The 57671-nt window shown below is 44.8% G+C and carries 49 protein-coding genes, 6 tRNA genes, 4 pseudogenes and 1 other annotated feature (1 of these 60 cut by a window edge); of the genes and pseudogenes, 12 read left to right on the forward strand and 47 right to left on the reverse strand.

Translation table 11 applies throughout. From position 1 onward, the window contains the following. Positions 1-88, forward strand: a sequence feature (5S ribosomal RNA rRNA prediction is too short). Positions 89-158: 70 nt separating this feature from the next. From Xkoz_RS26550 to Xkoz_RS26565, 4 genes are all read right to left on the reverse strand, one after another. After that, positions 159-473, reverse strand: coding sequence for a YfiM family lipoprotein (locus tag Xkoz_RS26550; protein ID WP_244183424.1), 315 nt, complete (start codon positions 471-473; stop codon positions 159-161). A gap of 169 nt (positions 474-642) precedes the next feature. After that, positions 643-1998: a CDP-diacylglycerol--serine O-phosphatidyltransferase gene (pssA, locus tag Xkoz_RS26555; RefSeq protein ID WP_167386566.1), complete on the reverse strand. Its 1356-nt coding sequence runs from the start codon at positions 1996-1998 to the stop codon at positions 643-645. 206 nt (positions 1999-2204) lie between these two features. Then, positions 2205-4847, reverse strand: coding sequence for a bifunctional acetate--CoA ligase family protein/GNAT family N-acetyltransferase (locus Xkoz_RS26560; RefSeq protein ID WP_099141496.1), 2643 nt, complete (start codon positions 4845-4847; stop codon positions 2205-2207). Positions 4848-4972: 125 nt separating this feature from the next. Beyond that, a complete protein-coding gene (locus Xkoz_RS26565; RefSeq protein WP_099141497.1) occupies positions 4973-5644 on the reverse strand; it encodes a tRNA-uridine aminocarboxypropyltransferase in 672 nt (223 codons plus the stop codon). A 134-nt stretch (positions 5645-5778) separates the two neighbouring features. Here Xkoz_RS26565 and Xkoz_RS26570 point away from each other — a divergent pair, with 134 nt between their 5' ends. The 6 genes and pseudogenes from Xkoz_RS26570 (at position 5779) to fhuF (ending at position 10666) form a co-directional block, all read left to right on the forward strand. Further along, positions 5779-6813, forward strand: a complete 1035-nt coding sequence (locus tag Xkoz_RS26570) for a tRNA/rRNA methyltransferase (RefSeq protein WP_099141498.1) — start codon at positions 5779-5781, stop codon at positions 6811-6813. Between the two features lie 708 nt (positions 6814-7521). Next, a pseudogene (locus Xkoz_RS26575) lies at positions 7522-7764 on the forward strand (ferric iron reductase); the annotation flags it as partial. A gap of 84 nt (positions 7765-7848) precedes the next feature. Then, positions 7849-8019, forward strand: a pseudogene (locus Xkoz_RS26580) (iron chelate uptake ABC transporter family permease subunit); the annotation flags it as partial. 3 nt (positions 8020-8022) lie between these two features. Then, positions 8023-9069 (forward strand): FecCD family ABC transporter permease, encoded by a 1047-nt coding sequence (locus Xkoz_RS26585; RefSeq protein ID WP_099141545.1) that lies wholly within the window; start codon positions 8023-8025, stop codon positions 9067-9069. Further along, positions 9069-9884 (forward strand): ABC transporter ATP-binding protein, encoded by an 816-nt coding sequence (locus Xkoz_RS26590; RefSeq protein ID WP_099141499.1) that lies wholly within the window; start codon positions 9069-9071, stop codon positions 9882-9884. The genes Xkoz_RS26585 and Xkoz_RS26590 overlap by 1 nt, the downstream gene beginning before the upstream one ends. A 14-nt stretch (positions 9885-9898) precedes the next feature. After that, positions 9899-10666 carry a siderophore-iron reductase FhuF gene (gene fhuF, locus Xkoz_RS26595; protein WP_099141500.1) on the forward strand — a complete coding sequence of 256 codons (768 nt, stop codon included), beginning with the start codon at positions 9899-9901 and terminating at the stop codon, positions 10664-10666. A 404-nt stretch (positions 10667-11070) separates the two neighbouring features. Here fhuF and emrB read toward each other — a convergent pair whose 3' ends face one another. The 8 genes from emrB to proV all read right to left on the reverse strand — a co-directional run bounded on the left by emrB (position 11071) and on the right by proV (position 19497). Further along, positions 11071-12612, reverse strand: a complete 1542-nt coding sequence (gene emrB / locus Xkoz_RS26600) for a multidrug efflux MFS transporter permease subunit EmrB (RefSeq protein ID WP_099141501.1) — start codon at positions 12610-12612, stop codon at positions 11071-11073. A gap of 9 nt (positions 12613-12621) precedes the next feature. Next, positions 12622-13857: a multidrug efflux MFS transporter periplasmic adaptor subunit EmrA gene (gene emrA / locus Xkoz_RS26605; RefSeq protein ID WP_099141502.1), complete on the reverse strand. Its 1236-nt coding sequence runs from the start codon at positions 13855-13857 to the stop codon at positions 12622-12624. Between the two features lie 254 nt (positions 13858-14111). After that, positions 14112-14627, reverse strand: coding sequence for a transcriptional repressor MprA (mprA, locus tag Xkoz_RS26610; protein WP_099141503.1), 516 nt, complete (start codon positions 14625-14627; stop codon positions 14112-14114). Between the two features lie 129 nt (positions 14628-14756). After that, the gene (ygaH, locus tag Xkoz_RS26615; protein WP_099141504.1) at positions 14757-15092 is read right to left on the reverse strand and encodes an L-valine transporter subunit YgaH; all 336 of its coding nucleotides are present in this window, start codon (positions 15090-15092) and stop codon (positions 14757-14759) included. 24 nt (positions 15093-15116) lie between these two features. Next, positions 15117-15902, reverse strand: a complete 786-nt coding sequence (locus tag Xkoz_RS26620; protein ID WP_099141546.1) for an AzlC family ABC transporter permease — start codon at positions 15900-15902, stop codon at positions 15117-15119. Positions 15903-16116: 214 nt separating this feature from the next. Further along, a complete protein-coding gene (gene proX / locus Xkoz_RS26625; protein ID WP_099141505.1) occupies positions 16117-17160 on the reverse strand; it encodes a glycine betaine/L-proline ABC transporter substrate-binding protein ProX in 1044 nt (347 codons plus the stop codon). Between the two features lie 47 nt (positions 17161-17207). Further along, a complete protein-coding gene (gene proW / locus Xkoz_RS26630; protein ID WP_099141506.1) occupies positions 17208-18305 on the reverse strand; it encodes a glycine betaine/L-proline ABC transporter permease ProW in 1098 nt (365 codons plus the stop codon). Continuing rightward, positions 18295-19497 (reverse strand): glycine betaine/L-proline ABC transporter ATP-binding protein ProV, encoded by a 1203-nt coding sequence (gene proV, locus Xkoz_RS26635; RefSeq protein ID WP_099141507.1) that lies wholly within the window; start codon positions 19495-19497, stop codon positions 18295-18297. The genes proW and proV overlap by 11 nt, the downstream gene beginning before the upstream one ends. A 1297-nt stretch (positions 19498-20794) precedes the next feature. On the opposite strand from proV, the gene Xkoz_RS26640 reads away from it, so the two are divergent. Beyond that, complete coding sequence (locus tag Xkoz_RS26640; RefSeq protein WP_099141508.1) at positions 20795-21280, forward strand: methylated-DNA--[protein]-cysteine S-methyltransferase; 486 nt, start codon at positions 20795-20797, stop codon at positions 21278-21280. 136 nt (positions 21281-21416) lie between these two features. On the opposite strand, the gene Xkoz_RS26645 is transcribed toward Xkoz_RS26640, so the two are convergent. Together Xkoz_RS26645 and Xkoz_RS26650 are read right to left on the reverse strand one after the other, a co-directional pair. After that, entirely contained in the window at positions 21417-26492 is a 5076-nt protein-coding gene (locus Xkoz_RS26645) for an RHS repeat domain-containing protein (RefSeq protein ID WP_099141509.1), read from the reverse strand. 346 nt (positions 26493-26838) lie between these two features. After that, the gene (locus Xkoz_RS26650) at positions 26839-27063 is read right to left on the reverse strand and encodes a hypothetical protein (protein WP_099141511.1); all 225 of its coding nucleotides are present in this window, start codon (positions 27061-27063) and stop codon (positions 26839-26841) included. 703 nt (positions 27064-27766) lie between these two features. Here Xkoz_RS26650 and Xkoz_RS26655 point away from each other — a divergent pair. Both Xkoz_RS26655 and cspE read left to right on the forward strand, forming a co-directional pair. After that, positions 27767-27961, forward strand: a pseudogene (locus Xkoz_RS26655) (methylated-DNA--[protein]-cysteine S-methyltransferase); the annotation flags it as partial. A 179-nt stretch (positions 27962-28140) separates the two neighbouring features. Further along, the gene (gene cspE / locus Xkoz_RS26660; RefSeq protein ID WP_045969514.1) at positions 28141-28350 is read left to right on the forward strand and encodes a transcription antiterminator/RNA stability regulator CspE; all 210 of its coding nucleotides are present in this window, start codon (positions 28141-28143) and stop codon (positions 28348-28350) included. A gap of 79 nt (positions 28351-28429) precedes the next feature. On the opposite strand, the gene crcB is transcribed toward cspE, so the two are convergent. The 3 genes from crcB to lipB form a co-directional block, all read right to left on the reverse strand. Next, positions 28430-28804 (reverse strand): fluoride efflux transporter CrcB, encoded by a 375-nt coding sequence (crcB, locus tag Xkoz_RS26665; RefSeq protein WP_099141547.1) that lies wholly within the window; start codon positions 28802-28804, stop codon positions 28430-28432. Between the two features lie 15 nt (positions 28805-28819). Continuing rightward, complete coding sequence (gene lipA, locus Xkoz_RS26670) at positions 28820-29785, reverse strand: lipoyl synthase (RefSeq protein WP_099141512.1); 966 nt, start codon at positions 29783-29785, stop codon at positions 28820-28822. 117 nt (positions 29786-29902) lie between these two features. Next, positions 29903-30550, reverse strand: coding sequence for a lipoyl(octanoyl) transferase LipB (lipB, locus tag Xkoz_RS26675; protein WP_208615222.1), 648 nt, complete (start codon positions 30548-30550; stop codon positions 29903-29905). A 170-nt stretch (positions 30551-30720) separates the two neighbouring features. On the opposite strand from lipB, the gene Xkoz_RS26680 reads away from it, so the two are divergent. Continuing rightward, positions 30721-32181 carry a TrkH family potassium uptake protein gene (locus Xkoz_RS26680; protein ID WP_099141513.1) on the forward strand — a complete coding sequence of 487 codons (1461 nt, stop codon included), beginning with the start codon at positions 30721-30723 and terminating at the stop codon, positions 32179-32181. 135 nt (positions 32182-32316) lie between these two features. Here Xkoz_RS26680 and ybeD read toward each other — a convergent pair whose 3' ends face one another. Both ybeD and dacA read right to left on the reverse strand, forming a co-directional pair. After that, on the reverse strand, positions 32317-32580 hold the full coding sequence (ybeD, locus tag Xkoz_RS26685; protein WP_099141514.1) for a DUF493 family protein YbeD: 264 nt from the start codon (positions 32578-32580) through the stop codon (positions 32317-32319). 110 nt (positions 32581-32690) lie between these two features. Continuing rightward, positions 32691-33899 (reverse strand): D-alanyl-D-alanine carboxypeptidase DacA, encoded by a 1209-nt coding sequence (gene dacA / locus Xkoz_RS26690; RefSeq protein ID WP_099141515.1) that lies wholly within the window; start codon positions 33897-33899, stop codon positions 32691-32693. Between the two features lie 56 nt (positions 33900-33955). Here dacA and Xkoz_RS26695 point away from each other — a divergent pair, with 56 nt between their 5' ends. After that, positions 33956-34090, forward strand: coding sequence for a hypothetical protein (locus tag Xkoz_RS26695; RefSeq protein ID WP_279627394.1), 135 nt, complete (start codon positions 33956-33958; stop codon positions 34088-34090). On the opposite strand, the gene rlpA is transcribed toward Xkoz_RS26695, so the two are convergent. From rlpA to miaB, 18 genes are all read right to left on the reverse strand, one after another. Then, a complete protein-coding gene (gene rlpA, locus Xkoz_RS26700; protein ID WP_099141516.1) occupies positions 34074-35036 on the reverse strand; it encodes an endolytic peptidoglycan transglycosylase RlpA in 963 nt (320 codons plus the stop codon). The two genes, Xkoz_RS26695 and rlpA, sit on opposite strands and share 17 nt — an antisense overlap. Positions 35037-35048: 12 nt before the next feature. Beyond that, positions 35049-36161 (reverse strand): peptidoglycan glycosyltransferase MrdB, encoded by a 1113-nt coding sequence (gene mrdB / locus Xkoz_RS26705; protein ID WP_099141517.1) that lies wholly within the window; start codon positions 36159-36161, stop codon positions 35049-35051. Between the two features lie 12 nt (positions 36162-36173). Next, a complete protein-coding gene (mrdA, locus tag Xkoz_RS26710; RefSeq protein WP_099141518.1) occupies positions 36174-38096 on the reverse strand; it encodes a peptidoglycan DD-transpeptidase MrdA in 1923 nt (640 codons plus the stop codon). Between the two features lie 36 nt (positions 38097-38132). Next, positions 38133-38603: a 23S rRNA (pseudouridine(1915)-N(3))-methyltransferase RlmH gene (gene rlmH / locus Xkoz_RS26715; protein WP_099141519.1), complete on the reverse strand. Its 471-nt coding sequence runs from the start codon at positions 38601-38603 to the stop codon at positions 38133-38135. Between the two features lie 2 nt (positions 38604-38605). After that, positions 38606-38932 (reverse strand): ribosome silencing factor, encoded by a 327-nt coding sequence (rsfS, locus tag Xkoz_RS26720; RefSeq protein WP_099141549.1) that lies wholly within the window; start codon positions 38930-38932, stop codon positions 38606-38608. A gap of 95 nt (positions 38933-39027) precedes the next feature. After that, on the reverse strand, positions 39028-39720 hold the full coding sequence (gene nadD, locus Xkoz_RS26725; protein ID WP_244183426.1) for a nicotinate-nucleotide adenylyltransferase: 693 nt from the start codon (positions 39718-39720) through the stop codon (positions 39028-39030). Between the two features lie 28 nt (positions 39721-39748). Beyond that, positions 39749-40780: a DNA polymerase III subunit delta gene (gene holA, locus Xkoz_RS26730; RefSeq protein WP_099141521.1), complete on the reverse strand. Its 1032-nt coding sequence runs from the start codon at positions 40778-40780 to the stop codon at positions 39749-39751. Continuing rightward, positions 40777-41337, reverse strand: coding sequence for an LPS assembly lipoprotein LptE (gene lptE, locus Xkoz_RS26735; RefSeq protein WP_244183423.1), 561 nt, complete (start codon positions 41335-41337; stop codon positions 40777-40779). Before lptE ends, holA begins: the two co-directional genes overlap by 4 nt. A 17-nt stretch (positions 41338-41354) precedes the next feature. Beyond that, on the reverse strand, positions 41355-43937 hold the full coding sequence (gene leuS, locus Xkoz_RS26740; RefSeq protein ID WP_099141523.1) for a leucine--tRNA ligase: 2583 nt from the start codon (positions 43935-43937) through the stop codon (positions 41355-41357). Between the two features lie 198 nt (positions 43938-44135). Next, positions 44136-44861 (reverse strand): amino acid ABC transporter ATP-binding protein, encoded by a 726-nt coding sequence (locus Xkoz_RS26745; RefSeq protein ID WP_099141524.1) that lies wholly within the window; start codon positions 44859-44861, stop codon positions 44136-44138. After that, positions 44861-45535 (reverse strand): glutamate/aspartate ABC transporter permease GltK, encoded by a 675-nt coding sequence (gltK, locus tag Xkoz_RS26750; RefSeq protein WP_099141525.1) that lies wholly within the window; start codon positions 45533-45535, stop codon positions 44861-44863. The genes Xkoz_RS26745 and gltK overlap by 1 nt, the downstream gene beginning before the upstream one ends. A 4-nt stretch (positions 45536-45539) precedes the next feature. Beyond that, positions 45540-46280 (reverse strand): amino acid ABC transporter permease, encoded by a 741-nt coding sequence (locus tag Xkoz_RS26755; RefSeq protein WP_099141526.1) that lies wholly within the window; start codon positions 46278-46280, stop codon positions 45540-45542. A 120-nt stretch (positions 46281-46400) separates the two neighbouring features. Further along, entirely contained in the window at positions 46401-47288 is an 888-nt protein-coding gene (locus tag Xkoz_RS26760; protein WP_141554399.1) for an amino acid ABC transporter substrate-binding protein, read from the reverse strand. Between the two features lie 424 nt (positions 47289-47712). After that, positions 47713-49242 (reverse strand): apolipoprotein N-acyltransferase, encoded by a 1530-nt coding sequence (gene lnt, locus Xkoz_RS26765; protein WP_099141528.1) that lies wholly within the window; start codon positions 49240-49242, stop codon positions 47713-47715. 10 nt (positions 49243-49252) lie between these two features. After that, entirely contained in the window at positions 49253-50131 is an 879-nt protein-coding gene (gene corC / locus Xkoz_RS26770) for a CNNM family magnesium/cobalt transport protein CorC (RefSeq protein WP_099141529.1), read from the reverse strand. 69 nt (positions 50132-50200) lie between these two features. Continuing rightward, positions 50201-50668 carry an rRNA maturation RNase YbeY gene (gene ybeY, locus Xkoz_RS26775; protein ID WP_099141530.1) on the reverse strand — a complete coding sequence of 156 codons (468 nt, stop codon included), beginning with the start codon at positions 50666-50668 and terminating at the stop codon, positions 50201-50203. Continuing rightward, positions 50665-51642, reverse strand: a complete 978-nt coding sequence (locus tag Xkoz_RS26780) for a PhoH family protein (RefSeq protein ID WP_422646065.1) — start codon at positions 51640-51642, stop codon at positions 50665-50667. Before Xkoz_RS26780 ends, ybeY begins: the two co-directional genes overlap by 4 nt. A gap of 93 nt (positions 51643-51735) precedes the next feature. Continuing rightward, a complete protein-coding gene (miaB, locus tag Xkoz_RS26785) occupies positions 51736-53166 on the reverse strand; it encodes a tRNA (N6-isopentenyl adenosine(37)-C2)-methylthiotransferase MiaB (RefSeq protein ID WP_099141532.1) in 1431 nt (476 codons plus the stop codon). Between the two features lie 214 nt (positions 53167-53380). Between miaB and ubiF the strand changes: the two genes are divergently transcribed. After that, on the forward strand, positions 53381-54562 hold the full coding sequence (ubiF, locus tag Xkoz_RS26790; protein ID WP_099141533.1) for a 3-demethoxyubiquinol 3-hydroxylase: 1182 nt from the start codon (positions 53381-53383) through the stop codon (positions 54560-54562). 37 nt (positions 54563-54599) lie between these two features. Here ubiF and Xkoz_RS26795 read toward each other — a convergent pair whose 3' ends face one another. The 10 genes and pseudogenes from Xkoz_RS26795 to nagA form a co-directional block, all read right to left on the reverse strand. Then, positions 54600-54974, reverse strand: a complete 375-nt coding sequence (locus tag Xkoz_RS26795; RefSeq protein ID WP_099141534.1) for a helix-turn-helix domain-containing protein — start codon at positions 54972-54974, stop codon at positions 54600-54602. A gap of 3 nt (positions 54975-54977) precedes the next feature. Continuing rightward, positions 54978-55284, reverse strand: a pseudogene (locus Xkoz_RS26800) (type II toxin-antitoxin system HigB family toxin). Positions 55285-55533: 249 nt separating this feature from the next. Further along, positions 55534-55608: transfer RNA gene (locus Xkoz_RS26805), tRNA-Gln, on the reverse strand. Positions 55609-55622: 14 nt separating this feature from the next. Then, positions 55623-55699, reverse strand: a tRNA-Met gene (locus Xkoz_RS26810). 41 nt (positions 55700-55740) lie between these two features. After that, positions 55741-55815 (reverse strand) — tRNA-Gln (locus tag Xkoz_RS26815). Positions 55816-55898: 83 nt separating this feature from the next. After that, a tRNA-Gln gene (locus Xkoz_RS26820) sits at positions 55899-55973 on the reverse strand. 69 nt (positions 55974-56042) lie between these two features. After that, positions 56043-56127, reverse strand: a tRNA-Leu gene (locus Xkoz_RS26825). 5 nt (positions 56128-56132) lie between these two features. Beyond that, positions 56133-56209 (reverse strand) — tRNA-Met (locus tag Xkoz_RS26830). A 155-nt stretch (positions 56210-56364) separates the two neighbouring features. Then, the gene (gene nagC, locus Xkoz_RS26835) at positions 56365-57588 is read right to left on the reverse strand and encodes a DNA-binding transcriptional regulator NagC (RefSeq protein WP_099141535.1); all 1224 of its coding nucleotides are present in this window, start codon (positions 57586-57588) and stop codon (positions 56365-56367) included. 13 nt (positions 57589-57601) lie between these two features. Then, a protein-coding gene (gene nagA / locus Xkoz_RS26840) for an N-acetylglucosamine-6-phosphate deacetylase (RefSeq protein WP_099141536.1) crosses the window boundary here: on the reverse strand, positions 57602-57671 show its 3' end. The gene runs 1088 nt beyond the window's last position; only the last 70 of its 1158 coding nucleotides appear in the window; its start codon lies off the right edge, out of view; it ends in the stop codon at positions 57602-57604.

Below are 57671 nucleotides of genomic sequence, written 5' to 3' on the forward strand. Positions count from 1 at the left end.
GTGGGACCACCTGAATCCATGCCGAACTCAGCAGTGAAACGCCGTCGCGCCGATGGTAGTGTGGGGCCTCCCCATGCGAGAGTAGGGCACTGCCAGACATCACTTCAGACAGAGAAGCCATTCTTCACCGGATGGCTTTTTTGCGTTTAGGAATTTAATTACTTCATAGTTTGATATAGGCTATAACCTGCTATCGCCCCGGCTATATCATAAGCAATATCATGCCAACTCCAGCCGGTTCCTGATGGTCGACTATCATAAAGTTCTTTGGCTGCACCAATGCCAACTGATAGCAATACACCAAATTGCGCACTTTCACGGTGACGCCAATGTTGACGATCACCATAAGCATTGCCTGCTGCAGTGACAATGGCAGAAAACAAGAAATGCTGCGCTTTATCTTTTCCTGTCCAGTTGTCATTTGCTTGACGGATATTGGAGCAAGCCGTATTCAATAGGATAGGAGAAATCATTAATATATTTCTTATCAGAGTGATGATGCTTTTTTTCATGTAAGTTACGCCATGATTTATTCTTTTTAAAATCATAGCTGTTTGATAAATAAGATACAAAAAAATCCCCTCAGACAATAGTCAAAGGGGATTAAAAAAACGATAATATTTTATAAGTGGGTTATCTATTCTACAGTATCCTGCTGATCAATCGATCTACCCGAATACGGCGCAAGCGTCGTATCAGTTTGCGCACCTTAACAGGGTAGAGTTGGATACTTTCCAGCTCTTGATAATCGTGGATGATTTTTGTATGAGTACGGATGCAATCCAATTCCATTGCACGTTGTTCTTTCATCTCTTGTTGGGGGTCGTGAATAAGAATGGCATTTTCCAGATCCAATCCCCACGCACGAGGATTAAGATTATTACCAGTAATTAATTGCCATTTATTATCAATCCAAACCCCTTTTAAGTGATAAGTATTATCTTGATCTTTCCATAACCGAATAGTTAATTGCTGGCTATCAATAAACTTTTGCAGCCGACTAGTGAATCGACGTAAGTTAATTTCATACAGATAAGGCAATGCACCGATGATCCTAAATGGTTCTTCGGGTGGAATATAAAAATCGTTGGCTGTTTTATCTCCAATGATGATCTCAACTTGCTTTCCCTGACGGAGTAATCGGGATATTGCACGCACCAATACTGCCGGTAAATTGAAATAAGGTGTACAAATAACCAATTTGGTATCGGTGCAAGAAATGAGATGGCAAATTGTTTTATTCAGCTGATTCTTTTTACCCAATCCAACAAGGGGAGTTACCGCCAATTCTTCATTTGATGCTTGGTTTTCAAAGTGATATTCGGCATTTCTCAGTGAAGCACGAAATTGACGGATCAAATTTTTAATTTCAAGGCTGCGAGGACGGTTATAGCAGGCCAAGTTTTTTACGGCGTCAGCGCTAATAATATTGTCATCGATAAACTGCTTCATGGTTGCGGCAAGTTTTGCATTATGCAGCAAGTGATAACGGTCATAACGATATTTTTCATGGCGGTGCAGATAGACATCATTAATGCTGGCTCCGCTGTAAATAACCGTATCATCAAAAATAAAGCCTTTTAGATGTAAAACTCCCAATGCTTCACGTGTATTCACTGGAACACCCAGGATGGAAACGTTGACACCAGGGTAGCTTTCAGCCATGGAACAATACCAGTCTGCATTTGTTGCCGCTGCTTCTACACCAATACGGCCACGTTGGGCACGATGCCAATCAACCAGGACTTTTATGTCCAGCTCAGGGCGTTTTTGTTTGGCTACATATAACGCAGTCAGAATATCCCGCCCTGCATCGTCGTTTTCTAAATATAATGCGGCAATATAAATATGCCTTTGGGCGTTTGCTATACGTTCCAATAAAGTGCTGCGAAACACTTTAGATTCATAAAGTGTTTCAATGTCAGCAACTGATTGCGGTAGCTTAGGCAGTTGTGCAAGGTGTTGTTGGTGTTTTGCTTGTTTAAATTTGGACAACATCACAGTGCGTTTTTCTCTTAGTCTAGATGGAATCAATACCATCATAAGGTGTATGAATCAAAATGATCCGGTGATAATACCATTAGTTTGGCTCATTGTGAGTATGAATTAACTCCTATGAGCTGATTGCTTTAAGTCTGTGCGATCTATCACGAAGTGAGGTTTTTTTCTATTCATCATGCGATACATGTTGAATTTATTTTTGGCTATAGGCTTAACCTAAGATTAACAATCCCATCTTCTAACTGTATGTCGATGGTAAACCCAAGTTTTTTCGCAAGTTGGATCATGTTACGGTTTTCAGGCATAGTGATGGCTGTTAGTGTCTGGATACCATGTTCTCTTGTGTAGTTAATCAGTTTCGTCATAAGCTGATAGCCTAGCGTCATCCCCTTGAGATCTGATCGCACTAATATCGCAAATTCTGCCTCGATATTATCGGGATCAGCCATGGCCCGAGCGACCCCAATAATTTCAGGTGCTGTAGTTGGATGGCGGATGGCCACGAATGCCATTTCTCGGTCGTAGTCAATTTGGGTCATGTTTGCAAGATCATCATGAGTAAATTCGTTAATTTCACTGAAATAGCGATAATACAGATCTTCCTTTGTGACTTGGCCGATAAATGCTTTCAGCAAGGGTTCGTCTTCTGGCAGGATTGGTCGTAGCAAACATTTAAAATCATCTTTGATATAGATAGTTTCTTCCAGCTCATTAGGATAAGGCCGGATAGCCAGTCTTTTGTGGGGATCGCCGGTTACTGGTGTTAACTCCATTGTCACATCCAATAAAGCGAACTCATTACCTGATGCAAGCAGTGGATGGATATTCATTCGAATGATTTGGGGACAATCGATCAGAAGGTTAGATACTCTGACCAATAACTGGCTGAGGGCAAGAATGTCCAGCGGCAAAAGCGAACCGCCAGATTTGATTTTGCCACTTTTAATTGCCTGGATAACCAGATAACGGGCTAATGCCATATTAAGGGGAAGGAGGGCAACAGCAGCCTGTGTTTCATGCACCCAATCAACACCTCCCTCGCCTAGCATGATTAAGGGGCCAAATATTTCATCTTGCTCAATCGCAATTCTCAGCTCTTGTGTGCCAGCCCGATTAGCCATGCTCTGGACTAACAAGCCATGAATTCTGGCTTGTGGAAAGTTTTGTTTTACACGTTCAATAATCGCTTGTGTCGCGGCCTTGACTTCATCGGCATTGCGCAAATAAAGCATCACTCCCTGAACTTCTGACTTATGTGGAATATCAGGTGAGCGGAGTTTTAATGCGACGGGGTAGCCAATCTTTTCTGCGATATTCACTGCATCATCACTGGTATGAGCGATCCAGGTTGGTAAGGTATTCAGACCGTAAGCATCAAGAATAGGTTGTACTTCATGAGTATCTAATCGGACATTCCCGTTATCAAGCGCCTTCTGGATACACTCATGGGCTCTGGCGGTATTTGAGGTAATGCCGATTGGCAAAGAAGGGGTTTCTTTTAGTTGTTTTTGGTTTCGCTGGTATTCCACCATGTGCATGAAAGCGGTAATGGCACCTTCTGGTGTCCGATAAGTTGGAATACCTGCTTCACTGAACAGACGTCGGGCTTCCAGTGAAGAATATTCTCCGCACCAATTAGTGAAAATGGTGAGCCATTTACCGCGCGGATGTTCTTTAATGGTTCGTATAACCTGAACCGCTGTAGTTTGGCTGTGGGATATGGCACAAGGAGAGTGGATTAAGAGTAAGGCATCATAATCATGGCTATCCAAAAGCAGCTTGAGTGCAGCAATGTACCGCTCTGTTGAGGCGTCATCACCGACATCTAATGGATTACGTAAAAGGAGCGTGTCTGGAAGTATGCCAGACAACCCAGTCATCGTTTCCTCACTTAATATGGCGAGCTTGCCCGTTCTTCTGAATAGCTCATCCAGCGCCATTGCCGCTGGTGCTGCACCATTACTGACGATTAATAGACGTTCCCCACGTAATGGTCGCATAAAACTTAACGTTTCCACTGCGGAGAACATTTCATGTGTGTCCTGTACCCGCAATAATCCGGCACGTTGAATGGCTGCATCATAAGCCGCATCGAAATTTTGTTGTTCTCCCAGTAACTGCTGAGCTTTTCGGGTGCGACTGCTTTTCACGACCAGAATAGGCTTATTACGTGAGGCGCTTCGGGAAGCCGAAAGAAAACGTCGGGCATCACTGATATGTTCAAGATGCAACAAAATGGCACTGGTTTTACTGTCTCTTGCCAGAAAATCAAGCAGATCATCGATATCAATATCAACACTGTCACCCAAGGCAATAAAATACGAGAAACCAATATTACGGTGATTGGCCCAGTCCAGAATGGTGTTTGATATTGCGGCGGATTGTGAGATAAAAGCCAGTTTACCTTTAAGGATAGGGATCGGGGAAAAACTGGCATTCAACCCGATCCAAGGTGCTAAGATGCCAAGGCTATTGGGTCCGAGAATTCGGATATGATGTTTTTGGCTGCACTGTTTCAATTCAGTAAATTGTGATGGCGGAGAGGATAAAATAATAACGGTTTTGCATCCGTGTTGAGCCAGTTGCTCTAATAAGGACAAATTGCGACTGTGATGGGTGCAAATCACAGCCAGATCAGGAGTCAATGGTAATTTATCAATAGAAGGATAGGCTAACACCCCCAGAACGGCATATTTGTTTGGTGTGACGGGAAGAATAGGTCCAGTAAACCCGCCCATTAACAAATTTCGCATCAACATTGAACTGGCTTTTTCTGGTTTTTCAGAAGCACCAATAACGGCGATAGATTTAGGGCGTAACAATGCTTCAAGTCCGCGCTGGCTCATTTCTGGGTTCCTTATCCGTTATCACATCAATAAACAATCACTGTTGATTAAACAATTACCATGAATAACTTTAGCCACCATCAGTGACTTTAGCGCGGATTGTCAAGCATTACTGTGAGTTATTCCTACAGATGATTAGATTTTCCGGCCAGATATTGTTCACGAAAGTGGTTAAAATGGTTCAATAATGATTGTGACGCTTCAATATCCCCAGCCAATTCTAATGCTACCGCTGCGACTTCGGCAGTACAATGTTGCTCTGTTCTGGAAGGCACCCGAAGTAAATAGTCTATTTTGGCAATATTATTCATGGACAATAGAGGAATATCATCCAAATAAGGGCTTTTACGAAACATTTTTCTTGCCTCAGGCCAAGTACCATCCAATATAATGAACAGCGGTGGTTTCAGGGTATCAGGGATCTCCCGATACACTGTGCGAGGAGGTATCGCATAACTGTCTGGGAAGATCAGATAGGGTTGCCGGGTTGGATCGCGCAATACTTCAAGCAGTTGTTGATCAGGCTCGGTTCTGGACCAGAGAAAAGCCTGTGTATCGGGCAGGATATCTGCAATCAGCTTTCCGGTATTACTGGGTTTCATTGGTTCAGTATCAAACATGATGAGACAAAAGCGGCTTGCCGCATTGGCAGGTGAAATCATTTCACACAGACATTTTTTTTGGGGTAATAAACAATGCAGGCAACGCTGCACGCGACATCCCCTTGCCTGAAAAGGTCGGGTAGAACGGGCAAGGCGTCGCTGGCGAAGCTGATAAACGGCGTTGTTATTTCTCATTTAAGAACTCAAACAGGTTCGTGGATAAGACCAGTAGAAAATTAGCGGATATTTTAATGGATTGTCGTTACCAGAGGTAGCTTCGGGAGCGTACATCGGGTAATCTTCGCGCCATAACGCAGTTGGAGAAATAAATGAACGATTCCTATAGTGGTAAGAACGGCAAAGTCAAAGTCATGTATGTCCGAAATAGTGAGGACAATAACGATAGTCGCAAGGGCGGAGATCGTCGTAAGAATAGTGACAGCCGTAAAAATGATAACCGTCCGTTTGGTAGAGGACGTGAGCAGGGTGATCGCCGTCGTAGCAATGAACGCTCAGACGATCGCTCTCCATGGAAAACGATCTCTCGGCCAGAGGGAGAATCTTCTCTCCAGCCAGAACACAATGGCATCAGTGGAAAAAGTAACATTGATCCGGAACAGCTTCGTCGTCAGCGGTTAGAAGAAACCCGCATTTATGGAGAAAATGCGTGTCAGGCAATGTTCCAGAACCGCCCTGATGCGATCGTTCGGGCTTGGTTTGTTCAAACCGTCACTCCACGTTTTCGCGAGACTCTGAAATGGATGGCGGCCAATCGCAAGGCTTACCATGTGGTTGATAATGAAGAACTATCCAAGGCATCGGGCACAGAGCACCACGGTGGTGTCTGTTTCCTGATTAAGAAACGTAATGGCCTGGATGCAGAAACCTATTTGCAGAAGGCCCCTGCCAAAGATTGCGTTTTGGCATTGGAAAACGTAGGTAATCCACATAATCTTGGTGCAATTATCCGTAGTTGTGCGCATTTTGGCGTACAAGGTGTGATTTTGCAGGATACCGCGATGCTGGAATCAGGCGCGGCTGTTCGCACCGCAGAAGGCGGCGCTGAACACATTAAAGGCATTGATGCCGATGGGTTCACGGCTACACTGGATAAATTCCGCAACCAAGGCTACACAATTGTGACTACATCAAGCCATAAAGGTAGCACCGCGTTGGCACAAGCAACCTTACCAGAAAAAATGGTCTTGGTATTGGGTCAGGAAAGTGACGGATTAAGTGACAGCACTTGGGAAGATGGAGACATTCGTCTTTCTATTGGTGGAACGGGTTGGGTAGAAAGCCTGAATGTTTCTGTTGCAACAGGTATTATGCTGGCGGAGTGGTGGCGTCAGAATAAGATTTAATTTATCCCTGAAAGATACCAATCTAACTTCAAGTTGCCGTTTGCAAACCAACGAGAGTGTTTATATCTCCCCGCTACGCGGGGAGATATAAGACGCATCTTGAAAGGCGATTGGTATAGATCTCAAGTTGCTATTTTGTAAAAGAATAGTGATTTGAAGATAGAAAGAGATAGTTTAATTTTTATTATCGATAAAGCCCTGGCTAAATAGTCAGGGCTTTATTTTTTCCCTCATTTATTGAACTTGTTTTTATTATTTCAATAAAAAAACATCGTACAAATATAAATAAAAACATTTGTTATTATTTTCATTGAAAGTATTTAATTGGATTTTTTAACTAAAATAGCTCATTAAATAATCTACATAAAATTTATGCCATTTATAGTTTAACCCTATTATTAGTCGGTTCTATTAAACAAGTCAGTCAATTTCGCTAAATAGGCTACTTTTTTATGGTTGTTAATCATAATAATTTTCATTATCATTCTATGAAATAAAAAGAGAATAACCCTAATTTTCGTGAGCCAGAATTAAGACCCCACTCATTGGATAGCAATATTCAGAAGTTTATATAGAGATGTATCACCCTGTCAGCAGTGTTTATGTATGGAAACAGGTGGGTACAGGATATGAATAAAGGGCTTTATAAATGCGTTCGTTAAATACTCATTGGAATCATCAAACCTCCCATTTAACCAGGGAAAATGGGTTGCCTACTGTATTCATAGTTATCAACCACAACATCGGGATCAGATAGAAAAATTCCGCAAATTTGATCTATTTAAGCACGATTTTGTGCGTACCTGTCTGAACCGTCTGCAAATGGCGAATAACCAACAGATGATCGACCTTGATGATCGTGAGAAGAATCTGAAATTTGCCGGAACGTTAATGAATCCTCTTTACGCCTTGCGGGAAGGATATTCTGTCGTATTTGCGACAGATAAGTGATGGAAATATCAAGACAAACATAATACAAATCATTTTGGTAACGAGATAAATAGAGTGAAGAATTCAACTTTGCAACACAATCATTTACCTTATTGCCTGCTTGCGGGCTCTTGCTTGCTGCTAATATCGGATATTGTTGCGCGATTGCTGATATCCCCCGAAGAAATCATGGTTGGTATTATTACGGCGAGTATTGGTGCACCGCTGCTTTATCTGGTGGCGAAAAGCCGCTCCCAAAAGATGATGGCGGAGTAAATGATGACATTGATTCATTCACCCATGAGACAGCCCAACATTAAAACAGTTAAGATAGGCAATGTCGTTTTTATGACGCCAGAGTGGCAGATTATCCGGGTAGTTTGTTCCATTTTATTGCTGATTGTCGTGCTTTTTTACCTGTCCTTAGCAATGGGCAGGGAAGGGATGGATAATCCTTTTTTACTGACAGAAACACCTTATCAAGCCTTTATCTTAACGGAGATCCGTTTACCGAGAGCATTGGTGGCAATCGGGGCGGGAATAACATTGGCACTTTCTGGTTCCCTGTTCCAGCTTATGACTCGTAATGCACTTGGCAGCCCGGATATCATCGGTGTTAACGGTGGTGCGGCGGTTGGGATCGTCGTGGCAATGGTTGTGTGGCCGGAAATATTACCCGTTCCATTAGGCGCGCTATTGGGTGCCATCATTGCCGTATTGTTGGTCTATCTCGGTAATGGTGCAGGCGTTGGGAATATGCCGGCGAATAAGATCATTATTTCGGGAATTGCGATTGCGGCATTGTGCATGGCATTTGTTGAATTTGCCTCTGCGAATATTCGCCTTGAGCAAGCCCAACAACTGAAATCATTACTGAGAGGCAGTCTTGCCAGTCAAAACTGGCAAAATGTCGCATTGATCAGTGGAATGGTGTTGTTCATCCCGGTTTTATTTTGGCTAGGCAGGCAATTGAATTACACCCATTTTGGCAATGATATTGCCAATACCCTTGGGGTGCCTGTACACCTTATTCAGATAGCCAGCATCTTACTGGCAGTGACGTTTGCCACCCTGTCGGTATTGGTTGTTGGGCCTGTTGCATTTATCGCCTTGTCTGCCCCACAAATTGCCCGACGCTTGGTGCGAAATAAAGGTTCTGCCCTGTTTTGCACTGCGCTGGTGGGGGCTTTACTGATGCTGGCTTCTGATTTCATTACCTTGCTATTACCCACCTTTGCTCGTTTACCTGTAGGGGTTATTACAGCGGTAATGGGTGGCGTTTATTTGATGTATTTGCTGTATGCCGAATTAAGGAGGACACGATAATGCCATCGGATGCTTATTCCCTTGAAGTGGCTTCACGATTGAAAGCCCATGATCTTTCACTGGCATATGGTAAAAGAACTATTATTGATGGTGTTAACCTCGCGATCCACGATGGTGAGTTTAGTGTCATTATCGGCCCGAATGGTTGTGGAAAATCGACGTTGTTGAGGGCTATCAGTCGCAGTATGCCTCCCCAACGTGGTGAAGTTTTGCTGGATGGAAGCAACATCCATCGTTATAAACCTAAATTAGTGGCGCGTGAATTATCCTTGCTGACACAAGGTGCAGCCATCACTGAGGCACTGACGGTTTATGATCTCGTTTCTCGTGGGCGCTACCCTTACCAGTCTTTCCTGCGCCAATGGTCGGCGGAAGATGAGAGGGTCGTCAATGAAGCGCTGAAGGCCGTGGATTTATGGGATATGTCGCAAAAATTGATGAGCGAATTGTCGGGAGGACAGCGCCAGCGTGCTTGGTTTGCCATGACATTGGCTCAGCAGACGCCGATTATTTTGTTGGATGAACCGACCACTTATTTGGATATTGCTCACCAGATTGAATTGCTTGATCTTTGCCAGAGCTTGCACCGACAAGGCAAAACATTGGTGTTGGTTTTGCATGATATTAATCTGGCACTGCGTTATGCCTCTCGTCTGATTATGATGAAAGAGGGGCAGATTTATGCTGAGGGTATCCCTGAGGAAATTGTGACAGTACAGAATATTGCTGATGTATTTGGCTTGGCTTGCCGAATTATTCGCGATCCTGAATCTAACACACCGTTGATTATTCCTAAATATAAAACTATTGGGTGATAGGAGAATGTTGAATGGCAAATGAGAATAATCAAGGCCCTATTAAATCGATATCTGAAATAACGATTGAAGATATCACAAACCTATTTGATGGGGCATTTAGCCATTTTAATTCATCAATAAAAATAAATTCAGATAAAATCCCATCGGAAAGTATGGGGTTTTATCAATGGTCGAGTGATGAAACATTTCCATTATTGATAAAAAGCTACCAAGATTCATATTATAGTGACAATGAATTAAAACCCAATCAAAAAGGACTTTATTCTTTATGGGCACAGTGGTACTTTGGTTTAATTGTTCCGCCAATGATGTTAATGCTATTGGAATATCCTCAGGCGGTTAATACAGATTATAATCTTTTTCAGGTTGAGTTCCATGAAACGGGCAGGCCAAATGTTGTTTATTACCGGTTAACGTGGTTAGACGAATCAATATCTTTATTGGAGCGTTATCACTCTATGTTGGATAGACATATTATACCTGTGTGTGAGAAGATTGAATCCTATCGAGGAATAAATGGACGTTTATTGTGGAATAACATTGGCTATGTTATGCATTGGTACTTAAATAATTTCAAGGAAAGAATGGATGCAGATCAGTATGATACATTAATACAGGATCTTTTCTTTACACAAACTCTGCCTGATGGCAGGGATAACCCGCTTTATCGCACAGTGATTATGAGAAATAATGTCATACAGCGTCGCTGTTGCTGTCAGAGAAATAAACTACCAGGAGTAGGGAATTGTCACGATTGTCCTCTTGAATCGACTACATAGATAATTTCATTTATTTTAAAAATAAAAAATCGTCATGGATTGAGGATAAAGCAGCCAATTTGAGCGTTATGACCTGTTTACGCCAGAAATTAAACGTTGTTGTTTGAATCGATTACAAATTGCCAACAATCGCCAGATGCTTGATTTGTCTGATCCCGCGCAGAGTTTTAAGTTTGCGGATAATCTGGTGAATCCCATTGCCCAGTTTGCTAACAAACCTGAAACGATGAGGTAATTGGACAATTATTTCCCGAACCCTCTATTTGTAGGTTACTTCCTGACTCCTCGCGGCGCGAGGAGTCAGAAAACCTGATAGTTTGAGTATATCGCTATCATGAAAACCTATTCAGGGCAGGGATATTTTTCATAGCGGGAGCAACTACTCCCGCTAAGATCCTATTAATTTAATGCGCTCCCCCGTGGTCTTTGCCTCCGGCAGAAAAAGGTGGTTTTGCCAGCCAGATCAATAACGTCAAGAAAAGGAATACGCCGGCGGAAAACCAGAAGATCTCATTGGCAGAAATAATTAGCCCTTGATGAGTGATCTGTTTTGCCAGATAAGCGGATATTTGTTCATCATTCATACCCAATTGAGCCAATTGCTGATGTATTTGCTGATAATTAGGGTTATATGGATTGATGTACTCTGTCAGGTTCGAGTGATGCATCGATTCTCGTTGTGTCCACATTGTGGTGGTGAGAGATGTCCCTATTGAACCCGATAATATACGGGTAAAGTTTGACAGGCTGGAAGCGGAGGCCATTCGTTCTGGTGCTAACCCTGATAGGGTAATGGTGGTCAATGGCATAAAGAAACATGCCATCGCAAGCCCTTGAACAAACTGAGGCCAGGCAGTGGCAGCGAAATCCATGCCTGGTTCAAAAGTGTATGCCCGCCAATAGAAGCAAATAGCATAAGTGATGAAACTAAATGTCACTATATAACGCAAGTCTATCTTATGGCCAAACTTGCCAATGACGGGGGACAGCAATAGCGGCAGCAATCCTACCGGTGCGGCCGCAAAGCCAGCCCAGGTTGCGGTATAGCCGTAGACTTCTTGCAATAGCTGTGGCAGCAAAACAATCGAACCGAAGTACATCATGAAGCCGAGGCTAATGCTCAGAGTGCCAATGGAAAAATTGCGTAGCTTAAACAAAGACAGATCGATTATCGGATGATCATCAGTCAGTTCCCAGATGATCAGGAAAATAAGTGCGATGATCGCCGTAATAGTCAGGGTAATAATCTCGGTGGAGTTAAACCAATCAAGTTCCTTGCCTTGATCCAGCATAATTTGCAGGCTGCCAATACCAATCACCAGCAAAAACAGCCCAATAATGTCGATAGGGCGAATTTCTGTTTTTGTTTCCCTGCCCCGCAATAACTGCATGATGGCAAAGATAATTGCGATACCAAAGGGGATATTGATGTAAAAAATCCATCCCCAATGGTAGTTATCACTGATGTAACCGCCGAGGATAGGCCCACAAATGGGGGCAACAACAATCATTATCGACCATAGCGCCAATGCCATATTTCGTTTCGCCGATGGATAGTTATTTAGCAATAAACTTTGGCAAAGGGGGAGTACAGGGCCTGCGGCTAACCCTTGCATGACACGGAAGAAAATTAGCATGCTGAGGCTGTTGGAAAGACCGCACAGCCAGGATGAAAGGGTAAAAATTGCGGTAGACCAGAGGAACAATTTCACCTCGCCAAAGCGCTTCGCTAGCCAACCGGTAATGGGAATGGAAATGGCGTTTGCGACACCGAAGGAGGTAATCACCCATGTTCCTTGCGAGATTGATGCCCCTAGATTACCAGCAATCGTCGGTATGGCGACGTTGGCAATGGTAGAGTCGAGAACAAGCATGAAAGTTGCCATTGAAAGTGCAATGGTCAAAAAGGCGAGTTTCGCACCTGTAAGCGGTTCTCTTGTTACCATGAACCCCCCTTAAATTTGGTTCCCTGAGTTACTATTAATAATGTCAGTAACTATTTTGTTTGCAGGAGCCATATCTATCGTTAAGGCATTGGTCTGATAGGCCGGAAGCGTACGTTCAGTGGTTGCTAATACCGTTCCATCGGTGTTCGCGGTGTCCACGGTAACTTTTGTTGATAACCCAATTCGCAAGGGATGTTGCTTTACTTGTTCAGGATCAAGTTCAATACGGACTGGCAGGCGTTGTACAACCTTAATCCAGTTGCCGCTGGCATTTTGCGCTGGTAACAGAGAAAAGGCACTGCCGGTTCCCATATTAATCCCCGCGACCTTACCGGTATAGACAACATCATCACCATAGAAATCGCTGATGACGGTAGCGGGCTGCCCAATCCGCATGTTTGCCAGTTGGGTTTCTTTGAAATTGGACTCAATCCACATATTGTTGGCCGGTACAATCGCCATTAAGGGGGTTCCTGAATTGATACGAGAGCCTACCTGCACGCTGCGGCGAGCAACATAACCATCAACCGGGCTGACAACATGGGTTCTCTGTAAGGCGAGCCAGGCATCACGAACGCCAGAGGCCGCTTTTTCGACGGCTGGCTGTTTTTCCAGTGGAGTATCCAGAATAATGGCTTGATTGCTTTTATATTGGGCTATCGCGACATCCAGATCAGCTTGAGCAGTAGAGACAGCTTCTCGCATATGTTGCAACTCTTCTTTACCAATCAGCTCCTGAGTCCCCAATATTTCCCTTCGGTTAAGATCATGTTGGGCTTTTCTGAGGGCAATTTTTTTCAGCTCAATGATAGCTTGGTATCTTTTACTGTCGATCATGTGCTGATGGGTGATCCGGACAGTATTGGCTAATTCATTTTTAGCGCTTTCCAACGCTAATTCGGCGTCACGGGGATCGAGTTGGACAAGAGGCTGACCACTTTTCACAAAATCAGTATTGTCAAAATTGACAGTCACGACGCTGCCTGCAATTTGCGACATTATTTGGATCTGATTACCCGTAACATAGGCATTATCAGTTTCCTCATGGTGACGTAAAGTGAGAAACCAATAAACGGTATAACCGGCCCCAAGCAAAAGGAAGAACAACGTCAATAACGTAATGGTACGGCGACGTTTCTGTTTTTTGAGATCATTTTTTATTTTTACCTTTGAAGAAGATTGCCTTTCGCTTGAGGATAGCGTGCTTTCGTTAGACGGAAGTGGTGCTTTCTCACTAATACTCATGGAGAGTCTCCGTATTTGTTCTTAACTTATAATTAATTGTATGGCCCCGATTGGAAAAAAACACGATTCCAGTAGTGTGCATTTACACTACTGGAAGGGGCAAACGATATGGATTTAATTATTACCTGAAGATAATAGCCAGCCATACGAAGTATCCGATGATACAGGCTAGCAGAAAAGTTTTTTTAGATTATGTTGCTATAACGTGTTTTCTGTTTTGTTGATCTAAGACTGCTCAGAAAACGGACAGACAATCACTTACTTAAACAATCCCCAATATTATCTAATTGCCCCAAGATTTTTCTCATCAGTTTTTCTAACTGTTTTTTCTCCTCGGAATCAAGAATAGACCAAAGTTTAATTAGGCACTCATGCTGTGGTGGCAGTAAACTATTCAAAAAAATTGAACCTTTTTCTGTAAGATGAAGATGAAGACAACGGCGGTCGTTGTGGCTCTCCTTCCTCTCTATCCAACCTTGCTTTTCTAATTCATCTGCAATTCGGGTTGCATTTGTACGGGAAGAGCCTAATGCAGCGCTAAGTTCTGATGGCTGAATGCTACGACTTTCTTTGGTATCCAGAATCATCAGAGCCATAAACAAGGTTTCATTGATTCCTTGTGCTTTCAGCATGTTGTTGCGATTTTCCAGAAGTTTATTCTGGACATGCATGGATAAGCGAGTGAGTAATATCTCTTGGTAGGGCAAACTTTTTTGCTGTGATACACGGCAATTAAGTAACTCTTCTGTGGGAGTGAATGAACTTTCCATTGTTTAGATACCTTATTAGTTTCAACCGGTAAAGTAACTTTTGTTAAAAACCATACAAATACTATATTAAAAGTTAAATTTAGCAATTGTAGTTATTTATTATCATCATATTTCTTTTAATATTGATACCTAATTCATAAATACTTTGAATGCTATCCCAAAGATTAAGGCACCAGATAGTGTGGAAATGATGATGCTTCGTGTTTTATAGAAGAAAAAGCAGATAGTTAGGCAACCCATTAACGTCGGAAAAAGTTTGCTGTGCTCTTTCATGGCGTCTGGAATGCTTGAGACGATGAGGAGTGAGCAAATTGATGCGATACCAATGCTGTCGAGTATGACTCCCATTTTCCCTTTTTTTCCTGCCGGTGAGTGATTGGCTCCTAAACGCAGAGGAAGATAGCGGAATAGAAAATTGGCAGCGCCTACAATAAGTCCAATAAAAAGTATTTTATTATCAATCATATAATTTTATAGTCATGTAATGCATTAATCATGCAAGGTATTGGCATTCGATTGTGTGTTTTTAGTTTGCAACAGTGCGGCTAAGCATCCACCCATGATCCCCGCAAGAATGGCGATAGGGATTGAAAAAAATGTAATGCCTACTAAAGCGCCCAATAAGGAAGCGGTAATACAGTAAGTATGCTGCTTTTGGAAAGAGGCTAATAAAAAACTTAAAAACAGAGCCGGAAGCATAAATGTCATGGCCGCTTCAACGGCGGGATAAGAATTCAGATAACCATTACCCAGGATGGCTCCTGCTACAGTACCCAATACCCAAGAGAGCCAGGAGCATATTGCAATGGCCATCATCCAGTTTTCACTCCAACTTCGCTGGTCTTTAATGAGTTTGGTTGTTGCTGCGGCAAAAACTTCATCAGTCAGGCCAAAGGCCCAAATCACGGTTTTCTTTTCCGAGAGTTTTTGTTTAATGCGATAGCGTAAGGCAGGGCCATACAAAATATGGCGGATATCCATTGCCATTACTGTCAGTGCAGAAACCCACAGCGACATTCCGGCGCTCAATAAGGCAGTAATCACAAACTGGCTGGCTCCGGCATAAATGACACATGAAAAAAATATGGCCTCTATGGGAGTAAATCCCAGTTTAGTGGCGCTTAAACCAAATGCAAAAGAGATGGGAATATAGCCAATAGCGATTGGAAGACTATCAAAAATACCTTCTTTAAATGAAGAAACCTTGTTTGGTAGAGGCTTCCCAGGTTCTGATGTATCAGAGGCTGATGTATCAGGTGCAGATTTCTCAAGCATTGACATGGAGTATTTTGTTTTTTTGTTAACAGATAAAACAACCTTAACAAAATATGATGAAAGTGAAAATATAAAATATATAAATTATTTAAATAATGTCATTCAGAACAATGGGATTGGTGGTCGTAGAGGAATAGATACGGAGTAGCCGTGAATTTTTGTTAATGTTTTCACGGCTACATAGGTTACTACACAGCGTAAAAGAAAAGTTAATTTATGCTTTATCAGCGGCTTCTCTGGCTGCTTTTAGCCAACGATCTACCGTTGCCTGATGTGATTTGATCCAATATTCAGCCTGGCGTTCAATATCAGCTTCTGACGTTTTAGCACTATGCATAAGCCGATTTTGAGCACTAATATCCGCAATAGGCAAGGTCATTACAGCAAACAGTTTCGCCGCAGCGGGGTTCTTTTCTGCCCACGCTTTGTTTGCCACGATGTGCATGGTACTGGGAGGAAAACCATAGTTACGGCCGTTAGGCAACTGAGTATCGATAGTTTCTCCCTCACCGGTAGCAGAGAAGGGGACTTGCAGCCAGATGACATCTTTTCCGGGTTTCAGGACATCACTCACCCAGTAAGGTGTCCAGGTATAATAAAGGATAGGCTTACCAGCCCGATAACGGGCAATAGTATCAGCCATCATGGCGGCATAATTGCCTTGGTTTTGTTCCACCGTATTTTTTAATCTATAAGCCGCTAAGTGATGGTTGATTGCGCTTTCACATCCCCATCCAGGGTTACAACCTGTCAAATCTGCTTTTCCATCGCCATTACTATCAAACAACTTGGCAAGTTTAGGATCTTTTAATTGAGCAATATTGGTGATGTGATATTTTTCTGCGGTTTTTTTATCAATCAGATATCCCTGAGCCGCATTGACGACATAATTTCCCTTGCGATAGAAGACATTATCTCCTCCAGCAGCTTTGTATGGGGCATCATGGAGTGGAACCCAATTGACGGTCATAAATGTGGCATCACCAGAAGCAATGGAAGTGTAAGCGACGTTATAATCAACTTCCTTGATCGGTTTGACATCATAGCCAAGTTTTTCCAACGCTTTGCAGACAATCAACGTCTGAAATGTTTCTTCGCTGATTGTACTTTGTAGTGGTTGCACACTAATGCCTTTGCCGGGAAATTCAGTCGCAGCAAATGCTGTGGATGTTAAGGAGAGGCTCGTGAATATTATCAGGAGCGTTCCAGAAATTATCCCCTTATTGATGATCTCTTTGCATAAGGTGATTATGCGCATGGTGATTTCCTCCTTTTGTTGCCAGATCGGATGTTGTTTTGGACGTATTATTTTGACTGGCGCGATTTTGATAGATGGTTTTTTTTCTTAATTGCGTGAATTGAGAGAAAAAGTAGGCGAAGCAATCCTATTGGCCCAGAGTGATACCAGTGTCCCCCTCTGGCTCGATGATTCTTGCCCAGGGATTGCGTCAGGCGATCAAGGATAATGGCAAGAAGGACAATGCCCGTACCGCCAACGGCGGCCAATCCTATGTCAAGGCGGCCAATACCACGCAATACCATTAATCCCAAGCCGCCAACCGCAATCATGGAAGCTATGACGACCATGGAAAGCGCTAACATCAATGTTTGGTTCACACCAGCCATAATCGTCGGCATCGCTAGCGGCAGTTGAACTTTGAACAACATCTGCCTTGGGCTTGCTCCAAATGATCTGGCGGCTTCAATTAAATCTGATGGAACTTGCTTTATTCCCAGAATGGTCAGGCGAATAATGGGAGGTAACGCAAAAATGATAGTAACGATGACGCCAGGGACATTACCTATGCCAAACAGCATGACGATGGGAACCAGATAAACAAAAGCCGGCGTGGTTTGCATAGCATCCAGCAAGGGGCGAACAATCTTGGCCAGCCGCTCATTACGCGCCAACCCAATACCGAGAGGAAGCCCAATGATAAGGCAGAATAGCAGGGCTGTCAGCACCAGAGCCATGGTTACCATGGCTTCTGACCAGGCTCCAATGGCACCGATCATGATCAGTGAAATGAAAGAGAGCACACCGATTCCTGCTCCGGCAAGTTGCCAGGCCAGCAAGGCAAAAAATAAAATGGTAATGGGTGGGGGCAATGTCATCAGGAATTGTTCAAAACCGCTGAGGACAAAATCGACCGGCACACGGATCACCTGAAAAACAGGGCGAAAATGTATGACAACCCAATCGACAATATGAGTTACCCATGAGTCAAACGGAATGAGTTTGTGCTGAAAAGGTGACATGAGATTAAAGTGTTCAGCAGGGATGTCGGTTGGCGATGTATTCAGCCAATCAGGGTTTTCTGGTGGAGAAGTGGCTCCACTGTCCATCCAGGGATCACTATTGATGTTGGGATCAGTGACTGTTTGTGGAGAGTTATTGTCCATTGGGTGCCTCCTTATCTAAGGCCTGTAGCAATATTCCTTTGGAAATGACACCTAAATAACGACTATTGTCACCTACGACAGGCACCGCGCAGGGAGATTGCGCGACAGTCGATATCAATTCATTCAACGGAATATCTGCCGAAACGGCGATGGGTGTTTCCAATATGGCATGTTCAATGGATTTCTTTTCTGCCAACGCCTGTTGCAGGGAGTTGACAGAGACCACTCCAATAAATTTTTGGCCTTTTTCGATCAAATAGCCATAGTTCCTGTCCTCATTATCCAGCACTTTTAATGCCGAGCGCGGGCCAAAGCCGGCAGCGGCATGGAGCAATGTTGCTGGTCGACGGCGGGCAATATCTTTGGCTGAGAAAACATGGCCGACATCCACACCACGGAAGAAAGTTTTGACATAATCATTAGCGGGGCTATTCATGATTTCATCAGGTGTTCCGACCTGGACGACAATACCATCCTGCATGATGGCAATGCGATCACCGATGCGCATAGCTTCATCCAAATCGTGGGAAATAAACACAACGGTACGTTGATGCTCCCCTTGCAAACGTAGTAACTCATCTTGCATTTCGGCACGGATTAGGGGATCAAGGGCCGAGAAGGCTTCATCCATTAACAGAATATCGGGATTGTTAGCCAACGCTCTGGCTAAGCCAACCCGTTGTTGCATACCCCCGGACAGTTCATCAGGATAGGATAGGGCGTAGCTTTCGAGATTGACTTGTTTCAGCGTTTCAAAGGCTTTTTGATGGCGCTCGTCTTTAGGAATGCCCGCAAGATCCATACCAAACGCGGTATTATCCAGAATATTCAAATGCGGCATAAGCGCAAATGACTGGAAAACCATGCTGATTTTGCTACGTCTAACATTCCGTAACTGGGTTTCGGTGATGGTGGAAATATCTTCACCGTCGATAAGTACATGGCCTTTGGTAGGCTCTATCAGACGATTGAGAAGACGTACTAGAGTGGATTTACCTGAACCAGATAATCCCATAATCACAAATACTTCGCCTTCTTCAATGGCCAGATTGACATCCTGGACACCGACGGTAAGACCTGTTTTTTCAAATATTTGCTCTTTGCTGAGACCCGACGCTAATAACTTAAATGCAGTCTCAGGATTATTGCCAAATATTTTATAGAGGTTCTTAACTTCAAGTTTAATGCTCATGGAATAAATATTTCCTATTATTGATGATATGTTGAGGTTGATTACTCCAGCGCTATTTTACCAACATATACCCTAACATATTAAAATACGCTGACAACCCCTTATTTAACATCATTAATACAATGGTTATGTTTCCTATGGCATAATATGGGGGTGAGAAAATGGATTTTTGGATAATTATTTAGAGAAATTCAGCTCAATAAATGAATTGAATTTCAGAAAACAATGAAAGATTATTATCCTGTATAAAATTAATTTATTTATATGTTTAGGGTATTATTTTGATTTTTTACATTTTCTTGGTTTTTTATTCTTTATTTTTTGGTTATCAGTGTGGGGGTTATCATTGCATAAAAATCCATAAAAAAGTGATGGGATAAAATTATCATCGCGATATATTTAATATTTATGGGGTTGTTGAATATGATTCTATGTTTAAGGCTTTAAAATGGAGTTTTTTGGGATATAAGTGAGGATATAACAAAAGAGTATGTTGTTTATATTTGTTGTTTTTTGTTATTTATTAACCATATTGAATGGAATTGAAATTAAGTAGCTAAATGTTTATTTTGTTTTTTCTATTCTTGGAGTGTTTATGGCTAATTTTTCAGTGAGTTTTTTATATTAAACAGAATGTTAACAGATATGAAATGTAATACTTAAGGCTGGGTGAAATAATTAATTTAAATTCATTGGTTATCGTTCATTATTTCACTGTGCTAAGGATAGAAAAGGGGTCTTGTTCAGAAAAAAGTCAGATGCTTGAGTGATTGGGAGATGATCTTTATCACAGTTTATCAGTTAACGCTTTTAATGCTTGGGGATAACTGGCTTTTTCACACCATTGAGTGCATTGGTTGCAGTGTAGTGTATCTCTTTTAGGGGAATTTCCCCCAATTGTCGTTTTCTAACCTAGAATAGACCAATGATATGCCTCTGTGTGTCATAAAGGATAACACTTTTAGCAAAATTTAGGGGTGGTATATTATTTAATAATAATAAAAACGAACACATGTGTATTATATTGAGATAATTTAATTGTGAAATTAGAGCTATATATAGTTATCTGTTTTGATTTTTTGTCTACATGTGGTGTTTTGATCTTTTTTAAATAGGTGACATTAAAAATAAAGTGTCATAACTTATTGGCAGAGCCATAATTTTAATTGTCAGAGGGCGCGATGGTTTCTTTATCAAATTGTCAGATGTGTAATCGAATTCATCATTGCAAAGTGATGAATGGGCGCTTTAGGCTAGTACAGAAATTTTTAATAATAAATTAAATGGAGGTTAGTTTATGTATCATCATTACCTGAATACTCCAGAAGGATTTCCCAAGCCTTATGTACATATCACTGCGGACGATGAAGGAGTAAGTAGTATCTATTTCGTCAATGAAAAGAAAGAATTAGAATCAAAAAATGGGATGACCAAACAGTGCGCGAAAGAGTTACAGGAATATTTTAAAGGGAAACGGCTAACGTTTACCGTTCCTTTAAGCATGCAGGGCACTGAATTCCAAAAGCGCGTTTGGCAGCAGCTTTGCAAAATTCCTTATGGAGAAATGTGGAGTTATAAAAAACTGGCACTCACGTTAGGTTCGGTCAATTATTGTCGTGCGGTCGGCATGGCAAATTCACGCAATCCTGTTTCATTAATTGTGCCTTGTCATCGGGTGATTGGACATGATGGTAAATTGGTTGGCTATACCGGTGGGCTGGATATCAAAAGGTGGCTACTGGAACATGAAAAGAGCAGAAAGGTGAAAAGTAAACAGAATTAAAATAAAACGCTAATTTATTTGTGAAACCACTATTGGTGTATAAAATCAATTAAATGTAAGTGTTGATATTTCCCCGCGAAGCGGGGAGATATCTGATGCATATTTCACAATCATAACCTCAAAATCATTATGAAATTTAATTTGGAAAAAGAATATTATATAATAAAGCATAAGATAATGGGTCATTAAGAGAAATAACACCTGTTACTTCTTGTATTATTTGTTCTTTATGAGGAAATCTAAGTAATAAATCAGCCGCAGCCCAATCTTTAAACATTCCTCTATAGTTGTTCATCCCCCACAGTTGTAGTATTTGTGACATTCTTATCTCATCAAAAGGTGTTTGATGTGTAAAATTATAATCAATGAGTGAACGTATTGTATTAGTATTGGTAACGTGTGTTACAGCAGTATCATCAGTAATAAATTGCGCATATAATCTTAAATAAATACTGTCTGTAATATTCACATGAGTACTTTGTTCAGTAAAAAGTTTTACTGAAACAGAATTATCTATTCTCCATATATTACTTCCACTGGAAGTTTCCCAAAAACCTAATTTTAAAACCTTTCCATAAGTTGATTGATACTCGTAAGGATTAGCTATACTCCTACTCAGATTATCCAAATTAATTTCGATATTATTTATCTGGCTATTGCCTATAGTTTCCACAATATCTCGGCCAGCCTGGTTCTTAATCTGCCTGAAACTGCGTACATACTCTGTTTCTCTTACAGTCAGAGAGCCAGCCGTAGTGTAGCTATGGCTACTTCCCGCCACCTCTGCCCCCCTGCCACTCAGGCCATGAGAAAAACTCTCGGTTAACCTTTCACCGGTTTGCCGCATTCCCCGCGCCAGCCCGCCCAGCAGCCCGCTGCCTAAACTTAATGCTCCCAGGGAGAGGGATACCCAGCCCAGCACCGCTGATGCCTGCGGGTTGCTCTCTTCCATCGCCGCACTGGTAATTCCGGTCGCATCGCCCAAAAAGCCGATCCCCGCTAAAATCGCGCCGCTAATTGTCAGAGACGCACCTCCCGTCGGGATCGCCATTGCCAGCCCAATGACCAGACCTATTGTCCCAAAGACAATGCCCAGAATACTGCCCAGGCTTATATGCCCGCTGGGATCGCTCCGGTTTATCGGATCACCCAAACAGTATGCATAGGGGTTCAGCCCCCCGGCACCAAACGGGCTTAAGCTATCCGGGGCAGTAAACCGCATGAGTACCGGATTGTAGGTCCGGTAGCCATTGCCCAGATGATAACCGCCGCCCACCGGATCGAAGGCTTCCCCGGTATACGCGGGCTGAGCGGGATCCTGTTCGTTTGTTGCCTGCTGCCCATACGGCGTGTAGCGATAGCGGGTCAGGGTATCGGGATGCTGTAGGCTCACCAGCACACTGCCTTGCTGGTCAGTACCCAGTAAATGCGTGCCACTGTCGGTGACGGTTGCCGCCGGCACGCCGTTCGCCTGTACCCGGTGGGTTTCTGTCCCGCTTTCCCGCAATACTTCCATCACCCGTATGTTGCCCCAATAATACAGTTCCTGCGTCTGTGTATCGTTCAGTCGTTGCAGTGCCAGCCGACCCGCCGCATCGTACCCGTAACCACAGGTGTTTTCGTTCAGCGTGGCGGAGGTGAGCTGGCCCAGCGCATCGTAGGTAAGCTCTCGCCCGGCCTCATCCCGGATCAGCCGCCCGTTTTTATCGTAAGCCAGCGTAATTTCCGCCGGATAGCCCGGATGGGTATGAGTAATACGCTGTAACTGGCAGGCATCGGACGGGCTGTAACTGAACGTCGCCGTATCACTGCTGCCATCCGCCAGCGTGGTGATACAAGTCAGGATATTACCCAGCCGATCATAAGTGAACTGCTGGCGGGTCAGCGTCATACCATAAGCATCCCGTGGGCACTCGCTCCCCGTGCACTGATAATCCGTCAGCCAGCGGCGGGCAGGGTCGTAAGTGTAGCTTTCCTGCCGTAACAATCCGGCCTGTTGTGAGTGGGTCGCCCGGCTCGCTATCTGACCGATAACGGTATAGGTCTGCGTCAGCGTCAGTATGTCGGTGTCGCTTTCAATCCGGCGTTCCGTTTCCCGGCCAAAATCATCCCACTTCAGCGTAGTCATCAGTTGCTGCGTTGTTTTTTTATCCTGTACCGTCCAGCGGTTAAGCCGGCTGGCGGCATCATAGGAAAAGGTCACACTGAGAGCCTCGTCAGCCATTTCAACCGGCCGCCCCAGCGTATCAAAACGCAGCCGCTGGGTTCGGTTTTCCGCCGTTGAAAATCCCCGGTATTCTGTCAGCCTGCCCGCTGGCGAGTAACGGTATTCTGCGTTCCGGGCCGCGCCTGCACCGGTATCGTCAAAACGCACACTTTCCTGCTGTAACTGCCCGTCCGGGGTATAATTGAGTTGCTGAACAGCCTGCTGTGCCGTCACCGCCCGGACCATCGCGCCGGTTTTAGCCTCATAGGTAAAGTTTTGCTGGATACCCGTGGTGATCATCTGGAGCAACGCGTTGCCCAGCCGGGGTTCATGTTGTTGCTGCGATGTCTGCCCCTGCGCATCGGTGACCGCTATCGGTGCCGGATTATTGGCCTGATAGGTCGCCCGGTGGGTACGGTCGCTAACCGTGGTGGATATCACCCGGTGCAGGCTGTCAAACTCACGGATACCCAGCACTTTTCCGTCGGCTTCTATCTGTGTCAGTAACGCCCCGACGCTGAACGGCGCATAACTTTTGCGCACCACGGTGCCATCGCTGTACTGGATCACCGATACCCGGTTAAAGGCATCATAACCGTACTCGGTCTTCTGCCCCAGCGCATCCACCGTGGCGCGTAATCGCCCCAGTCCGTCATAATCGTTTTGTTGCTGGCTGGCCGGTTGTCCCTGACTGTCATATTGCGTTACGGTCAACGGCTGGTGCCGCAGGTCGTAGACGGTTTCTGTATAACTGAACGACAGGCCATCCGCTTCCATCTGATGCCGGGTTGTCAGCGTGACCGGATCATACTCCTGCCGCAACCGTTTTCCGGTGTCATCCGTGACCAGGCAGGGTTGACCCCAGTTGTTGTAAGTGGTTTGCTGGCGAACGGAAACCTGCCTGACCTGTGCCTCTTTTTCCGGATCTGTTTCCGTTGGTAACCAGTCATGGTAGGTTTTCGTGATAGCCCGGCCCCAGCTGTCCCGCTCGATGCCCGACACTTGACGCCAGCCCGCCGCTTCCTGCCCTTTCGCCAGTATTTCCTTTTGATAAGGCTGTCCTTTTCCGTTAAACCGGGTGCGTGTCTGATTGCCCCAAACATCCTGTTGGGTGGTGGTGGGCACGTTATTTTCTTCAATGGTATAAGTAAACTGAATATCGCGGGCGTAATCCGTGCCGGCATTATCCTCCTGTTTCAGCAGGCGTCCCAGTGCATCATAGGTATAGTGTGCCGTACAATTCAGTGGGTCTTGTCCCCGCAAGAGTTTGCCGCTGACACACGATGTCACCTGGAGGCCACTGACGGTCAGCCCGTCATGTCCGCACCACTGCACGGTATTTTGCAGCTCTCCGTCTGTCAGGCTGTAGCTGAAGCGCGTCTGGCTGGTCCAGTGCGGCAAGGTGTCCGTTGACCTGTTATCCGGCGCGCTGTAGACCGTTTCTTCAATCAATGCCACCCGCCCGTGGTGGGGCTGATCCGGCTGATCCACATAATGGGTTTGGCTGGCTTGCAGTAACTGGCTGCCGCTGTACATTTCTTGCCGGGTACACACCACGGCATAGGTGTTCGGGCTGCCGGAACGGGTGGATAAGGTTTCATAACGATAGCGCACGTGATGCACCGGCGCATCGTTATAGCCCGCTGTCGGTGCTGGCGTCACAGTTTTAGATTTAACGTAACGCACAAACCCGTGGGGGTCCGCCGGACACTGATCGGTTTCCCCTTCTGCGGGGTAATATACCCATTCAGTACGGGTGCCATCCGGGGCGACCTGAACGGTCGGGTTGCCCGCCGCATCAAATTCAGTCTGCGTCACTTCTTCCCGCTGGCCACTGTCACTGATAAAACGCACTGTCGCGGATTGCGGTAACTGGAACTGCGGCGGCTGGTTATCAAAACTTTGTCCAATGTGGGCATAATATTTTGTCTTGTGCTGACGCTGACAACTGTTTTGCTGTGCGTTTTCTGAAATCAGCAGGTGGTAATTATTGTAACGCCGGGTAATATGCCGCTGTTCTGTGCCATTATTCCAATGCTCGGTTGAGCCGTAGTGATAATTTGTCAGGACCCCGTAGAGATAGTCATCATTCTCATTCCAGCTCCCATGACTGCCGTACCCCAGAAAATTATATTCGGTATATTCATAGTCCCTGATGATGTCAGAACCTGGCTTGATTTGTTGAGTGTGCCGGGTGACATAAGGCAACGGTGGCAGGTGGGCGTCACTGGGGAAGTCATGCCCCTCCAAATCGTAATTCACAAATTCAGTCATGCCGGTCGGTGATGAAATCCGGGTTAAGAATCCGCTGCCTGAGTCATACCCCAGTTTCCAGCTTAACGTTTGGTCACCCGACTCATTATGGATCTGAGTCACCCGGTCATTCTCAAAGTTTAATCGGATAACATAAGATTCCGGTGTGTCGGGCCAGACCATAATCCGGGTATAGATAGCCGTATGATACTGGATTTTTAACAGCACCTGACTTTCGTCTGAGACTGAAACAAGGCGGGGGATTGGCTTCCCCCCATAATCCCAATCCAGTGTCAGAGTACATCCCAGTGGGTTGATAATGTGAGTGGGGACTTTGAGATCATAAAGATTCCGGGGACCGGTCAGTATTTCCACCTGACCGGATTTATGGATGACCCGGTAAACATTTTGTTCGACATCTTTTTCAAACCGAATCACATCCTGCTTGTATTGTTTCAAAAAGACCCGCTCATCGGTTTCAAAGACTTTATACTGTTCGCCGGTTGAAAGCATTAACAACCGGTGTTCCGCATTATAGTGCGTGAGCCCCAGCGAAAAACCGATGCCAAAACCAATATTGCCCGAATTGAGCGGGCTATAAGACAGTGCGAAAGTCTGCTCTGGCCCAAGCTGGTTATTGCCGATAAGGTGTGCCAGCGGCATCGCGTAATTAAATAACCCGGTACGCGGATCGACTTGGCCCGTTGCTGTGCTCTGAAAATTAGCGGCCTGGGAGAAAAAATTATCACTCATCTTAATCACCTGTCTTTGAGAGCAGAATATTGTGGTCGTTAAAACGCGATATACCAATCGCCTTTCAAGATGCGTCTTATATCTCCCCGCGAAGCGGGGAGATATAAACACTCTCGTTGGTTTGCAAACGGCAACTTGAAGTTAGATTGGTATATACCCGTCGTCTTTCAAGTTGCCGCTTTGTTGGCTGCGCTCATTCACCCCAGTCACAGAGTTATCTATGCTCCTGGGGGTTCATTCCCTTGCCGCCGCGCTGCATCTTGAAATCCATAGGGTATAGACTGTTTTACCCTTCCTGTAGGTGAAATTCGTTATCATTGCCCGTGACATCCATGATAATTTTTAGCTAGACTGATTCATTGCCATAAACATCACGAAATTTAAATTGTGGCACTTGGTTCGCTTCATCAACCCAAAAATTGTCTATTGGTTTTTTGAAATAAAGTCGACTCAAACTAACCACATCAGTACGTGGTGTTGTGTCTATTTTGACTTGTGGAGTCGCTTCCCTAGTTATAGTGCTACCAGAATCAGGAAAATAATATTTTTTAGACTGATAATCAGCGCCCACTATTCTCCTAGCCTGATATTTCCCCCACAGAAACCAAAGATAAAGATGACTATCTGTTGTGTGATGAGTAAACCTTCGGTAATCATATCTAAAAGTGTCGTTATCGTTTTATAGTATTTTTAATATCAACATCATGAATAGAAAATTGATAATTATCAGTGGCATAGATGTAGTGATTATCTTGAGGGTTTTTTTATTTTTCTAAAATGCAAACGGAACTATACTAGGAATAGTTCCATGAAAATATAATATTATTTAATGAGATAAAATGTACGCCCAATACGACGAACGGGATTCAATTAAAAAACGACAACGACATTCTATAATTAATATTGACATATATAAATATTAGACTACGCATTAAAACATTTCCAATAAAATAATAAAAATAAATATTTCATTAATTAAGTTTATATAAATAAAAGATGGAAATCCTCGTGGAAATAATAACAAATTATTTTTATTGAACTCTTTTTTATAAGACTATTTTATGATGTGAGTTTATTTAAATAATTTTATTGTCTATTTGAAGGTAAGCGCCAGCGAATAACCACCTTGCTTTTTGCTCTTTTCCAGATCCGGCACTGGCCTGTGCCCCGCGGGCGGGCTGAACAGCCATGCTTCCTGCCGGGCATTGGAGACAGTTTGATGGTTGTCCTGGAAGTTTTTTTCACATTCTCAGCAGGCGTATTTTGGGCGAATGTTGGGTTCGGTCAATTATTGTTGTGTGGTCAGTATGGCAAATTCACGCAATCCTATTTCATTAATCGTGCCTTGTCATCGGGTGATTGGACATGATGGTAAATTGGTCGGCTATACCGGTGGGCTGGCGATCAAAAGGTGGTTACTGGCTCATGAAAAGAGCAGAAAAGTAAACAGAAGTAAAATAAAACGCTAATTTATTTGTGAAACCACCATTGACGTATAAAATCAATCAATGTAATTAAACAAAAAGTCTGTTTTTTTACATTCGGTTATATGTTTCGTGATCTATGTTGCAGACAGTGGACTATATTATTTGCTGTACTGTACGTCGTGACGCTGAGTTCGTGTCTTGTTTATTAAAGGTAAGTTTTAATGTCAAAAATTAAAGGTAACGTTAAGTGGTTTAATGAATCCAAAGGGTTCGGTTTTATCACTCCGGAAGATGGTAGTAAGGATGTTTTTGTACACTTTTCAGCCATTCAGTCTAACGGATTTAAGACTCTGGCCGAAGGCCAAAAAGTAGAGTTTGAAATTACTGAGGGTGCGAAAGGTCCATCTGCTGCAAACGTTGTCGCAATCTAATTTCGAATCCCATATTTTGAAAACCCGTTTTGATAACGGGTTTTTTTATCTTATGGGTTTTTAGAGGGTTATCAGATCATTACAGTTTGTTCATGAGTGCAAAAGCCAATGTTGTCATCAACAATGAACCAATCACATTCATCAAGAGACTGGCTAGCGCCCAACCTATTTTTCCTGCCTGTAAGAGATAAACCACTTCGACAGAAAAAGTGGAAAAGGTGGTTAACCCTCCGCAAAAACCTGTCGTTAGCATTAGCTTCCAAACCGGATCGAGGTGTGTGGCTTTGTTAAAGTAGGCCAAACCTAACCCAATGATAAATGCGCCAATACAATTAGCCGCCAGTGTACCAACGGCAATGGGGGAGGAAGGACTGTTCAGGCGGAGGCTGATGAGCCAGCGCAGTACGCTCCCCAGACCACCACCAATAAATACAGCAAACACAATATTCATTATGATGGTGGAAACCACTTATTTGATTTCGATGCCCTTGGCCTGCAAGTCAGCATGGTAAGAAGAGCGAACAAACGGGCCACAGGCAGCATGAGTAAAGCCCATCTCTAACGCGGCTTCTTTCATTTCATCAAATTCAGCGGGGCTGACATAACGCTGCACCGGTAAGTGATGGCGGCTTGGTTGTAAATATTGCCCCAAAGTCAGCATGGTGACACCGTGTCTGCGTAAATCGCGCATCACCTCTAAAATTTCTTCGTTGGTTTCGCCTAATCCCACCATTAAGCCTGATTTAGTTGGGATATCTGGATGCGCTGCCTTGAATTTTTCCAATAGTTTCAACGACCAGTCATAGTTAGCGCCCGGACGAACTTGACGATAAACCCGTGGCACGTTTTCCAAATTATGGTTGAACACATCAGGCGGGGTTGCAGTCAGAATTTCCAGGGCACGATCCATACGGCCGCGGAAATCCGGCACCAAAGTTTCGATCTTAATTGATGGGTTTTTTTCACGAATAGCTGCGATACAGTCAGCAAAATGCTGGGCACCACCATCACGCAAATCATCACGGTCAACAGAGGTGATAACGACATAACGCAGCTTCATATCCTGGATAGTCTGCGCGAGCTTGATAGGTTCATTGGCATCAGGTGCATTTGGGCGACCATGAGCGACGTCACAGAATGGACAGCGACGAGTACAGATGGCGCCGAGGATCATAAAAGTGGCGGTTCCGTGGTTAAAGCACTCCGCAAGGTTAGGGCAGGAGGCTTCTTCACAGACGGAATGCAACCCATTTTTGCGCATTGCCGCTTTGATACCCTGAATGCGGCTGGAATCCGCAGGAAGTTTGATTTTCATCCACTCAGGTTTACGCAAGAGTGCTTCACGTTCTGTGGCGATTGTTTTCACCGGGATCAAAGCCATCTTGTCTGCGTCGCGGTATTTGACACCACGTTCCATCTGAATTGGTTTACTCATAATCGTGCTGGTTCCAGTTATATTCTTCAGATTTTGACTTACTGCCTGGTGGTGATGAGAAAAATATCGAGGCAATAAGTCCATTCAAATTTTTTTGAAAAATGTTAAAAAATTATATCATCTTTCATTGATGAGTTGAAATCCCAAGATCTGACAGAATTTTTCCACCAGAACGGGTTGTACATCTTTAATCGTTACTCCGGTGACGAGGTCACTGAGTTGGATCATCTGCATGCCTGCATAACCACAAGGGTTGATGCGTAAAAATGGCTGTAAGTCCATTGCAATATTCAGTGCCAGACCATGGAAAGAGCATCCTTTGCGGATACGCAAACCAAGGGAGCATATTTTGTTACCTGCAACATAAACGCCTGGTGCATCCGGACGGGCATAGGCTTCCACACCAAAATGTGCCAGCGTTTCAATCACGGTATTTTCGATTGAAGTGACCAATTGACGCACCCCGATTTTTGCCCGTTTCAAGTCAATCAAAACATACATGACCTGCTGTCCGGGACCATGATAAGTGACTTGTCCTCCCCTGTCTGACTGGACAACAGGGATATCACCAGGTGCAAGTATATGCTCAGTTTTGCCGGCCTGACCTTGCGTAAAGACTTTTTCGTGTTGGACAAGCCAGATTTCATCCGGTGTTTCTGCCGTACGTTGTTCGGTGAATTGGTGCATGGCATCAGAAACCGGTTCGTAGGGCTGAATACCTAACTGGCGTAAAATAACGGTGTTATGTTGCAATGGAAATTTCATCATTCGTTAACAAAAGTGCCCGTCAGTATAACGCTGTAAGAGGATTCCCACCAGTTTGAGAATGACTTAATGTAATAATATTGTTCATTAGAAGAATATATTTTTATTTTATATTATCATGGTTATATATTTTGGTAATTTTCTCTTTAATCTCCTTTTTGAGCTAACAGATGGTCAAAAAAAACCAACTTCTCATTGTTGGGCATCTTTGTAGTTTTCTGGTGCTCCTTTATAGCCTCTCAATGTTGCTGCCTTTTTCTGTGGCTTTGTTTTATCAAGAAAAAAGTGTTTTTGCTTTTTTTGAAACATTTGTCATTGGCTTGGTTACCGGCGGAGTAGGCTGGTACTTTACCCGTAAAACTAAGGCGCAGCCCAGTACGCAAGATGGATTTCTTATCATTGTACTCTTCTGGTTGCTCTTTTCGTTGCTCAGTGCCTTGCCTTTTTTGCTCGACAATAGCTTAAATATCAATCTGGTGGATGCGATGTTCGAAGGAATATCTGGCATCACGACCACCGGTGCCACGGTATTGAATGATGTTTCAGCCCTGCCCAAATCCATGCTCTATTACCGTGCCCAGCTCAATTTTATCGGCGGCTTAGGTGTCATCGTCCTGGCTGTTGCTATTTTGCCTTTACTGGGAATTGGTGGCGCCAAACTGTATCAATCAGAAATGCCCGGCCCTTTTAAAGAAGAACGCTTGACGCCACGGCTTGCAGACAGTGCTAAGAGCCTATGGGTTGTGTATTTGTTGCTGGGAGGGATTTGTTCAGTCAGCTTCTGGGCGGCAGGTATGTCGTGGTTTGATGCTATCTGCCATGGGATCTCAACGGTTTCCTTGGGGGGATTTTCTACCCGTAATGAAAGCCTGGGTTATTACGACAGCGCCGCCATTGAAATGGTGGGGGGGGTTTTTTCGGTCCTGTCAGCGGTCAACTTTACGCTCTATTTTATCGCCTTGACGCGCAGGAGCTTAAAACCACTACTAAAAAATGCTGAACTGCAATTTTTCTTGCTGGTATTGGCGGCGATCGTTGCCATTATCTGGCTGGAATTATACCGTTCCGGCATGTATGGCGTGAAAGAAGCCTTTGTTCATGGCTTTTTCATGACCAGTTCCATGATGACGGATAATGGCTTGGCGACTTCTGATTATGCCCAGTGGCCTCCCCATACGATATTATTGTTGCTTGCTGTCAGTTTTTTTGGTGGCTGCGTGGGATCAACGTGTGGAGGCATAAAAGCCCTCCGTTTTATGATCCTGGCAAAACAGAGCTTCAGTGAAATTAACCAGCTCATTCATCCAAATGCCATCTCAACGATTAAAATTGGTCAATCTGCGGTTCAGGAAAGAGTGCTGCGTTCTGTCTGGGGGTTCTTCTTCCTCTATGTCTTTTTTAGTTGTTTCTTTGTCTGGGCTTTGAACTTGCTCGGTTATGATTTGGTCACTTCATTTGCGACTACTGCCGCATGCATCAATAATATGGGGATAGGATATGGCACGACGGCGCAAGGCTTCGGAGATCTTGATCCCATAGCAAAATGGATGATGTGTGCGGCCATGTTGTTGGGACGGTTGGAAATTTACCCAATACTGATTTTATGTTCAAAAGCGTTTTGGCGTTTTTGAGCAGCCTTTAGCCATAAATAAGTTGATATGTGCCAATATATTTAAAAGGTTATCATGTACTGCTGCCTGTACCGGATGGCAGTACATGGTGTTTTGCAAAATCGCGTAAGCCTTTTTAACAGTACGATTGCACCATCACAGCACTACGCGAACCAACTCCAGCTTACCTAACTCTTCATACAAGGTTTCAACTTGCTCAATATGGGTCGCATTGATGGTAATGGAGACAGAATGGTAATTGCCTTTGCTGCTTGGTTTCACGATTGGGGAGTAATCGCCCGGTGCATGGCGCTGAACGACTTCAATTACTTGATCCAGCAGCTCAGGTTGAGCTAATCCCATCACTTTGTAGGTGAATGAGCAAGGGAACTCAAGCAGTTCATTTAATTTCGTTTTCATGGGCGCTCCTAAAAGAGATTTGCCACGGCATAGTGATTGATCTACCGTGGCGTGATAATTTTATAACGATATGTCATTAATATAAGGCTCAATAATCGCCTTTCAAGGGATTAACCGAACCAATGATGGAACATCAGTCGGATATAGTCGATTAGGCGGCTAAAGAAACCACCCTCTTTGACTTCCTGCATCACGACTAATGGGCGTTGTTCAATGGTTTTACCATCAAGCTGGAAGTTGATGGTTCCAACAACTTGATTTTTGGCGAGTGGTGCATGCAGTTCGGTATTGTCCAATACATAGCTGGCTTTCAGGTCTTTCAAACGACCACGAGGGATAGTCAGGTAAACATCTTGTTCAACGCCCAGTTGGACCTTATCCGTATCACCAAACCAGATTGGCTCTGACGCAAATTCCTTACCGACTTGCAGTGGTGAAACGGTTTCGAAGAAACGGAAGCCCCACGTCAGCAGTTTTTTGCTGTCGGTTTCACGTCCTCTGGAGGTTGGGCTGCCCATCACAGCCGAAATCAGGCGCATATTGCCTTCGGTAGCCGAAGCAACCAGGTTATATCCTGCGCCGCTGGTGTGGCCTGTTTTAATACCGTCAACACTCAGGCTCTTATCCCACAGCAAACCATTGCGATTAGGCTGGTGGATGTTGTTGTAAGTAAAATCTTTTTCTTTGTAGATAGCGTATTCATCCGGCACATCGCGGATTAAGGCTCGACCAATCAATGCCATATCATGGGCGGAGCTGTATTGCCCGTTGGCATCCAGACCGTGAACGGTTTGAAAATGTGTATTTTTCAGCCCCAAACTTTGCACATATTGATTCATCAAACTGACGAATGCATCTTGGCTGCCTGCCACATAGTCTGCCATCGCGACACACGCATCGTTGCCCGATTGCAGGTTGATACCACGGGAGAGCATAGCGACAGAAACCTGATCACCCGGTTTTAAAAACATCAGGGACGAACCTTTAAATATCGGATTACCCGTTGCCCAGGCATCTTTACCGACAGTCACGATATCATCCGGTTTGATTTTGCCTGATTTGATGGCCTGGCCAATGACATAGCTGGTCATCATTTTGGTCAGACTTGCGGGATCGCGGCGGACATCTGCACTCTTTTCGGCCAATACCTTTCCTGAGTTGTAATCAATCAGAATATAGGCCTCTGAATCCAGTTCTGGCACGCCTGGGATCATGGTTTTGAAATTATCATCCGCGTTGGCAGATACGGAAACACTGGCAGCGAGGGCAATGCCTAACGTGGCATTTTTAATAAGACGGGAAGTAACGATGTATTTCATGATTGATTAGATAACATCCGTGAGAGAAGGATTGATAATAAGTGACATAATAACAAATGAAAAAAAAGCTGACATTAAACAAAATTGATGCCGCCGATTTTATCTGCCTGCTGACAGGAAAATATCAGCAGGCGGTGATGCTATTTATCGCCATTCGGATTCAGGGTTCAGGGTTCAGGGCGCAACAATAAACGAGGATTGATGCATCTGATCCGTCAATTTTTTTTGTAGCTCCAGCGCTTGCTGGCGGCTATTGAATGGCCCCAGTTGGACGCGAAAGACGTTACCAAATTGGATAATACGCCCTTGGACATCAAAGCGCTGGCTCAACGATTGTTGCCAGTCTTTGGCTTTTTGTTCAGTACTGACTGCGCCGACTTGCACCATAAAACCGCTTGCTGATTCTGGCGCTGAAGGGGTTGCCACCGACGGAGGAGTAACCGATTGGCCGGCTGTATTTTCAGCCGGCGCTTGCTCTGTTGCTAACGGCTGCACAGTCTTTTTGTCAGCAGGATCATCTGTCACCGCAGGCGGCGTTGATGACGGGGAACCCAGATTAGGCCTTTCAGGTAAAGCAAAGCTCTGCTTAACGAACGTCGATCCTGCAGTGCCTAAACCGGAAAGTGAGCCATCAGGTGAAACGAGGATACCATCCAATTTCACTTTGCTCTGTGGCATTAAATTGAGCCGTTCTGCTGCGGCACGAGATAATTCAATGATTTTTCCCGGCTTATTGTAAGGACCGCGATCATTGATCCTGACAATCATCATGCGCCCATTGCTTAAGTTGGTCACACGAACATAACTGGGAATCGGTAACGTCGGATGTGCTGCCTCTAACGCATAGGGGCTGGCCCGTTCACCAATTGCCGTCAGTTTTCCATTGGACCCTTCACCGAACCAACTGGCATAACCGGTTTGGGTAAAATGAGCCGGATCTTGCACGATGTGATAGGTTTGCCCATCCCGTTGATAATCTCGATTAGCGCTTGGATGGTAAGGCTCATAGAGAGGCTCAGCACCCAAAACATCACGAGTCGGAACTGCGGGAAGGGAAGATGTCTGATCGCTACCGGTTAGGTTACAGCCTGATAGTAGTACTGTAACGATGCTAAGTATAAGCCACTGTTGACGCATGAAACTTCTTCCTCATAGACTTTTGGACAATAACTTACGATGTGTATGTATCGACATGATAATGCCGAACCCCGCCATCAGGACAATCAATGCCGATCCCCCATAACTAATCAACGGCAGGGGGACACCGACTACCGGCAGGATACCGCTTACCATGCCGATATTGACAAAGATATAGACAAAGAAAATCAGTATTAATCCTCCGACCATGACCCGGCCAAAGGTGTTTTGCGCTTGGGTGGCTATAAACAAACCACGTATAATGACGAGCAAATAAAGTCCGAGCAAAACCAAAACGCCAATTAACCCTAACTCTTCAGATAAAACGGCGAAAATAAAGTCGGTATGTCGCTCCGGCAGGAATTCCAGTTGCGATTGAGTGCCTTGTAGCCAGCCTTTTCCAAATATTCCCCCTGAGCCAATCGCAATTTTGGATTGGATGATATGGTAGCCTTTGCCCAATGGATCACTTTCCGGGTCTAATAGCATCATAACGCGGGCGCGTTGGTAATCATGCATCAGGAAGAACCACAATATTGGGATGAAACAGGCAAGCAGTAAAACGGCAACGCCAATTAACTTCCAATTCATTCCCGCCAAAAAGAGGATGAATATCCCAGAGGCCGCAATCAGTATAGAGGTGCCTAAATCGGGTTGCGCTGCGACCAGCAGAGTAGGAACAAAGGTCAAGACCAGTGCAATGCCCGTATTTTTCAGCGAAGGTGGACACAGATCTCGATTCATAAAGCGAGCCACCATCAAAGGCACAGCGATTTTGGCAATTTCTGATGGCTGAAAGCGCACAATGCCCAGATCCAGCCAGCGCTGCGCCCCCTTACTAATCTGCCCAAAAACATCAACGAAGATGAGCAAAATGACACAGGCAATATAAAGATAAGGCGCCCAATTTTCGTATATGCGTGGAGGAATTTGAGCTAAGGCAATCATCACGATAAGCCCCATGATGACCTGGCCTATTTTTCGCTCCATCATGTCGATATCTTGCCCACTGGCGCTCCACATAATAAACAGGCTGTAGATCAGCAATGCCAAAACGCACAGCAGTAGCGGAATATCGATATGTAGTCGGGTCCAAAAAGGAACCTTGTTTGATGAGTCTGTCATAGTGTTACTCAATTAGTTTCTGCTCTGAGTAGCGGGTGTCTTGGTCGTACTGACCCCTGTTTTAGCAGCGGTGCCGGCAGGAGCGGTATTTTGGTTATTCCTGAGTAAAATATGATCCAGAATTTGGCGAACGATAGTGCCAACCGGCGGCCCAGAGCCACCATTTTCAAGAATGATGGAAACGGCAACCTTCGGGTTGTCATAAGGGGCAAAGGCAATCATCAGCTTATGGTCGCGCAAATGTTCAGCAAGTTTACTGGCATTGTAGGTTTCATAACTGAAAACCTGGGCAGTACCTGATTTGACGGCTGCTTTATAGGGTGTACCCGCAAAGAACCTCCGTGCTGTGCCATTTGGGGCATTGGCAACCCCAAGCATGCCATCTTTAGCAATTTCCCAATACCCAGAATGAATGTCCCCAATAGGTTCACTGACCGGCGGTTGGTAAGGCTGCATTTCGCCATTGACGCGAGTATTCATCAAGAAATGAGGCGTTTTTACTTCACCATCGTTAATTAAGATCATTAAGGCTTTTACCATCTGCATCGGCGTTGCCGTCCAATATCCTTGGCCGATACCAACGGAAATGGTATCGCCTTGATACCACGGCTTTTTATAGCGTTTGAGTTTCCATTCACGGGTCGGCATATTACCGGGGTTTTCTTCCTTCAAATCAATGCCTGTAAATTGACCATAACCAAATTTTGTCATCCATTCAGACAACTTATCGATACCCATATCATAGGCGACTTGATAGAAAAAGGTATCCGCTGATTCGACAATCGATTTATGTACATTGAGTTTGCCATGTCCCCAACGCCGCCAATCACGGTAACGTTTTTCTGATCCGGGCAGCACCCACCAACCAGGATCATTGATGGTGGTGTTCTTTGTAATGACATCACTCGTGAGGGCTGCAACGGCAATAAACGGCTTCACTGTCGATGCGGGTGGATAAGCACCTTGTGTGGCACGGTTAATTAAGGGGCGATCGGGATCATTGAGCAGAGACTTATAGTCCTGGCTCGAAATACCATCGACAAACAGATTCGGATCATAGCTTGGGTTGGACACCATAGCCAAAACTTCCCCTGTCCGGGGATCGGTAACCACAACACCCGCACGGCTAGTCGTCAGTATCTCTTCAATATAGGTTTGTAGTTCTAAGTCGATTGACAGGTAAATGTCTTTGCCGGCCTGTGGCGGCTGTTCGTGTAGTTGGCGGATAACTTTACCACGGTTGTTGACTTCGACTTCTTCATAACCGGGTTTGCCATGCAAGATGGATTCATAATAGCGTTCAATACCCAATTTACCGATATCATGGGTGGCTGAATAGTCTGCAAAAATGCCTTCTTTTTCTAATCGTTCTACATCTTTATCGTTGATTTTGGCAACGTAGCCGATCACATGGGTGAGAGCGGAGCCATACGGGTAATAGCGGCGTTGGTAACCCTTGATTTCCAGCCCGGTAAAGCGATATTGATTGACGGAGAACCGCGCAACCTGGACGGGGTTCAATGAGGTTTTTAGCGCAATAGGCGCAAAACGGCGTGCGCGTTGACGCTCTTTTTTGAAGTTTTCAATATCTTCATCAGTCAGCCCAACGACGGAGCGTAACTCATTTAATGTCTTATCAAGGTCTGCAACTTTTTGTGGCACGATCTCTAACTGATAAATGGTTCGATTAGTTGCCAGTGGTGTACCATTGCGATCATAAATAATGCCCCTGCTTGGGGCTATGGGAACGAGCTTAATGCGATTCCCGTTTGAACGGGTCTGGTAATCTTCGTGGCGTGTGATCTGGAGATGATAGAGATTGGCAATGAGGATGCCTGTCAAAATAATAATGCCTATAAACGCCACGAATGCGCGGCGTATAAATAAGGCCAATTCAGCCGAATGATCGCGAAAAGGGGTTCGTTGATTCTTCATCCCATTGCCAGAATTCACAGTGTCAGATTACCCAATTTATTCCCGATGATAAGGGTGGTTAGTCGTGATGCTCCATGCTCGATAAAGGCTCTCAGCAACCAGAACCCGTACAAGAGGATGTGGCATAGTTAAAGGAGAAAGTGACCAGCTTTGTTCCGCGGCTGCTTTGCAGGCAGGGGCTAAACCTTCAGGGCCACCAATTAACAAACTGACATTTCTGCCATCCAGCTTCCAACGTTCAAGCTGTTGTGCCAATTGCGGCGTATCCCAACGAGAGCCAGGAATATCCAGGGTCACAATACGGTTGCCTTTACCCACCGCGGCCAGCATTTGTTCGCCTTCTTTTTCCAGAATGCGCTTGATATCCGCATTTTTGCCCCGTTTCCCCGCTGGAATTTCAATAAGCTCAAAAGGCATATCCTTGGGAAAACGATTCAAATAATCTATGAAGCCGGTCTGTACCCAGTCCGGCATTTTTGTTCCTACAGCGACCAATTGTAACTTCAAACTCAGCTCCAGAGTTTTTCCAGTTCATACATACGGCGGCTGTCTTCTTGCATAACATGAACCATGATTTCGCCGAGATCGATGACTACCCAGTCTGAAATGCCTTGTCCTTCAACACCGAGAGGCATGATACCGGCTTGGCGGCAGTCATCCACGAGATTATCGGCTACAGACATCAGGTGGCGGCTTGATGTGCCGGTACAGATAACCATGCAGTCAGTAATGCTGGATTTTCCACGGACATCTATAGAAACAATATCTTGAGCTTTGGAATCTTCAAGTTTATCAATAACAAATTGTTGTAGTTCTGTGCCTTGCAAAAGGATCACCTTTATTTCATAAAATGGGTTGAGTAATGCAGAATAATAACATGCCAATCTCCATAAAAGTAAGCGAGTTAGCTGCAAATCACTGCATGGTTCCGCTATTTCTTATATAGCCCCTGTGAATCGATATAATTTTGTATTGATGGAGGCAGCAAATCATCGCAATTACCCCCTTGCTGGTGACGTTGGCGAATATCCGTTGCTGAAATGTTTAATAACGGAGTGGCTGCCAGATAAATACAACCGTGTGGTTTTTGGCTCAATAGGAATGGAGAGTCAATTTGATGCTTTTCAAGCCATGACTGCATGCCTGGCGCCGAAAGTTGGCTTTGATAACCCGGACGGGAGCAGACCAACAGATGGCAAATATCGAGCAACGCTTCCCACTTATACCAGGTATGGATAGTTTGCAATGAATCCTGCCCAATGATAAACGCCAATGGGTGTTGCTCACCCATTTCCTGACGAAAAGATTTCAGGGTTTCGACAGTGTAAGAGGGTGATTGCCGTTCCAGTTCGCGGGTATCTACGGTAAACAGAGGGTTATCCCGCACCACCAGACGAACCATTTCCAGCCGTTGCTGAGCCGTTGCCTCAGGTTGAGGGCGATGCGGAGGAACGTGATTCGGTAATAAGATCACCTGCTTGAGTCCCACTAATTGAGCCAAGGCTTCCACAGGCCGCAAATGACCATAATGAATGGGATCGAATGTGCCACCGAATAGCGCCTGAATAACCGGAGAATTCCCATTGGTTGCAGAATTAAGGGTATCGACTTTAGCCGTATTCATTGAATCAATACTGATTGGGTTAATAGAGTCAAGCATTCAGGAAACTCTCTGGTAATGGTTTTCCGCATAACAACATGGAGAGCGTTTCCAGGTCAGACCAAATGGATTGGCTATAATCCTGTTTGACACGCAGTTCTATCTGGGTCAACAAATGTATGGCAGATTGCAGTTCTCTCTGCGATAGACGCTGTAAAGCGGTTGACAGCAATGCCCTGCGATTTTGCCAAACTTTATGTTGATCAAACAACGCTTTCAAAGGAACAGTCGTATATTGACGCTTAAGTACCAAAAGCAGCATGAGTTCTCTCTGTATAGTACGAAGCAAAATAACCGTCTCAATATCTTCGTGCCGAAGCTGTTTCAATATATGCCATGCCCGCTTTATTTTGCCTGCCAGTAAAGCATCAACCCAATGGTAGGGGGAAAAGTGAGCCGCATCGTTGACGGCTTCTTCTACACGAGGAAGTGTCAGTCGATTATCAGGATAGAGCAGGGAAAGACGTTCCAGCGCCTGGGACAATGCCAATAAGTTTCCTTCATAGCAATAGCACAGTAGTTGGTTGGCTTCATTTTCCAGTATTAGCCCCAGGTTTTTGGCTCTTTGTGCCACCCATTGCGGCAGGCGATTTTGCTCAGGGGTCAAGCAACTGACGTATATCCCATTTTGTCCAATGACTTTGAACCACGGGCTATTTTCTTGTGCTTTGGTGAGCTTGTGTCCACGCAATATCAGCAAGATATCTGAATGCAACAACCCCGATAGTTTGGTCAGTCGCTCTGCCATAGCGGCATTGGGGCCATTTTCTGGAAGTAGCAGGGTGAGAGACTGGCGGCTGGCAAACAGGCTAAGTGACTGACACAGGCTGAATATTTCATCCCAATCGGTATGGTTATCCAATGAGAAAGTGAAATGTTCCATAAAGCCATGTTGTTCAGCCACTTTACGGATGCTGTCCTGACTTTCCTGCAATAATAATGGCTCGTTGCCCCACAACAGATAGTTGCCTCGCAGCCCTTCATTGAGCTGCGAGAGAAGTTGTTCAGGATACAGTCGGATCATTGCTTCTGTGTAGCCGCAGCTTTCTGTTTTGCTTGCGCTTTCAGGAGTTCTGCACTATGAACAGTCAGCAATTGGCGCATAAGCTGACGGGCCGCTTGTTCACGCATTTCTTGTTGAACCAGCTCATTTTCCGCATCCTTCGCCAATGCTTCCAATGGGTTATCAAAGAACGAACGATCAACCCTTGCCTGCAATGGATAGGTGCTGCCATCCGGCATCAGAATTTGAGCATCAACATTCAGAACCAACTGACGTTCAGCCGATTTACCATCCTGAAAGATAGAAACTGTCTCTTTGTTTTCACTGGAGCCAACAAGTTTCAGGATCGGTATTGAAGCATTACCATTTTCAACAATTTTGACATCGTTTAACCGAAGTTGCTGACGTACTGCCCGTGCCAGCGGCCCATAAGGGTCTCCAGAACTTAATTGCAATGTTTGCAGCTCCTTGGGTACTTGGGTTGTGCCCCGAAGATGGAAACCACAGCCAGCGGTGACCAGCACCGCTAACCCAAGTAACAACGTGAAAATAGCGTGTCGTAGATTATTTTCTACCACAAATAGGCTCTCCTTTATCAGCCTACAACCAGGTTCAGTAACTTACCTGGCACGTAGATGACTTTGCGGATACTAACGTCTTCAAGATATTTCTTCACACTGTATTCTTGTGTTGCCATCTCTTGGACATACTCTTTTGTCGCATCTGCCGGTACAGTAATGCGGCCACGAACTTTACCGTTAATTTGGATAATGACCAGCTTAGTATCGTCTACCATTGCCTGCTCATCAGCTTGTGGCCATGCCGCAGTGTCAATGTCGTCCTCATTGCCAAGTGCTTTCCACATGACGAAACAAGCGTGTGGCGTGATAGGTGAAAGCATACGTACAACCGCTGTTACTGCTTCTTGCATCAATGCGCGATCTTGCTCAGTTTCCTGTGGTGCGCGAGTCAGCTTATTCATAAACTCCATGATAGCGGCTATCGCGGTGTTGAACGCCTGGCGGCGACCAATATCATCAGTGACCTTCGCGATGGTTTTATGCAAGTCACGGCGCAGATCTTTTTGTTCTTCGGTCAGCTTGCTGATATCCAGCGGCTGGGTTGCCCCTTTATTACTGTGCTCATGAACCAGACGCCAAATGCGTTTCAGGAAGCGATTAGCGCCTTCCACACCAGATTCTTGCCATTCCAAAGTCAGTTCTGGTGGTGCGGCGAACATCATAAACAGACGAACGGTATCAGCGCCGTATTTATCGACCATAATTTGCGGATCGATACCATTGTTCTTGGATTTCGACATTTTGCTCATGCCAGTATAAACCAGTTCATGACCGTCATTATCTATCGCTTTTACGGTACGGCCTTTCTCATCGTGTTCAACAATGACATCGGCTGGCGATACCCAAATTTTTTCGCCGTTGTTGCCGACATAGTAGAAAGCGTCGGCCAGAACCATGCCCTGGCACAGCAGACGCTTGGCGGGTTCATCAGAGTTGACCATGCCGGAATCGCGCATCAATTTGTGGAAGAAGCGGAAATACATCAGATGCATGATAGCGTGTTCAATACCACCGATGTATTGATCCACGGGTAACCAATAGTTAGCCGCAGCCGGATCGAGCATACCTTTATCATAATCTGGGCAGGTATAACGGGCGTAATACCATGAAGATTCCATAAAGGTATCAAAGGTATCCGTTTCGAGCAGAGCAGGCTGACCGTTGATGGTTGTTTTTGCCCATGTTGGATCAGCTTTGATTGGACTGGTGATACCATCCATCACGACATCTTCTGGCAAGATGACCGGCAATTGATCTTCTGGAACAGAGGCAACCGTGCCATCTTCCAGGGTTGCCATTGGAATTGGAGCACCCCAATAACGTTGACGGGAAACTCCCCAGTCACGCAGGCGGTAATTGACTTTACGTTGTCCGCCGCCCATGGCAACCAGCTTGTCAGCGATAGCATTGAAGCCTTCTTCATGACTCAATCCGCTGAATTCACCGGAATTGACCAATGCATTTTTGTCAGTCATCACCGCTTCTTGCACGTTTGGTACATTGCCATCATTGTCAAGAATAACGGCTTTCATTGGCAGGTTGTATTTGGTGGCAAATTCCCAATCCCGTTGGTCGTGCGCCGGAACAGCCATAACCGCACCCGTGCCGTATTCCATCAAGACAAAGTTGGCAACCCAGATAGCGATTTTTTCATTAGTCAATGGATGAATGACAAACATGCCTGTTGACATGCCTTTTTTCTCCATCGTTGCCATATCAGCTTCAGCCACTTTGGTATTCCGACATTCATCGATGAATGTTGCCAGTTCAGGATTATTTTCTGCCGCTTGTTTTGCCAGAGGGTGAGCCGCTGCGACAGCAACATAAGTTGCACCCATGAATGTATCCGGGCGAGTGGTGTAAACGGTGAGTTTTTCCTGGCTGTCAGCAACATTAAATGTGATTTCCACACCCTCAGAACGACCAATCCAGTTGCGTTGCATGGTCTTGACCTGTTCAGGCCAATCTTCCAGTTTATCCAGATCGTTTAGCAGCTCTTCTGCGTAAGCGGTGATCTTAATGAACCATTGCGGGATCTCTTTACGCTCAACCTGGCTATCACAACGCCAGCAACAGCCATCAATAACCTGCTCATTAGCGAGGACTGTCTGGTCATGTGGACACCAGTTAACGGCAGACGTTTTTTTGTATACCAGACCCTTTTCGTACAATTGGGTGAAGAACCACTGTTCCCAACGGTAGTACTCTGGCGTACAGGTCGTCACTTCACGATCCCAGTCATAGCCAAAACCCAGTTTTTTTAACTGGTTTTTCATGTATTCAATGTTGGAATAAGTCCATGGGGCAGGAGCGGTATTATTTTTGACCGCAGCCCCTTCTGCTGGCAGGCCAAAGGCATCCCAACCGATAGGTTGCAGTACATTTTTACCTAACATGCGCTGATAACGGGAAATGACATCACCAATAGTGTAATTACGGACATGGCCCATATGTAGTCGGCCAGAAGGGTAAGGTAGCATGGACAGGCAATAATATTTTTCTTTGCTGTTGTCTTCTGTCACTTTGAACGTTTGCTTCTCTTGCCAATGAAGCTGGACTTGTTGTTCTATGTCTTCTGGACGATATTGTTCTTGCATGGCACCGATAATCCTATGGTGAGTAATAAAGCGACGCGTTTAGCGTGTTTGGTTTATTTATGAAATCTAAGATCCCATAGCATAGCTGATAAGGGATGGAGGCAACAACTCTTGTTAAAGGTGGATTGAGGAAAATGACTTATTTTTAGGGGAAATTTAAGGTCGGCGGCAGCTTTGCCCTCCGCCGACAAGGACAAATCAGTGCAGAATTTTCGCCAGAAAATCGCGGGCACGCTCTGATTTTGGGTTGGCAAAGAAATCTTCTTTCTTACTGTCTTCGACAATCTTGCCTTCATCCATGAAAATAACACGGTGCGCTACCTTTTTGGCAAATCCCATCTCATGGGTGACAACCATCATAGTCATACCTTCGTTTGCCAGTTTCACCATGACATCCAGCACTTCATTAATCATTTCAGGATCAAGTGCGGAAGTGGGTTCATCAAACAGCATCGCAATAGGATCCATACAGAGCGCCCTGGCAATGGCAACCCGTTGTTGCTGACCACCAGAGAGTTGTGATGGGAATTTATCTGCATGGCTGGTTAACCCAACTCGCTCCAGCAGCTTTAATCCTTTTTCAGTCGCTTCTTTCTTATCCCGTTTTAACACTTTAATCTGGGCCAGTGTCAGGTTTTCAATAATCGACAGGTGCGGAAAAAGTTCAAAATGCTGAAACACCATGCCGACTTTGGAACGCAGTTGTGCCAGATTGGTGTTCTTGTCATTGACTTTTGTGTCGTTTACTCGAATTTCACCTTGCTGGACAGGTTCAAGGCCATTGACCGTTTTTATCAGTGTGGATTTGCCGGAACCGGAAGGCCCACAGACCACGACCACTTCGCCTTTTTTGACTTCAGTCGAGCAGTCAGTAAGAACCTGAAATTGGCCATACCACTTGGATATATTTTTCAGGGAAATCATCAAACAGTCCTTTTCTTCAAATAGTTAACCAGCATAGAAGCGGAAAAACTAATCACAAAATAAACAAAGCCGGCAAACAGAACCATTTCAATTTGGGTTCCATCACGCTCACCAATATTCGTTGCTGTACGGAAAAAATCCGCCAGACTCAATACATATACCAGAGAAGTATCCTGGAATAATACAATGCCTTGTGTCAGCAGCAATGGGATCATCGCCCGAAAGGCTTGTGGCAGTATGACTAGCCGCATGCTTTGCATATGGGTCATTCCCAACGCCAGCGCCGCAGAAGATTGCCCGCGAGAAATGCTCTGGATGCCTGCCCGAATGATTTCGGAGTAGTAAGCTGCTTCAAAGAGCGAAAACGCTACCATTGCAGAAATTAAACGGATATCAGTTTTTGGCGATATGCCTAGAATATTTTGTAATAAGTTAGGCACAATCAGATAAAACCACAGTAATACCATCACCAGTGGTACTGAGCGGAAAAGGTTAACATAGAGGGCGGCAAACCAACTCAATGCCTTGATGGATGAGAGGCGCATAATTGCCAGAATGGTTCCCCAGACAATACCGATGATAATGGCGGTCACAGTAATTTTTGCCGTTATCAATAACCCATTCAGAAGAAAGGGCAAACTCGGTATAATTGAACTCCAGTCAAATTGATACATTGCTTTATTGCCCTCCTATGTTGCCCGATAAACGTACTTTTTTCTCCAATATGCTCATGGCAAGCATAATCACGAGGTTGATACCGACATAGGCCAATGTGATCGCGGTAAATGATTCATAGGCGTGTGCGGAATAATCCAGCAATTTACTGGCCTGAGCTGCCATATCGACTAAGCCGATTGTGGAGGCAATGGCTGAGTTCTTCACCAAATTGAGCATTTCCGAGGTCATTGGGGGAATGATCACTCGGTAGGCATTTGGCAACAGAACATAGCGATAGGTTTGTGGCAACGTTAAGCCCATTGCCAGCCCTGCGGCTTTTTGCCCTCTTGGGAGTGACTGGATTGCCGCACGAACTTGTTCGCAGACACGGGCAGCCGTGAATAACCCTAAGCAAACCACTGAGGAGATAAAAAATTGGATATTGGGGTCAAGATCCATTTTGAACCAATCGCTTAGGTTTTTGGGCAGAAATTCGGGGACCACCAGATACCAGGTAAAAAATTGGACAATGAGAGGGACGTTGCGAAATAACTCAACATAACAGGCTCCAAGCCCAGAAAGGAATTTATTCGGCACTGTACGGAGAATACCGAACAACGAACCGACAACGAATGCAATGATCCAAGCGCAGGCGGAAAGTGCCACCGTCACCTGAAAACCAGAAATAAGCCACCCCAGATAGGTGGTATTACCAAAAGGGGCAGCTTGTAAAAAGATGCCCCAATCCCAATTAACGGACATAATCGAACTCCCTGATATGGGGTTAGCTGTCATTCATCGAAATCTAAATTCGGGAAAAAATGAGGTAGGGAACGACTACCTCATACCCGATCCGCCAATAAAATTGGGGTTATTGTTTAACTAATTCAATGCTTTATCGTTTGGAGCCTTAAACAAGTCTTTCATTTCATCTGAGATAGAGAAGTTTAAATTCAGATTCTTAGGTGGAATGGGTTCTTTGAACCAGCGATCAAACATTTTTTCTGCTTCACCGGAGGTTTGTGTTTTGGCTATAACGTCATCAATCAATTGCTTAAATTGAGGATCATTTTTGCGTAGCATACAGCCGTACGCTTCTTCCGATTGTGGTTTGCCAACAATAATCCACTGATCGGGTTTCTTCGCTTTGGCGCGTTCACCAGCGAGCAGGGCATCGTCCATCATAAAGGCGACAGCACGGCCTGATTCCAGAGTACGAAACGAATCACCATGATCTTTGGCACTGATGATCCGCATCTTCATTTGCTTTTCATCATTGAGCTTATTCAACAAAATTTCAGAAGTGGTGCCAGAAGTGACAACAACATTTTTTCCTGCCAGATCATCAAATCCCTTGACGCCTGAATCTTTTTTGGTCAGCAGACGTGTACCGACGACAAAGATCGTATTGGAGAATGCCGCTTGTTTTTGCCGTTCATAATTATTGGTTGTGGATCCGCATTCAAAATCGAAAGTCCCGTTTTGTAGTAGGGGAATGCGGTTCTGGGAAGTAATCGGGAGCAGCTTGACTTGCAAATTAGGGATATCCAGTTTTTTCTTGACCGCATCAACGATCAGGTTGGAATAATCCTGGGAATAACCCACGACGTTTTGCTGATTATCGTAGTAAGAGAACGGAACAGAAGATTCTCGGTGCCCAACAACGATAACGCCATTATCTTTGATTTTTTTCAGTGTTCCAGTCAATTCCTCGGCATGGGCAGCACCAACTGTACTAAGTAACATCATGGCTAACATTAGCTTACGCATATACAACTCCTATATCCGGTTGTTTTTTTCGTGAAATGAGGCTCTCTCACAGATAATTGTGTTTCTGCATGTTTCTACATAAATGAATAAGACTGTCGAAACGATTTTCTGATTTTTTGTTTATATACCGTAAAAAAATAATTCATAATGTTACTTTTTTGAAACCATAATGTTTCTGTTTCGCGACTCACATCGCACTATAAATGAACAATTTCATTTATGCGTGATTAAAAGGCAAATAATGTTGAATGCTGTTCACACTTTGCACTATTTGAAGCAATATTCTGTTTTGGTTGGTTCTTTGTGGTGAAATATGTGATTGGTTGTTGCTATTTTAGTGATGAAATCGATGATTAAATGAAATCCGGGCATAAATAATATGCCCGGACTCTTTTTAATTTTCAATTATGAGAAAGATAGGAAATTAAGTTTTTCGGCGTTTTTTCATAAAAGAAAAGACTAAAAACAGGGCGCTTACTCCCCATATTGGCCAATTCCCGAAGCGAAAATAAGGTGTTACCCCGTTGGCGGGTGTAACGTTAGCTTCCAGTACCTGTCGGGTAAATTGTGGAAGTTCAGCCTGAATGGAGCCATCTGGATTGACGACTGCTGTAACACCATTATTCGTTCCTCTTAGCAGAGGACGGCCCAGTTCAAGGGCACGCATCCGAGCCATTTGAAAATGCTGCCACGGGCCAATGGAGCGTCCAAACCAGGCATCATTAGAAACGGTCAGGAGGAACTCTGTATCAGGCTTGAAATTATCACGCACCTGTTCACCCAAGATAATTTCATAGCAGATCGCAGCAGTAATCTTGTGCCCAGCAACAGAAAGTTGGGGCTGGATGTAATGACCTCGGCTAAAGGAAGACATAGGCAAATTGAATAAAGGTGCCAGGGGACGCAGTATTGATTCCAATGGCACAAATTCACCAAACGGCACCAGGTGATGTTTGTCGTAACGGGCTAGCGCTGGGTATTGGTAAGGCGTTTTATCCCCCAATACGATAATACTGTTATAAAATTTATAACCTTCCAATGTCGAACGGGCATCTACGACGCCGGTGAGCAAGCTGGTATTGTGCTTTCTCAGTACGGCATCCAATTTGGTCAGGAAATCACGTTGGTTATATTCATAATCAGGAATGGCAGATTCAGGCCAGATGATGATGGGCGTTTTACCAATGAAAGGGCGGCTGTTATCTAAATAGACATCCAGTGTCTTCCCAAGCACGCTGGGGTCCCATTTTATGTCTTGGGGAATATTACCTTGAACCAAAGCAATATCAGTGGCTTTTTCTGGCTGTAGGGTATACCACGGGTAATGTCTCATCGGCCACGGTAGTAGCAGCAGGATAATAGCGAAGATCGCGGCGGAAATTTTTTTCTGAGTGGCCGCAAAAACCAGTAACCCGCTGATCATCATCAGTAGGAAAGTAATACCTTCCACACCCAAGACAGGCGCAATGGCCTTCATCGGGCCATCAATCTGGCTATAACCAAATTGTAGCCACGGAAACCCAGTTAATACCCAGCCACGCAAGAATTCAGTCAATTGCCACAACGCCGGGCTGGCTATAACCAACCTGATGCCATTGGCAGCCGGGAAAAAGCGGTTCAATAAACCGGCAAATAGAGCAGGATAAAGGGCAAGGTAGGCAGATAGCAGGATCACTAAAAAGACATTGACGGCGGTTGGCATGCCACCAAAGTCAGCGATACTGACATAAACCCAGTTTGCGCCGCTGCCAAATAAGCCCAGCCCCCAACATAAACCAATAAAACAGGCTTGACGGGTTGTTCTGTTCAAGGAAAGGATTTGCAGGCCGAAAAGGGAAACAAGTGCAGCAGGCCAGAAATCAAAAGGTGAAAAAGCCAGCGTTCCACTGGCTCCTAAGAAAAGTGCCAGAACGGCACGTAGCCGCTGGCAACTCATTAATGAGGCTTTGTTCATCCAGATCCTATTATGGTTTATCAAGGCTAGGAACGTCAGCATCATCCGGTATTTTTACATGAACCTGAATGATCTTACGGCTATCAGACATTGCCACTTTAAACAGGTAGCCATCAATGGTGATGGATTCCCCACGTGAAGGCAGATGCCCAAATGCTTGCATGACCAGTCCACCAATGGTATCAACTTCTTCATCGCTGAAATGGGTGCCAAAAACGTCATTGAAATCCTCAATTTGAGTCAATGCCCGCACTGAATAGGTATGGCGACTTAAAGCACGAATATCGTTATCGTCATCATCATCGTATTCATCCTCTATTTCACCGACAATCAGTTCAAGAATATCCTCAATGGTGACCAGCCCCGAAACGCCGCCAAATTCATCGATCACAATCGCCATATGGTAGCGTTGGGAACGAAATTCTTTCAGCAGGCGGTCAACACGTTTACTTTCCGGCACTACGACAGCTTGGCGCAGGACTTTATCAATGCTGAAAGGTTCTGCATTTGTACGCATGAAAGGCAGCAGATCTTTCGCCATTAATATGCCTTCGATATGATCTTTGTCTTCGCTGATCACAGGAAAGCGTGAATGGGCCGAGTCGATAATAACATCCAGACATTCGTCCAGAGATTGGTTGCGTTTTAAGGTAACGATCTGTGAGCGTGGGATCATAATGTCACGCACGCGTTGATCAGCAATATCCATGACACCCTCGAGCATCTCGCGGGTGTCGGGGTCGATGAGGTCGTTCTGCTCAGAATCACGGATCAGTTCAACCAAATCATCACGGTTTTTTGGTTCACCGTGAAAAAGCTGATTAAGAAGTGCAAAAAAGCCTTTCTTAGGGTCAGGGGTATCGTTACTTGAAGGATGGTCGTCGCTCATGGCGTTTTAATAAAAATCCCCATATAAAATCATAGACTGTTATGTTTAACATAAAAATGTTGGCAAGGGTTATTCTTTTTCCGCGAGGTAGGGATCAGGATAACCCATTTTTTTTAGGATCTCTGTTTCCAGAGCTTCCATTTCTTCCGCTTCATCATCTTCAATATGATCATATCCCAGAAGATGAAGGCTGCCGTGAATCACCATATGTGCCCAGTGCTCCTCGACCGTTTTTTGTTGCTCCTCTGCCTCTTTTTCAACAACTTGACGACAGATAATTAAATCACCGAGTAAAGGTAATTCAATTTCAGGCGGAGCTTCAAATGGGAAAGATAACACATTAGTGGGTTTATCTTTCCCACGATAAGTGAGGTTTAGATCGTGGCTTTCTGCCTCATCAACCAGACGAATAGTGACTTCACTTTCTGCCTGAAATTGTGGCAGAACGCCTTCCAGCCAGTGCTGGAAAAGGACTTCCGTGGGAAGCCCTTCGGGGTTTTCACATGCAATTTGTAAATCTAAGATGACCGAACTCATTGTGCTTCCTGTTTGCGTTTATCATTGAGCGCTTTTTTGCGCTCCTGCTCTGCCGCTTCCCATGCTTCATAGGCGATAACAACTTTTGCCACCACTGGATGGCGAACAACATCTTCGCTATGCAAAAAGTTAAAACTGAGTTGATCAACATCAGATAAAACCTCTATTACATGGCTCAGTCCTGATTTTTGACCTCTTGGTAGGTCAATCTGAGTGACATCACCTGTAATGACTGCCTTGGAATTAAAACCAATGCGGGTCAGGAACATTTTCATCTGTTCGATGGTGGTGTTTTGGCTCTCGTCGAGAATAATAAAGGCATCATTGAGGGTTCGTCCACGCATATAAGCCAGAGGCGCCACTTCAATAACGTTTCTTTCGATCAGCTTCTCAACTTTTTCAAATCCCATCATCTCAAACAGGGCATCATAAAGCGGACGCAGATAAGGGTCGACTTTCTGGCTTAGATCACCCGGCAGAAAGCCCAACTTTTCGCCAGCTTCAACCGCAGGACGAGTCAACAGGATACGGCGGATTTCCTGACGCTCCAGTGCATCAACGGCAGCGGCGACAGCCAAATACGTTTTTCCTGTACCCGCAGGCCCAACCCCGAACGTAATATCGTGATCAAGGATGTTAGCAATGTATTGTGCCTGATTAGGGGTGCGGGGCTTTACAACACCCCGTTTAGTTTTGATATTGACGGACTTACCATATTCGGGAACGCTGTCTGCGGCTTGTTCCAGTACCCGACTTTCCGTAATCGCAAGATGAACCTGTTCAGGCTCAAGATCGGGTATCAGGCCGCGTACAGGAGCGGTTTCGACATAAAGGTGACGCAGTATTTCTGCAGCTGCATTCACACACAGCGGCTTACCTACCAGTTTGAAACGGTTGTCACGGCGGTTAATCTCAATGCCCAAACGACGCTCAAGTTGTTTCAGATTATCATCAAGTGGTCCACACAGACTCATCAAACGTTGATTGTCTACGGGTTCCAAAAAGATTTCTTGGGTTGCTACTTGTGGGTTGATTTGTGTCACTGATTATCTCTATGTTAGGGCCTGTTAAGGCTGATAAAAGCTAACGCCGAGTTCATCTTCCTTGCGAGTACGGGCAATGACTGATTCAGGTGACTCATGGATACGCAGATCCATCTCATCTTCAGTACGGATGACTTTACCACGCAGGGAATTGGCATAGACGTCAACCACTTCGACATCGACAAATTTACCAATCATATCAGGCGTTCCTTCAAAGTTAACCACGCGGTTATTCTCGGTACGGCCAGAGAGTTCCATGATATTTTTGCGTGATGGGCCTTCAACCAGAATACGCTGTGTACTGCCAAGCATTGCGCGACTGTAGCTCATGGCTTGTTGGTTAATGCGCTGCTGGAGCAGGTACAAGCGCTGTTTCTTCTCTTCCTCACTGACGTCATCTGGCAAATCGGCTGCCGGTGTGCCTGGGCGCGCTGAATAGATAAAGCTAAAACTCATGTCGAAGTTAACATCGGCAATCAGTTTCATCGTTTTTTCAAAATCATCCTGTGTTTCACCTGGGAAACCGATGATGAAGTCAGAGCTGATCAGAATGTCAGGGCGCGCCTTACGCAAACGGCGAATAATACCTTTGTATTCTAGCGCAGTATGGGCGCGTTTCATTAAAGTAAGAATACGGTCAGAACCACTCTGGACGGGCAGGTGTAGGAAGCTCACCAATTCAGGGGTGTCTTCGTAGACTGCAATGATGTCGTCGGTAAACTCAATAGGATGGCTGGTGGTGAAGCGAATGCGGTCGATACCGTCAATAGCGGCAACCAGACGTAACAGTTCCGCAAATGTGCAGATATCGCCATCAAACGTAGCGCCTCGATAGGCATTAACGTTTTGGCCGAGCAGATTGACTTCACGTACACCTTGCGCGGCAAGCTGTGCAATTTCGAATAAAATATCATCACTAGGACGGCTGACTTCTTCCCCACGGGTGTAAGGCACGACACAGAATGTGCAGTATTTATTGCAGCCTTCCATGATAGAAACGAAAGCTGTTGGGCCGTCTGCACGGGGTTCTGGCAGACGATCAAATTTTTCAATTTCAGGAAAACTGATGTCAACGACCGGGCTGCGAGTCCCTTTTACATGGTTAATCATCTCAGGCAGGCGGTGCAGGGTTTGTGGCCCAAAAATAATATCGACACTCGGTGCGCGCTGGCGAATGTAATCCCCTTCCTGGGAAGCAACACAACCACCCACTCCGATAATGATTTCCGGGTTTTTATCTTTCAGCCCCTTCCAGCGGCCGAGTTGGTGAAAGACTTTTTCCTGAGCCTTTTCACGGATTGAGCAAGTATTCAGGAGTAAGATATCTGCGTCTTCGGCGACATCGGTTAACTGATAACCGTGAGTGGTTTCCAGCAAGTCGGCCATCTTGGATGAATCGTATTCGTTCATCTGACAACCCCAAGTTTTGATATACAGTTTTTTTATCGTCGACATTTTGTTGTATCCGGTGTTTCCAGTGGAATGATGCATTAACACTGAAAAGTGCAATATATCGCACAATATTGCACGTCGTGTATTTAGCATAATATTGTTGGCTATTGTAGTCATTTGAGGCACCAGTGACCAGACTGTTGCAACGGATATTCACGGCCAGAAAAGGAAAATTCCGGTACACTATTTTAATCAATAAGTTAATGACGTGATGAATATGAATAATCCACAACAAAAATTCGATGTTGTTGTCGTTGGCGCCGGTATGATTGGTGCTGCGACAGCATTGGGATTAGCGCAGGAAGGTTGGCGTGTTGCATTGTTGGAGCACCAACCTCCTGCGTCTTACGATGCGGATAGTGAACCCGATGTTCGTATATCTGCAATTAGCTGTGCTTCGGTGGATTTACTGAAACAATTAGGAGCATGGGAAAACGTATTGCAAATGCGCAGTGCCCCCTATCGGAAGCTGGAAACATGGGAGCAAAATGATTCGAACGTTATTTTCGATGCTGAAAGTTTGGGGCTGCCAGAGTTAGGGTACATGGTTGAAAATCATGTCTTACAACTGGCCTTGTGGCAGGAGTTTGAGCGTTACCCGAATCTGACCTTGTTTTGTCCCACCGCGCTGAAATCTATGCAGCGTCAGAATAAAACGTGGTTGGTGGCATTGGTGGATGGCACGGAAATTGATGCACGGCTGATTATTGGCGCAGATGGTGCCCGTTCTCAGGTTCGTCAACTGGCGGGTATTGGCAGTAAAGGGTGGCAATATCGCCAGTCGTGTATGCTGATCACTGTCAAGAGTGAGCAGCCTCAACAAGATATAACATGGCAACAATTTTTTCCTTCGGGTCCCAGGGCGTTCCTGCCACTGTTTGATCAATGGGCTTCATTAGTTTGGTACGATTCTCCCGCCCGTATTCGCCAGTTACAGTCGATGACGATGACACAGCTTGAACGAGAAATTTTTCAGGCCTTTCCTCCTCGCGTGGGTAAAGTCACGCCGATCGCCGCGGGTTCATTTCCACTGACCCGCCATCATGCCAGTCGTTACGTACAAGAAGGGTTGGTTTTACTGGGGGATGCGGCCCATACCATCAACCCATTGGCAGGGCAGGGAGTAAATTTAGGCTATCGGGATGTTGATGTTTTACTCAAGGTATTGACGGATGCTAAGGAATTGTTGGAAGAATGGGATTCTTTGGTGGTCTTAATGCGTTATCAGCGTCGCAGGATGCCGGATAATTTGGTGATGCAAGCGGGCATGGATTTTTTCCATACCACATTCAGCAATGATTTGCCGGGATTGAAAACGGTCCGAAATTTAGCATTGGTGGCAGCGCAACGTTCAGGCGTAGTGAAAAATCTTGCACTGAAATATGCATTGGGGCTGTGATGGGTTAATTCCTGTTAGGTTGAAAATAACTAGCCCCTTATGGGGCTAGTTTGGTTGGTTTTATAAGAATATCTGCAGGAATTCCGAACATACAGTGCAGATTCCGGATCATAGGTAATGTCAGGTTGCGTTTACGATTTAGAATTTCATAAACACGGTTGGATTTACCTATAGCTGACTCTAAATCTTTAATGGTTAATCCTGATTGTTCCATTCTGTATTTAATTGCTTCAATGGGATCTGGTGGATCTATTGGGTAATGTTCCGCTTCATAAGCTTCAATTAGCAGCACCATAACTTCCATGTAATCAAATTCAGGCGTCCCAATTTCAGGTTGATTTTCAAACAGTGGAGCAATAGCTTTTAATGCTTTTTGATAGTCGCTTTCTGTTCTAATAGGTTTAATGTTCATTGTTCACTCCGGCTCTATGATGTTGGCATTTATGGCATCATACTGTTTGTGTGTGCCGATGAATTTTATGTACACCCAGCCTGCGGGGTAAAAGATGGAAACTATCAGGCGGTAATCGTTCCCCTTGATGTTGAATACTTACTACGCGATTGTTTTTCAAAATACTCGCATTGCGGTATTGCGTTTTAATTTCAGCAGGTGTTTTCCAAGAGGCTTTTTTTGCCTCGTCAAACCAGGCCTTTAAAGGTTGTTCTGCGTCGGGATATTTTTCCCAAAACGTTTTTAATGATGCAACGGATATTATTTTCATAAAGTCATGCCAGTCCCAATACGGGACTTATGCAAGTGGCGAGTAAGCGTATTATTTTTACCCAATTAATGCTATTGGGTTGAAGATTTATTTGGTTTTCTTTGAAATGGCTTTTATGAGGAAATTTTGAAGGCTATAAAACAAAAAAACCACCTTGATTGGTGGTTTCTGCATTAAAGAATATCCTTATCGTATATTCTTTTTTTGCATTTTTTCAATATGTTATTTTACGTAACACATTGAAAATATTGGCTGGGGTACCAGGATTCGAACCTGGGAATGCCGGAATCAGAATCCGGTGCCTTACCGCTTGGCGATACCCCAACAGAATTTAGAAATGGTGGCTACGACGGGAATCGAACCTGTGACCCCAGCATTATGAGTGCTGTGCTCTAACCAGCTGAGCTACGTAGCCATTTACGATAATCGTAAGAGTTATGATAACGCCCAGAGAGATGGCTGGGGTACCTGGATTCGAACCAGGGCATGCCAGGATCAAAACCTGGTGCCTTACCGCTTGGCGATACCCCACCTGAATGTTATCAACGCAACCTTTGTTATTCTCGAAATGTTTAGGCAACACTATATCGTTTTAACTTATTGTTTCAGTTAAATGGCTGGGGTACCTGGATTCGAACCAGGGCATGCCAGGATCAAAACCTGGTGCCTTACCGCTTGGCGATACCCCACCTGAAACAACATACTAAAACTTAAAACCGTCACTAAAACATATTCTAAGTACAACCCAATGAAGAAAATGGTGCGGGAGGCGAGACTTGAACTCGCACACCTTGCGGCGCCAGAACCTAAATCTGGTGCGTCTACCAATTTCGCCACTCCCGCAAAGATGGTGGCTACGACGGGAATCGAACCTGTGACCCCAGCATTATGAGTGCTGTGCTCTAACCAGCTGAGCTACGTAGCCATCTTTTTTCGCTTTGCCTTCATCGGCGGTGCGGGGCGCATTATGCGTATATCAGACAAATGCGTCAACTGATTTTTTAAAGAAATATGCGCAAAATCGTTTGTTTGTTTGTCTTATAAACATTTTGTCGACAAAGTCGACTAAAACGGTGAAATTTATCCCCCAAGAAGATGTTGTAACAGTACCCCATTAAGCATTGCACGTTTTGTTAATGCGAATGCACCAATTGCTGAACAATGATTTAGCTCAGAAACCACCACCGGGAGGTCTTCGCTGAATGCTTTTAATACCTGGGTATTAATGCTGCTCTTGATAGTCGGTAGCAATATCTGCTGTGCTTGCGTTATTTCTCCAGCAATGACCACTTTCTGGGGATTAAACAAGTTAATGGCGATAGAGATAGCCTTGCCCAAATAGAGTCCGACATGCCTGATGACCTCTGTTGCCAGAGGATCACCCGCATTGGCTGCAAGGCAAATTGCATGGATATCACAATTATTCAAGGAAAGTTGGCTAGGGAACCCTTGGCGTAGTTGATGTTGCACTTTGGCTTCTATTGCTGAATTGGACGCGATAGTCTCCAGACACCCAAAATTACCGCAATGGCAGCGTTCACCCAGAGGATCGATTTGGATATGGCCTATTTCACCCAGATTACCGCGCTTGTTGAGCAGGATGTTGTTGTTAACGATGACCCCCGCGCCTGTGCCGCGATGGATGCGTACTAAAATGGAATCCTCACAATCGCGCGTTGCCCCGAAATAGTTTTCGGCCAAGGCAAGGCTGCGAATATCATGCCCGATAAAGCAGAAGGTCTTAAAATGCGCTTTGAGATGATTAATCAGCGGCCAATTATCTACCTTAATGTGTGGCATATAGCGGATGATACCCTGTTCAGGATCAACCAAGCCAGGGAGGATCACGGAAATGGCGATCAATTCACGGATCCGGCGCTGGTTTTTGTCGATGAAACTTTCAATGGCGCAAATAATCCGTTTCTCGACTTCTTGCTGACTATTTTCCTGCACAGGATAATGGGCTTCCACTAACATCTTGCCGCTCAGATCGAATAGCGCCACGGTTGCATCATGGCGCCCAAGCCGGACGCCAATAGTATGGAAATGGCGTGTTTCGGTAATAATGGAGATAGCGCGCCTTCCGCCGGTGGAAGCCTGATGCTCAACTTCTTTGATCAGTCCACGCTCCAACAACTGGCGAGTAATTTTTGTTACGCTAGCAGGAGCAAGTTGGCTCTCTTCTGCAATTTGGATGCGTGATATTGGCCCATGCTGATCAATCAGCCGATAGACCACCGCACTGTTTAACTGTTTGACGAGATCAATATTACCAATTTGCTTCTGTGCGTTTTCATTACTCATTCGTCTTTAATACTCACGGTAGATTGAATTCATTGCCGTTAACAATGGTTTTGCAGATTTTGAAATCATGAGTAAATGCGGTC

The organism is Xenorhabdus kozodoii (assembly GCF_002632875.1).
In the GTDB taxonomy this organism is placed as follows: Bacteria; Pseudomonadota; Gammaproteobacteria; order Enterobacterales; family Enterobacteriaceae; genus Xenorhabdus; species Xenorhabdus kozodoii.

What these genes read in the sequence shown, in the direction of transcription:
- Xkoz_RS26640 (WP_099141508.1), top strand. Translation starts at nt 20,795, where the DNA reads ATGTATCATCATTACCTGAATACTCCAGAAGGATTTCCCAAGCCTTAT.
- ybeY (WP_099141530.1), bottom strand. Translation starts at nt 50,668, where the DNA reads ATGAGTTCGGTCATCTTAGATTTACAAATTGCATGTGAAAACCCCGAA.
- lipA (WP_099141512.1), bottom strand. Translation starts at nt 29,785, where the DNA reads ATGAGTAAACCAATTCAGATGGAACGTGGTGTCAAATACCGCGACGCA.
- emrA (WP_099141502.1), bottom strand. Translation starts at nt 13,857, where the DNA reads ATGAGTATTAGTGAGAAAGCACCACTTCCGTCTAACGAAAGCACGCTA.
- Xkoz_RS26780 (WP_422646065.1), bottom strand. Translation starts at nt 51,642, where the DNA reads ATGAGTCTGTGTGGACCACTTGATGATAATCTGAAACAACTTGAGCGT.
- nadD (WP_244183426.1), bottom strand. Translation starts at nt 39,720, where the DNA reads ATGAATACGGCTAAAGTCGATACCCTTAATTCTGCAACCAATGGGAAT.
- corC (WP_099141529.1), bottom strand. Translation starts at nt 50,131, where the DNA reads ATGAGCGACGACCATCCTTCAAGTAACGATACCCCTGACCCTAAGAAA.
- proV (WP_099141507.1), bottom strand. Translation starts at nt 19,497, where the DNA reads ATGAGCATTAAACTTGAAGTTAAGAACCTCTATAAAATATTTGGCAAT.
- leuS (WP_099141523.1), bottom strand. Translation starts at nt 43,937, where the DNA reads ATGCAAGAACAATATCGTCCAGAAGACATAGAACAACAAGTCCAGCTT.
- mrdA (WP_099141518.1), bottom strand. Translation starts at nt 38,096, where the DNA reads ATGAAGAATCAACGAACCCCTTTTCGCGATCATTCGGCTGAATTGGCC.
- lipB (WP_208615222.1), bottom strand. Translation starts at nt 30,550, where the DNA reads ATGAAATTTCCATTGCAACATAACACCGTTATTTTACGCCAGTTAGGT.
- ygaH (WP_099141504.1), bottom strand. Translation starts at nt 15,092, where the DNA reads ATGATTGATAATAAAATACTTTTTATTGGACTTATTGTAGGCGCTGCC.
- dacA (WP_099141515.1), bottom strand. Translation starts at nt 33,899, where the DNA reads ATGAAATACATCGTTACTTCCCGTCTTATTAAAAATGCCACGTTAGGC.
- fhuF (WP_099141500.1), top strand. Translation starts at nt 9,899, where the DNA reads ATGGCAAATGAGAATAATCAAGGCCCTATTAAATCGATATCTGAAATA.
- Xkoz_RS26695 (WP_279627394.1), top strand. Translation starts at nt 33,956, where the DNA reads ATGAAAAAAAAGCTGACATTAAACAAAATTGATGCCGCCGATTTTATC.
- proX (WP_099141505.1), bottom strand. Translation starts at nt 17,160, where the DNA reads ATGCGCATAATCACCTTATGCAAAGAGATCATCAATAAGGGGATAATT.
- Xkoz_RS26645 (WP_099141509.1), bottom strand. Translation starts at nt 26,492, where the DNA reads ATGAGTGATAATTTTTTCTCCCAGGCCGCTAATTTTCAGAGCACAGCA.
- ybeD (WP_099141514.1), bottom strand. Translation starts at nt 32,580, where the DNA reads ATGAAAACGAAATTAAATGAACTGCTTGAGTTCCCTTGCTCATTCACC.
- ubiF (WP_099141533.1), top strand. Translation starts at nt 53,381, where the DNA reads ATGAATAATCCACAACAAAAATTCGATGTTGTTGTCGTTGGCGCCGGT.
- Xkoz_RS26745 (WP_099141524.1), bottom strand. Translation starts at nt 44,861, where the DNA reads ATGATTTCCCTGAAAAATATATCCAAGTGGTATGGCCAATTTCAGGTT.
- Xkoz_RS26550 (WP_244183424.1), bottom strand. Translation starts at nt 473, where the DNA reads ATGATTTCTCCTATCCTATTGAATACGGCTTGCTCCAATATCCGTCAA.
- mprA (WP_099141503.1), bottom strand. Translation starts at nt 14,627, where the DNA reads ATGGAAAGTTCATTCACTCCCACAGAAGAGTTACTTAATTGCCGTGTA.
- Xkoz_RS26755 (WP_099141526.1), bottom strand. Translation starts at nt 46,280, where the DNA reads ATGTCCGTTAATTGGGATTGGGGCATCTTTTTACAAGCTGCCCCTTTT.
- proW (WP_099141506.1), bottom strand. Translation starts at nt 18,305, where the DNA reads ATGGACAATAACTCTCCACAAACAGTCACTGATCCCAACATCAATAGT.
- Xkoz_RS26760 (WP_141554399.1), bottom strand. Translation starts at nt 47,288, where the DNA reads ATGCGTAAGCTAATGTTAGCCATGATGTTACTTAGTACAGTTGGTGCT.
- miaB (WP_099141532.1), bottom strand. Translation starts at nt 53,166, where the DNA reads ATGTCGACGATAAAAAAACTGTATATCAAAACTTGGGGTTGTCAGATG.
- cspE (WP_045969514.1), top strand. Translation starts at nt 28,141, where the DNA reads ATGTCAAAAATTAAAGGTAACGTTAAGTGGTTTAATGAATCCAAAGGG.
- nagC (WP_099141535.1), bottom strand. Translation starts at nt 57,588, where the DNA reads ATGAGTAATGAAAACGCACAGAAGCAAATTGGTAATATTGATCTCGTC.
- holA (WP_099141521.1), bottom strand. Translation starts at nt 40,780, where the DNA reads ATGATCCGACTGTATCCTGAACAACTTCTCTCGCAGCTCAATGAAGGG.
- gltK (WP_099141525.1), bottom strand. Translation starts at nt 45,535, where the DNA reads ATGTATCAATTTGACTGGAGTTCAATTATACCGAGTTTGCCCTTTCTT.
- Xkoz_RS26585 (WP_099141545.1), top strand. Translation starts at nt 8,023, where the DNA reads ATGACATTGATTCATTCACCCATGAGACAGCCCAACATTAAAACAGTT.
- mrdB (WP_099141517.1), bottom strand. Translation starts at nt 36,161, where the DNA reads ATGACAGACTCATCAAACAAGGTTCCTTTTTGGACCCGACTACATATC.
- Xkoz_RS26620 (WP_099141546.1), bottom strand. Translation starts at nt 15,902, where the DNA reads ATGCTTGAGAAATCTGCACCTGATACATCAGCCTCTGATACATCAGAA.
- Xkoz_RS26590 (WP_099141499.1), top strand. Translation starts at nt 9,069, where the DNA reads ATGCCATCGGATGCTTATTCCCTTGAAGTGGCTTCACGATTGAAAGCC.
- Xkoz_RS26795 (WP_099141534.1), bottom strand. Translation starts at nt 54,974, where the DNA reads ATGAACATTAAACCTATTAGAACAGAAAGCGACTATCAAAAAGCATTA.
- pssA (WP_167386566.1), bottom strand. Translation starts at nt 1,998, where the DNA reads ATGTTGTCCAAATTTAAACAAGCAAAACACCAACAACACCTTGCACAA.
- Xkoz_RS26565 (WP_099141497.1), bottom strand. Translation starts at nt 5,644, where the DNA reads ATGAGAAATAACAACGCCGTTTATCAGCTTCGCCAGCGACGCCTTGCC.
- rlpA (WP_099141516.1), bottom strand. Translation starts at nt 35,036, where the DNA reads ATGCGTCAACAGTGGCTTATACTTAGCATCGTTACAGTACTACTATCA.
- Xkoz_RS26570 (WP_099141498.1), top strand. Translation starts at nt 5,779, where the DNA reads ATGAACGATTCCTATAGTGGTAAGAACGGCAAAGTCAAAGTCATGTAT.
- Xkoz_RS26680 (WP_099141513.1), top strand. Translation starts at nt 30,721, where the DNA reads ATGGTCAAAAAAAACCAACTTCTCATTGTTGGGCATCTTTGTAGTTTT.
- Xkoz_RS26560 (WP_099141496.1), bottom strand. Translation starts at nt 4,847, where the DNA reads ATGAGCCAGCGCGGACTTGAAGCATTGTTACGCCCTAAATCTATCGCC.
- emrB (WP_099141501.1), bottom strand. Translation starts at nt 12,612, where the DNA reads ATGGTAACAAGAGAACCGCTTACAGGTGCGAAACTCGCCTTTTTGACC.
- lnt (WP_099141528.1), bottom strand. Translation starts at nt 49,242, where the DNA reads ATGAACAAAGCCTCATTAATGAGTTGCCAGCGGCTACGTGCCGTTCTG.